The sequence below is a fragment of the Phaeovulum veldkampii DSM 11550 genome (assembly GCF_003034995.1).
GTDB classification, from domain to species: Bacteria; Pseudomonadota; Alphaproteobacteria; order Rhodobacterales; family Rhodobacteraceae; genus Phaeovulum; species Phaeovulum veldkampii.
Genome location: NZ_PZKF01000019.1, coordinates 1 through 55725, shown reverse-complemented (window position 1 = coordinate 55725; position 55725 = coordinate 1). Strand labels below are relative to the sequence as shown.

Genomic DNA, 55725 nt, shown 5'->3' with positions numbered 1-55725 from the left:
AAACGGCGCGGCGGGCGCAAAGAGATGGTCCTGCCAGATTTTGCCACACCACCGCCCAAACTGGATAACGCGCTGATAAAATCGCTCGCGCGGGCGCATCGCTGGAAACGACTTGTTGATGAAGGGCATTTTGCGTCGATTAAAGACTTGGCTGAGCACGAGAAAATTCCAGCCTCCTACATGATCCGCACCATGCGACTAACAACCCTGGCGCCTGACATCGTCGAGGCGATCCTGAAAGGCCGAAACCCGAACAAAACCCTTCGTGAGTTGCTCGACCCCTTCACGCCGATGTGGGCCGAGCAACGCTGGGAGCTCGGCTACCACGATATGCCATGAAACCGAACGTCCGCGTGGACGTGAGCCGTCCGACGCAGGTCGTGGCCGGCTATATGGGAGTGCGCTCAAGACATTATCCGCACAAAATGCGGAGATTGCCGCTGCTGTTCTCCGCATGAGCCCGAACGGCCGCGCATCGGCAGAGCCGATCTTATTGCTCAGCACCTTGAAGTTTTGGGCATTTTATGATATAGTATGAACTATTATGATTCACGGCCAAGGAACCGAAAGCATGTCTCGACTGACAATCTCGATGCCAGACCAAATGAACGACTGGGTTGAAGCACAAGTCAGCGCCGGTCGTTATGGGAATGTTAGCGAATACTTTCGCGATCTTGTCCGACGCGACCAGGAACGGCGTGATACAGCCATCAATGAACTTCGCGTAATGCTTGAACGCGCGGAAGCGAGTGGGGTTAGCAAGCGCTCATTAAGCGAAATCTTAGACGCCGCACGTGAAGAGGCTCGGCAGAAGGGCCTGCTCGATGGCGAGAATTGAACTTTCGGTCGAAGGCAAATTCCCCCTGGTGGAAATTTTTATGACCGCTTTGCCGGCTGCCAATCATGGCAGGCCATCAGGTCCGTACAGAAAGTCCTGACTGCAAGCAGCACTGGCGCCAGCAGCAGCCTTCTGGGCTGCAAGTGCGCGAACTCGGCGAATGGTTTCGGCCTTGCCCCTCACGTCACCCAGCACGGCCAAGTCCAAAACTTGTACCAAAGCTGATGGAAACGCGGCAACGACCTGCGCCACCGCGGCCGTAAGGACTTGCTCCAAGTCGGGGCCATCTCGTGTAAAACCGAGTGCGATCCTATCCGACCGGCCGGTCCCAACAATCGTGTCATCCAGCCCCGCTTGAAACAAAGCGTCCAACACCGCCGCCTCGTCAGGCTTTCCATCGGGAAAATTGATCACAATCTCGAATTCAAACATGGGCGTCACGCTACATCCAATGTCGGCGCCTGACTTACATCGATTTCGCGTTCGGCATGCCATGCGTCATGCGCACCCTGCATCCGGATCCAGAACAACGATCCATTTCCGAACATCTTTCCCAAGCGCACTGCGACGGGTGCGCTGACGGGCTTCTTTTCATTCAAGATGTCATAGAAATGCTGCCGAGAAATGCCCAGCATCTTCGCAAGCTGCGTTTTACTGTAGTCCATACATGGCAAAATATCATCCCGCAGCAACTCACCCGGATGCGTTGGGCAGCGTTTGTGATCTGCAGAAATCATTTTCCGCCCTCCTCAGTGATATTGCTCACGCGTCGTATTTTTCGAGGCCTCCCGGATCAGAGATCGCTCCGCCAATTCCGCCGCTGAGATAGATTTCCCGTAGGGCGGTCAGACCATCGTTGGGATTGTTCAAGCAGCGCGGCATGTTTTTCCCCACATGCGCTTATTTCCGGTTTCGATCGATGACCTGCCCTGCGCCAAGCAATTTGAAGGTCGGCTCATCCGCGGAAAAGGCCTCTTGAAGTTCGGCTTTTAATCGCGCCAGCGCAGCATCCGACGCGACCATGTCGTCACCGGAATGCACACCTTCGCCACACTCATCGCAGTACCACCCGGGCATCACGATCATGTCCGACCGCCCTCGGTGTTCCAAGGTCATGTCGCGAACATCGCGCAGCATTTGCGCACCGCAGGCCGGGCACATTCGCTCTTTGAACAGGTCTGTGTCGTTGGTCACGAGCGAAGCTGTGCGGGATCGAAACCTGGCAACAGCACTCTTCAACTCATCCCCCAATTCAGCATCCGCGCCCAACGCAGCAAAAAAGGTTTCATAATCAAAGGAACGCAAATTAGTCGCTGTGATCGTACCCAGCCGCTTTGCCGCACGGTGCGCCACGTCGAAGGCATCATCGATGAAAGCAGGATCACGGCTGGCCAAGGCGTCGGTCAGATACCCCAGGATCGCATCACCGTTCTCCAGGAAATCCGCAGGATCGAAGGGTGACGTTGATGGTTTATCTTCAGCTTTCATCGCATGGGCCCTCGTGCAACTCACCCCATCCTCAGAATGAACAGGGACAGATAAAATGCAATTAATTTCATATGCTTATTGTGAATCTCGATAGCAAGTGCGCTACAACAATGTTCGATGCCAGCACCAGATTGCCATCGCGGCATTGCCAGCGAAAGGAACTACGATACCTAACAAAATCATTTAATTTCAATGCTTTAGCATGAATGTAGCGCGATTCTTGTGTTACCCGCTGCGGAGAATATCGGCCTATAGAGAGAGGATACGGCACCCCACAGCACGTGCGAGGTAAATACGGTGCCAGCTAAAGCCTTTGAATATAGGGAAAAATTTCGCGCCAGCTTACCTAAGAGAACGGTTTTTCTTTGGTAAGTGGCGGAGACGAAGGGATTCGAACCCTCGAGACGGTTCCCCGTCTGCACCCTTAGCAGGGGTGTGCCTTCGACCACTCGGCCACATCTCCGCCGAATCGTTTAGCGGCCTCGCTGCGCCGCGACAAGAGGGAAAGTCTGTGTGGGCCAGTATCGGGGGCACGCCAGAACCGCTCCGCCGCCGGTGGTGCCGGTTGCGGAGCGCGCGGACGCGGCCTTGCAAGGCCCGCTTTTTCCCGCCCCGCCGGCCGCCTGTTGCCCCCATGGCATTGCCGAGGCGCGGCGCGCTGAATTTGCATAATGGTCGCTCTGCGGGCAGCAAGCGCCGTTTTCGGGCGGTTTGTCGCGCGCGGGCATGCTTGCATCAAGGTTGCGGACATTACCGGAATTGACGGGTTGAAAACGAGCCTCGGTTCCGTTTTAGTCAGCCGACGGGAACAAACGAACCACAAGAATGAACGGGGAGCCCGCCTTGACCTCTAACGCCTCCGGCGAAGGATTCGTCGTATTTGACCATGTGCAGAAAAGCTATGATGGGGAAACGCTGGTCGTCAAAGACCTGAACCTGTCGATCGGCAAGGGCGAATTTCTGACGATGCTGGGCCCGTCCGGCTCGGGCAAGACCACCTGCCTGATGATGCTGGCCGGGTTCGAGACCGCCACCCACGGCGAGATCAAGCTGAATGGCCGCCCGATCAACCAGGTGCCCCCGCACAAGCGCGGCATCGGCATGGTGTTTCAGAATTACGCGCTGTTTCCGCATATGAGTGTGGGCGAAAACCTGTCGTTCCCGCTTGAGGTCCGCGGGACGGGCAAATCCGAGCGTGAGGCCAAGATCAAGCGCGCACTTGACATGGTGCAGATGGGCGCCTTTGCCAACCGCCGCCCGGCGCAACTGTCGGGGGGGCAGCAGCAGCGCATCGCACTGGCCCGCGCGCTGGTGTTCGACCCTGAGCTGGTGCTGATGGATGAACCGCTGGGTGCGCTTGACAAGCAGTTGCGCGAACATATGCAGTTTGAAATCAAGCACCTGCACGAAAGCCTTGGGCTGACCGTGGTCTATGTCACCCACGATCAAGGCGAGGCGCTGACCATGTCGGACCGGGTGGCGGTGTTCAATGATGGCCGCATCCAGCAGCTTGACGCCCCTGATGAATTGTATGAGCGCCCCAAGAACAGCTTTGTGGCCCAGTTCATCGGCGAGAACAACAAGCTGCCCGGCACCATCGAGGCGCTGGAGGATGGCAAGGCACTGGTGCGGCTGGCCACCGGCGAGGTGATCGACGCGACCCCGGTGAACGTGACCCAGAAGGGCCAGCGCACGCTGGTATCAATCCGCCCCGAGCGGGTGGAGTTCAAGCCCGAGATGATGCCCCCCGGCGCCCATACGATCGATGCCGAGGTGCTGGAGGTGATCTATATGGGCGACATCTTCCGCACCCGGCTGCGGGTGGCCGGGTCTGAGGATTTCGTGATGAAAAGCCGCAACACGCTGGGCCAGACCAAGCTGGTGCCGGGCCAGCATGTGCGCATCGGCTGGCATCCGCAGGATGCCCGCGCGCTTGAACCGATGTAAGATTTCATCGGCGCGGGTGCCCTGCGCCGATGCTGCCGCATTTCGCGGCCAAGAATGACAAAACGTCATCACTGCAAGACCAACAACGGGAGTATGACATGAAGACGACACTGATCCTGACCACGGCTCTGGTCGCCTCGGGCTTTGCCGCCTCGGCGCAAGAGCTGAACGTGGTGTCCTGGGGGGGCAGCTACACGAAAAGCCAAGTGGAGGCCTATCACAAGCCCTTCACAGAAATGACCGGCATCAAGATCAACTCGATCGACGCCGACAACCCGGCGACCCCGCTGAAAACGCAGGTCGAGGCGGGCAACGTCACCATCGACCTGGCCGATATCGAACTGTCGGATGCAATCCGCCTGTGCGACGAGGGCCTGCTGGAGCCGATCGACCCGGCCAGCCTGCCGCCCGCACCCGACGGCACTCCCGCAATCGAGGATTTCGTGGATGGCGCGCTGCAGGATTGCGCCGTGGCCACCATCGTCTGGGGCACGATCTATGCCTATGACACCACCAAATTCACCGGCGAAAAACCGTCGAAGATCGGCGACTTCTTCGACACCGAAAAGTTCCCCGGCAAGCGTGGCCTGCTGAAAGCGCCCAAACGCTCGCTGGAAATGGCGCTGCTGGCCGATGGCGTGCCCGCGGCCGAGGTCTATGACGTGCTGGGCACGCCCGAGGGCGTGGACCGCGCCTTTGCCAAGCTCGACACGATCAAGAACGACGTGGTCTGGTGGGAGGCGGGTGCGCAGCCGCCGCAACTGCTGGCCGATGGCGAGGTGGTGATGACCACCGCCTATAACGGCCGTATCTTCAACGCGATCGCCGATGAGGGCAAACCCTTCCAGATCGTCTGGGATGGCCAGTATATCGACTTTGACCTGTGGGCGATCCCGAAGGGCGCGCCGAACCTTGAGGCGGCCAAACAGTTTCTTGCCTTCTCGACCGACACCCAGCGGCTGGCCGATCAGGCCAAGTGGATCGCCTATGGCCCGGCGCGCAAATCCTCGGCCTCGCTGGTCGGCCTGTATCAGGATGGCAAGATCGAGATGGCGCCGCACATGCCCACCAACCCGGACAACATGACCAATTCGCTGGTCAACGATCCCGAGTTCTGGGCCGACCACGATGTGGAGCTGAACGAGCGTTTCAACGCCTGGCTGGCCGGCTGATCCGGCACGGCGGCGCACAGACCCGCGCCGCCCAGTTTCCCAAACCGTGCCCGACCGCAGTGCGCCGGGCACGGTGCCTGTCTTGTCCCGAGGATTGTGCATGACCGATACCACGGCCTTGTTGACCACCGCCGATGGCAAGCCGCTCAAGTCGGCATTGGCCAAGTCGCAGGGCCGCGCCCGGCGCCGCGCCTTCCTGCTGGTGGCGCCGCTGTTTTTCTTTGTGCTGCTGACCTTTATCATCCCGATCGGGCAGATGCTGTTCCAGTCGGTTTACAACCCCACATTCACCCAGGCCGCGCCCAATCTGGTGCGCTGGTTTGACGAAAACCCCGCCGGATCACAGATCGACGAGGCCGCCTTTGCTGCACTGGCCGCCGATCTGAAACAGATGAAAACCGACAAGACCGCGGGCAGCGCAGGCACGCGCATCAACTATGACATGCCGGGCACACGCTCTCTGTTCACCGCTGCGGCGCGCAAGGCCGACAAGCTGGAACCGCCCTACCGCGAGGCGCTGCTGGAGATCGACAAGACCTGGGGCGACCCGATGCTGTGGCGTGTGATGCGCTCGGCCGCGTCGGCGCTGACGGCCGATTTCTACCTTGCCGCGCTGGATCTGACGCGCGACGACACCGGCGCGATCATTTCGGTTGCGCAGGACCGGCAGGTCTATGTCACATTGTTCGCGCGCACCTTTCTGCTGTCGGGGCTGATCACCGGGCTGTGCCTTGTTCTGGCTTTCCCGATCGCGCATCTGCTGGCCACGCTGCCGCTTGCGCGGTCGAACCTGCTGATGATCCTTGTTCTGCTGCCGTTCTGGACCTCACTTCTGGTGCGCACAACCTCGTGGATGGTGCTGTTGCAGGGCCAGGGAGTGGTGAACAACGTGCTGGTGTCGCTGGGTATTCTGGGCGAAGACGGGCGCATCCAGATGATGTATAACCAGACCGGCACAATCATTGCGATGACGCATATCCTGCTGCCGTTCATGGTGCTGCCGCTGTATTCGGTGATGCGGCCGATCCCGCCCAGCTATGTGCGCGCGGCGCGCAGCCTTGGCGCCTCATCGTGGACGGCCTTCCGCCGGGTCTATCTGCCGCAAACGCTGCCTGGCATCGGGGCCGGGGCGCTGTTGGTGTTCATTCTGGCGGTGGGCTATTACATCACGCCGGCTCTTGTTGGCGGGGCGGATGGGCAACTGATTTCCAACCTGATCGCCTTCCACATGCAGAAATCGCTGAACTGGTCGCTGGCGGCGGCGCTGGCGGGGCTGCTGCTGGCGGCGGTTCTGGCGCTCTATTGGCTGTATGACCGCGTCGTCGGCATCGACAATCTGAAACTGGGCTAGGCCGATGAACCCTGGCACCACCCCCAACCGGAGACAGCGCTGATGGCCCTTCCCATCTATGCAAGCCCGCTGGAACGTGTCTGGCATTACACCTATCTGGTGATCTGCGGGCTGATCTTTCTGTTCCTGATCGCGCCCATCCTGATCGTCATTCCGCTGTCGTTCAACGCCGAGCCGTATTTTACCTTTACCGAAAAGATGCTGGCCTTCGACCCCGAGGGCTATTCGATGCGCTGGTATGACAGCCTGTTGACCTTTGGGATGCAGAACCCCGACGCGCCGCGCGATGCTAGCTGGTGGCGCGATGTCTGGCACAATACGACCTGGGTGCAGGTGACCAAGAATTCTGTCATCATCGGCGTGTTCGCCACCATCGTGGCCACGGTTCTGGGAACGCTGGCGGCGCTGGGCCTGTCTCGGCCCGAAATGCCCTATCGGCGCACGATCATGGCGGTGCTGATTTCGCCGATGATCGTGCCGATCATCATTTCGGCGACTGGAATGTTCTTCTTCTTCTCGAACCCCGGCTTTCCCTATCCGACGATCTCGTTTTCCCCGTTCGAAATCGGCATCGGCCACTTCTCGCTGCGCGAAGAATACGGCTTCAAGCTGGCCAACAGCTATCCGGGCATCATTCTGGCCCATGCGGTTCTGGGTATTCCCTTTGTCATCATCACCGTGACAGCGACGCTGGTGGGCTTTGACCAGTCGCTGACCCGCGCCGCGGCCAGCCTTGGGGCGAACCCGCGCACCACCTTCTTTCGGGTGATCATGCCGCTGATCCTGCCGGGGGTGGTGTCGGGCGCACTGTTTGCCTTTGTCACCTCGTTTGACGAGGTGGTGGCGGTGCTGTTCATTGCCGATTACGAACAGCAGACGATCCCGCGGCAGATGTGGAACGGCATCCGCGAACAGATCAGCCCGCAGATATTGGCGGTGGCGACGATCCTCGTGATCATCTCGATCGCGCTGCTGGCCACGGTCGAATTGCTGCGCCGCCGGTCCGAGCGGTTGCGCGGTGTCACCCCGCGCTAGGGCAGGCCACCTAAGGCAGCACCGCCAGCCAGAACCACACCGTCAGGATCGACCCCGCGGTGGCGATCAGCACGCTGGAGGCGGCCACCCGCCGCGCCGCGCCATACATGTTGGCGAAAAGATAGGCATTCACCCCCGGCGCCATCGCCGCCGTCACCACCACCGAGCGCATCGCGTCGGTGCCCAGCCCAAAGCCCCAGCGCCCCAGCAGATAGGCCACCGCCGGGTGCACGATCAGCGACAGGCCGGTGACCATGGCGATGGCGCGGCCGTCGCCCTCCGGTCGATAGCGCAGCAGCACGCCGCCCAGCCCGAACAGCGCCGCAGGCAGGGCGGCAGCGGCCATCATGTCCACCGCGGCGCCCGGCGCGCCGGTCAGGGGCAGCCCGCTCAGGTTGGCGGCAAAGCCCGCCATGATCCCGATCACCAGCGGCGTGCGCGCGATTCCGCTCAGCGCGCGCAGCGCCACGCGGCCCAAACCCGCATCCGAGCCATGGCTTTTCACCGCCTCCATCAGAGTGATGCCGAAGGTGTAAAGCAACGGCGAGTGAATCGAGATAATAGCGAAATTGCCCGCCAGCGCCTGCGCCCCATAGGCGCGTTCGGTGATCGGCACCCCCAGCAGCAGCGAGTTCGAGAACAGACAGCAAAACCCGATGGCGACACAATCGGGGCCGGGCCGCCCCAGCATCCGAGCACCGATCAGCCCCAACCCGAAGGCCGTGAACGCGCCGGCGTAAAACGACACCATCAGGCCAAGGTCGTAGCTGGCGCTCAGGTCAAGGTTGGCAATCGACCGGAACAGCAGCACCGGCACCGCAAAGTTCTGCGCAAAGCGCATCACCCCTTCGACGGCGCTCTCGCTCATCAGCCCGCGCCAGGCGGCCAGATAGCCAAAGCCGATCACCAGAAAGACCGGCAGGATCACCTCGATCAGGGTGGACATTCAGAGAGGAAACTCCAGCACCATCCCGTCATGGGCGGGGTGCACATGGGGGGGCGTTTCGGCTGCGACCGCGTCATGGTCCAGATCAAGATGCATATTGGTCAGCACCGCGCTGGCGGGGCGGGCGCGCGCGATCCATTCCAGCGCCAGCCCCAGATGGGCATGGGTCGGGTGCGGCGTGCGGCGCAGCGCATCCAGCACCCAGCAATCAAGCCCGCCCAGATGCGCCCATGCCGGTTCGGGGATCGCCGAGACATCGGGCAAATAGGCCAGCCCGCCGATACGAAAGCCCAACGCGTCGATATTGCCATGCGCCACCTCGAACGGCACAAAGTCGATGACGCCGCCCGCCCCCGCAATCTGGAACGGCCCGCGGATCGTGTGCAGGTCGCAGATCGGCGGATAGTTGGTGTCGGGCGGCTGCACAAAGGCATAGCCAAAGCGGTTGAGCAGCGCCTCTTGCGTGGGGGTGTCGGCCCAGACCGGCAGCCGGGCACGCATGTTGAAGGTGATCTGGCGCAGGTCATCCAGCCCGTGCATGTGGTCGGCGTGCGAATGGGTATAGACCACGGCATCCAGCGTGCCCACACCCGCGCGCAGCAACTGTTCGCGCAGGTCGGGCGAGGTGTCGATCAGCACGCGGGTGGTGCCCGCCGCGGTGATCCGCTCGACCAGCATCGAACAGCGCAGGCGGCGGTTCCTGGGGTTGCCGGGGTCACACTCGCCCCAATGCCCGCCGATCCGCGGCACCCCGCCCGACGACCCGCAGCCCAGAATGGTAAAGCGCATCCGGTTCATGCCGCGCCCCCTGCGGCCTTGGTGAACAGCCGGTCGAAATTGGCGCTGGTGGCGGCGGCGAATTCATCCACCGTCAGACCAAAGACCTGCGCCCCCACTGCGGCAGTATGGGCGGTAAAGGCCGGTTCGTTGCGGCGCCCGCGATGCGGAGGCGGCGCCAGATAGGGCGCGTCGGTTTCCAGAAGAACCCGGTCCAGCGGCGCGGCGGCAAAGATATCGCGGATGTCCTGGCTTTTGGGGAAGGCGGCAATGCCCGACATCGACAGATAAAACCCAAGATCAAGCGCCGCGCGCGCCAGCGCGAGCGATGAGGAAAAGCAGTGCATCACACAGCCATAGGCCCCTGCGCGGTATTCCTCGGACAATATCCGCGCCATGTCGTCATCGGCGGCGCGGGCGTGGATGATCAGCGGCAGGCCGGTTTCGCGCGCCGCCGCAATATGGATGCGCAGCGAGGTCTGCTGCACTTCGGCGCTGTCGGCGGTATAATGATAATCCAGCCCGGTTTCGCCAATGCCCACAAATTTCGGATGCTGCGCCAGCGCCACCAGTTGATCGACTGTGGCCAGCGGCTCGTCGGCGGCGCTCATCGGATGGGTGCCCGCGGCGTAAAAGACGCCTGCATAAGCCTCGGCAATGGCGCGGGCCTGCGGTTCCAGCCGCAGCTTGGTGCAGATCGTGACCATTCGCGTCACCCCGGCGCGGTGGGCACGGGCGATCACCTCAGGCAGTTCACCGGCAAAATCGGGGAAATCAAGGTGACAGTGGCTGTCAACGATCTGCGGGGGGGTGGTCATGGCCTGTCCTTCGCTGTCAGGCGGGGGCGGCCGCCGCGATCTGCAGAACCATATCCATGACCAGCGCGGCGGGGTCAAGGTTGACAGCCCTGCCATGCCGCGCCCGCGCGCCAAGGCTTTGGTGCAGCCCGGCCCAGTGTCGGGCCGCAGGGGCATCGGGGGCCAGCCGCGCCATCAGCGCGGCCTCGCCCGGCGCAGCCTCGGGCAGGGGCTGGCCAGTGGCACCGCTGCGCGCCAGCCGCGACAGAAACAGATCGAACAGCCCCAGCATCAGATCAAACCGCGCCTCGGCGGCCTTGCCCGCCACGCTGTCGGCCAGTGTCAGGGCCTGCGGTCGATCCAGCCGCGGCAGGCTGGCCAGCAGAGTGACCAGCCGAGCATAGGTGTCCAGCCCGTCAAGATTGGCCAGCCGGATCGCCTCGCCCACCGAACCGCCCGACAGCTGCGCCAGCGCGACCGGATCGGGCGCCTCGGCCCCGGCCTGCGCCAGTGCCGCGGCCATGTCGGCGGGCGCCAGCGTGGCCAGTCGCAATTCGCGGCAGCGCGAGCGGATCGTGGGCAAAAGCCCGGCAGGCTGATGCGCGACCAGCAGGAAAATGGCCCCCGCAGGCGGTTCCTCCAGCAGCTTCAGCAGCGCGTTGGCGGCGGCGGTGTTCATGTCATCGGCGGCATCCACGATGACCACACGACGCCCGCCATCTGCCGAGGACAGATGCAAAAACGATTTCAGCTTGCGCACGTCATCCACCCGGATATCGGCAGACAGCGCGCTGCCCTTGTCGTTCGGGCCGCGGCGCAAAAGAAAGAGCCGCGGCTCTGACAGGGCTGACAGGCGGCGGGCCACCGGATGATCGAGCGCGATATCCAGATCGCGCGGCGGCGGCGCGGCGAAAAGCCCGCCGTCGTCGTCCGGCGTGGCCAGCAAAAACCGCGCGATACGCCAGGCCAGAGTGGCCTTGCCAATGCCGCGGGGGCCGGTCAGCAACCAGCCGTGATGCAGGCGGCGGGTTGCAAAGGCCTCCAGCACGGACGCTTCGGCGCGCGGCTGACCGAACAGGCGCAGCGTGTCGCGCGGGTGCGGGGCGCCATCGACCCGGTCGGGTTCGGGCAGGCCGCCCTCGCTCATGCCAGCGCCGCGCGGGTCAGGGCTGCCACCTCCGCGGCCACCGTCTCGGGTGCGCGGTTGCCATCGATCAGCCGAAAGCGCGCCGGAAACTCGGCCGCCAGCGCCAGAAAGCCCGCGCGCATCCGTTCCTGCATCGGCAGGCCAAAATCTTCGAACCGTTCCTCATGGCCTTTGCGGGCGCGGGCGCGGGCAAGGCCTATGCCAGGGTCGATGTCGATCAGAAATGTCAGGTCCGGCTCGCGCCCGATCATCAGCGCGTGCAGCCGGTCCACCAGCGCGCGCAGGTCGCCCCGCGTCAGGCCCTGATAGATACGGGTCGAATCCGCGAAGCGGTCACACACGACAATCCGGCCTTCGGCCAGCGCGGGCGCGATGGTGCGTTCCAGATGGTCGCGCCGGGCCGCGGTGAACAGCAAAATCTCGGTTTCTGCCGACCAGCGGTCGGGGTCGCCTTGCAGCACCAGACGGCGGATTTCCTCGGCGCCTGGGCTGCCGCCGGGTTCGCGCGTAGCCACCACCTCGCGGCCATCTGCGCGCAGGCTGTCAGCCAGCATCCTGCTTTGGGTGGATTTGCCCGATCCGTCGATGCCCTCGAAGGTGATGAACATGCCGCGCTCAGCGCTCCGCTGCCACCAGCGCGCGGGCAATCAGCCGCTGCCCGGCCGTCTTGACGCGATCGGCAAAGCCCGCCTCGGCAACCGCCGCCTCGGCCACCAGCGGCACGCGATGTTCGGCCATGCCCGGCACTGTCACCACCAGTTGCCCCAGTTCCTGCCCGGCGGCAATCGGCGCCGTGACGGGGCCGGAAAACACCGCCTCGGCGGTTACCCCGTCATGGGCCAGCGCGGGCAGCAGCAGTTGCAGATCCGTGGCAGGCACCAGCCCGACAGAGGGTGCGGCCCCCAGCCAGACCGGCGCCTCGGCCAGTTTCGTGCCCGCCTTGGCCAGCGTTTTCACCACGAACTGGCGAAAGGCCCAATTCACGATCTGCTCAGCCTCCTGTGCGCGGGTGGCCTCGCTATCCAGCCCGGTGATGACAAAGATCACCCGCCGCCCCCCCTGCACCGCCGAGCCGACCAGCCCATAGCCCGCCTCGGAGGTGTGCCCGGTCTTCAGCCCGTCAGCCTTCCAGTCGCCCGAACCGAGCCGCAACAGCGGGTTACGGTTGAGGCTGTTGGCAGGTGCGCGATTTTCAAAGTTGTATTCGGTTTCCGAAAAGATCGGGTAGAATTCCGGGAAATCGACGATCAGCCGACGCGCCAGAACACCCAGATCATGCATCGACATGCGGTGCCCCGGATCGGGCCAACCCGAGGCATTGGCAAAAATGGAATTCGTCATCCCCAGCGCGCGGGCGCGCTCGGTCATCAGCCGGGCAAAGGCCTCCTCCGACCCGGCCAGCCCCTCGGCGACCACAACACAGGCATCATTGCCGGAATTGACGATGATCCCGTGGATCAACTGATCAACCGTGGGCCGGTCCATCTCGTTGAGAAACATCGTCGAGCCGCCCATTTCCTTGGCGCGGGTCGAGACGGAAAACTGCGTGTCCATCGTCACGCGCCCGTCGCGTAGCGCCTCGAACAGCATGTTCAGCGTCATCAGCTTGGACATCGAGGCGGGTGGCAGCGTCACATCGGCGTTCTTTTCCAGCAGCACCGTATCGGTGCCCACGTCATAGACCCAGGCCGCCGAGGCACGGGTTTCAAACGCCCGCGCAGGCAGCGCCGTCACCAGAAGCGCGGTCAGCAGAAGGGCAAGAAGCGGGCGAAGCGAAGGCAGGGTCATAGTCGGGCCTGACGGTCAGTTGGAAACGGCATAGGCATCGGCGTAGCCCAGGCCCTTGATCTTTTTCACCAGCGCCTCGCGCTCGGCAGCAGAGCCCGCGGGGCCAGCCACAACGCGCCAGAAGGTCTTGCCCTGGCTTTCCTCTTTGCGGACCTCGGCAGCCGGCCCGGCAGCCCGGATCTGATCGGCGGCGCGCTTGGCATTCGCCTCGACGCTGAAAATCCCGATCTGCACAAAGGCCCGGCCCGAGCCGCCCTTCGGCGCGGCTGCCGCCGCAACCGGTGCCGCAGCCGCCGCTGCGGGGGCGGTCGCCTTGGCCGGGGTTTTGGCGTCAGGCGCTGCCGCACCGGCCAAAGGCGTGGCGGTGATCGTTTCGGGCGCACCGGGGGGCGTTTCGGCAGCGGGGTCTGCTGCTGCGGCGACAGGCTCGGGCACCGCCTCGCGGCGCAGGGCAACAACACTCAACGAAACGGGCTGGCCCGCCAGCATTCCCAGCGCCTCGGCCGCATCCGACGACACCTGAAGCTTTGGCCCCGGATTGTCCCGCTCGCGCCGAAACAGCGCGCCAATCACAGATTTCCCGGTTGCGGCGTTGCGGATCATCACCCGCTCGGGGTCTTTCACATCCGCATGGGCCACCCAGACGCCGCCCAGCGACGGCCGCCCATCCCACAGGCCCTGATCTGTGGCCGAAAACACATCGGGCTTCTCGACATCGCGCTCGGTGCTGCGCGCGGGGGCGGCAACGGCGGCTTCGCCGCTGTCTGAGGGGGCACGGGCGAAGGGGTTTTTTCCCGCCTCGCAGCCGGCCAGCACCAATCCCGTTCCCATGATCAGCACGATGCGTCCGATATGTCGCCCAAACATCCTTGCCCCCTTCGCGCGGTTTCTGCCGCGTCTGACTGCTCCGGGCCTGGCCGAAGGCCCGTTCTTTCGTGTGCGACACGGCCCCGGCATGGCCCGAGCCGTCCTGCTACGCTGCAAGCGGACTGTATCCGCTCCGCCCTGCCAAGGAAAGTGCGGCCAAAGCGGCCGCGCGGTTTTCAGCCCGAACCACTCTTTCAGAATCGCGTGATCCGCTATATCGGCAATACTTGTGACGCTTGTCGGACAGACTAGCACCCCCAAGCGTGAATGAACGAAAATCAAACCCGGCCCGGTAATGTTTAAACTGGCAAACGGGGCTGTGTTTGCGGCAGGGTGCGGGCAGGCTCGCAAAAGCTGGTCGGGTCGTGACAGTCGCCCGGCAGTTGATCGCAGGTGACAGTGCCCGAACGGTATGGAAGTTTGGCCGAGTGGTTTAAGGCTCTAGTCTTGAAAACTTGTGCAGGAGTATTGTGGAAGGGTGGCAGAGTGGTCGATTGCAGCGGTCTTGAAAACCGCCGATGTGCAAGCATCCGTGGGTTCGAATCCCACCCCTTCCGCCAATAGTTTCAATAGGTTAGAGTCGATCAGATCTGCCCGCAAAACCCTGCTACAATGTGGCAAATCTCCCGGTCTCCTGTAACGCGACAGAAACATGGGGCCAAAGGTGGAAACGGGCCGGCATTTGTGGGAACAGTTGAGAGCAGCCGAAAATAGCCACAAATCAAAGCGTTAGACTCAAGACCCATTGATTTGGTGCGTTTGGCGTGATTCAGGTTCCGCAAGGAGACCTGATCGTTGAGCAATCTTTACTGGCTGACGGACGCCCAGATGGAGCGCCTCAAGCCTTTCTTTCCGAAGAGCCATGGCAAGCCCCGCGTCGATGATCGTCGTGTTCTGAGCGGCATAATCTTCATCAATCGCAATGGGTTGCGGTGGTGTGATGCGCCGAAGGAATATGGGCCAGCCAAGACCCTTTACAACCGTTGGAAGCGCTGGAGCGACAACGGTGTCTTCGCCCGGATCATGGTGGGGCTGGCCGCCGAAAGTGCCGGACACAAGACGATCATGATCGACGCGACCTATCTCAAGGCACACCGCACGGCATCGAGCCTGAGCCTAGCGGATTGCCGATGACGCTTCGTTTTTCGACTGGCTGCGCGATCATTGGGTGACCATCGGGCATGATGTCCCGATTGCCCATGGCCTAAAGATTTTGGCCGGAGCCACGGTGGGCACCGGCGCGGGGATTGTCGCGGCCCTGAAATGGCGCTTCGCGCCGCATCAGGCCGAGACCTTGCAGCAAATCGCCTGGTGGGAGGAGCCATGGCGCGCTGAAGGCGGCCTTGCTGGACATGAGAGCCTTGGATATTGACGTGTTGATCGCTCAGTATCGCCACCTTGACGCCCACCCTTTACCGGATTTCAAACGTGCCAAACCTGCCCCGCATAGCGCTCGCCCTAGGTATAGGGACTGCGGGCGGGATCTTGTTCTTTTTGATGCACCTGCCGTTGCCGTGGATGCTGGGGGCGCTGTTTGCCACCATGGCGGCGGCTGTCGGCGGTGCGCCGGTGACAGCCCCGGCCCGTCTCCGGCCTGTTGTGGTGGCGGTGATCGGCGTGTTGCTGGGCGCCCGTTTCACGCCAGAGGTGGCGACGCAGGCCAGCGTCTGGCTGGGCACTGTGGCGGTGTTGATGGCCTATGTGGTCGCGGTGGCGCTGGTCGTGGTGCCGTTTTATCACCGTTTCGGGCGGATGGACTGGACCACCGCCTATTTCGCCGGAATGCCCGGAGGACTGAGCGAGATGATCGAGATCGGCGAAGCCAACGGCGCCAAGCCGGCGCCGATCATCCTGGCCCACAGCCTGCGGATCGTGATCACCATAGCCCTGATCGCATTCTGGTTTCGTTTCGTTCAGGGGCAGGATGTGGGGGCGGCCAGCGGCCCGCCGCAGTTGGCGTTGTCCTGGGTTGATGCGGCGGTTTTGCTGGGCTGTGCCGTTGCGGGCAGCGTGCTTGGCAAGCGGTTGCATCTGCCGGCGCCCACCTTTCTGGGCCCAATGGCGCTTTCGGCGGCGCTGCATCTGACCGGGCTGACCCACAGCGCGCCGCCGCCGCTATTGGTTACTGCGGCGCAGGTAATTTTGGGCACCGTACTGGGCTGCCGGTTTCAGGGCATCGGCGCCGCTGTCTTGTTGCGCGCCGTGGGGCTGAGCCTTGCGGCCACGGCCTTGACGCTGATGCTGGCCTCCGGCGCGGGGCTGGCAATGCGCGCGGTTGCAGGTGTAGGGGTCGATCAGGCGATCCTTGCGCTTGCGCCGGGCGGTCTGACCGAAATGGGGCTGGTTGCTCTTGCCATCCATGCCGATGTCGCCTTTGTGGCGCTGCATCATGTGGTGCGGATCTTGTTCGTGATCCTGCTGGCGCCCCTGGCCTATCGGGCACTGGCAGGCGGCAGCTTGGGGCGCTGACCCGGTCGGCCTGCACGGGTTCGACGGTATTCGCTGCGCCTTTGTGAAAAACCTGTCGCGTGTTATCGCTTATCATCCCGGAAATTGCTTTGCTGAAACAGACAACAGGGGGCGTGGCCGCATGCGGCTGACCCGCTGCGGCAACTTCTGAAAGGACAAGACATGAAGCGGTTTCTGATTTCGAGCACAGCTGTATCGGTTGCGCTGGCAACGATCGCGCCGGTTCAAGTGCTGGCGCAGGTCCAAGTGACGGTGGGCGACAGCACGGTCATGTGTCTGACCGGGCCAGACATGCCTTGCCCCGAGGGCATGACCTGCGTCGTGGCCCCCGCCGCGCCGTGCGATACCATCGGCGCCACGGTCTCTGACGCTGCCGCCGCTGCCGCAACCGAAGCCGCCGAAGCCGAGGCGGCGGCGGCAAAAGCGCTGGAAGACGCCGCAGCCGCAGAAGCCGCCCTTGCTGCGGAGGCACAAGCCGCCGCAGAGGCCGCCGCTGCTGCGGCTGATGCCGACGCGGCGGCTGCCGCAGAGGTTGACGCGGCGGCGACGAAGGCGCTGGAAGAGGCCGCCGCGGCGGAAGCCGCCGCTGCCGAAGCCGCAACTGCCGCAGAGGCGCAAGCGGCCGCAGAAACTGAAGCCGCCGCCCCCGAGGCTGCAACACAGGCCGCGCCCGAAGCCCCGCCTGCAGTCGCGGTGCAAACGCCGGCTGAAAAGCCCACGCAGGAACCGGCCCCCGCCACAGACGCCGCTGCCGCCACCGAGACGGCGGTTGCGGGCGATGAAAGCCTGCCGCTTGTCATCACCGCCGAGCCGGCTTCGGAGGAAGCCGTGCAGACCCTGTCCGACATTCTGACCGCGCCCGAAGCCGCCGAAGGCGGGGCGGCCCCTGCCGCCGCGGCTGCGGCAGCAGGACTTTTCGGCGGCGCCGTTGATGCGGCCCCGGCCGAGGGCGCGACCCAAACCGTCACCGCTGTGACCGAGGCCGACACCCGCAGCAGCGATGAGGATTTCGCAAAACCCCAAGCCACGGCACTGGCGCCCGCCGTCGGGACCAAAGCCAAGAAGGATGACGGGCTGACGAACCTTGAAAAGTTCGGGCTGGTCGTGCTGGGCGGGCTTGTTGTCGGCGCGATCCTGAACAATGGCGACAAGGTCGTGTCGAATACCGGCGACCGGGTTGTCGTTCAGCGCGACGATGGCCGCTATGTGGTGCTGAAGGATGATGATACGCTGATCCGGCAGCCGGGCAGCACCGTGCGCACCGAAACCTTCCGCGACGGCTCTACCCGGTCTGTGGTGCAGCGCGCTGATGGCAGCCGGATCGTGACGATCCGGGATGCCTCGGGCCGGGTGCTGCGCCGCTCGCGTCTGGATGCGGCAGACCGCGAACTGGTGCTGATCGACGATCTTGAGTCGGTGGACCGGATCGACATAAACACCTTGCCGAAACCCCGCCCCGAGGCCCGCTTCATCCGGCCGGGGGCCGATGATGCGGAGCTGCGGGCCGCCCTGTTCGCCGCGCAGGCGCGCGAGATTGGCCGGTCGTTCAGCCTGCGTCAGGTGCGCGACTATCCCGAGGTGCGCGCCCTTGCCCCGACGATCGACGTGGAAAGCATCACTTTTGAAACCGGCTCGGCGGCGATCCGGCCGAGCGAGGCGCAAAAACTGTCACAGCTTGGCCGCTTCATGTCGGACCTGATCGACGAAAACCCTGCCGAGATGTTCCTGATCGAAGGTCATACCGATGCCGTCGGCTCGGGGTCATCAAACCTTGCCCTGTCTGACCGTCGGGCCGAATCGCTGGCGCTGGCGCTGACCGAATATTTCGGGGTGCCGCCGGAAAACCTTGTGGTGCAGGGGTATGGCGAGGCTGAATTGCTGGTGCCCACACAGGCGGCCGAACAGCGCAATCGCCGCACCGCAGTGCGGATGATCTCGCCGCTGCTGGACCGGGTCGTCCGCCGCTGAGGGCGGACGGGGCCAACATACAGGGCCGGGGTGTGAAAACGCCCCGGCCCGATCGGTTCAGCGACAAAGAGACGGCGGGCGGTGCCTGTCGCCAGGGCGGGCGGTGAAGCCCCTGAAAGGCTCTACAACCACTGGAAGCGCTGGAGCGAAACGGTGTCTTCGCCCGGATCATGGTGGGGCTGGCCGCCGAAAGTGCCGGGCACAAGACAATCATGATCGACGCGACCTATCTCAGGGCACACCGCACGGCGTCAAGCCTGGGCGTGAAAAAGGGGGGCGCGGACGCCAGATAGGCCGAACCAAAGGCGGCATGAACACCAAGCTGCACGCCGTTGCGGATGCGAAGGGGCGGCCGATCGGGGCTATGATGCCGATTGGTTCAGAGAAGCGTTGAAAGACAAGGGGATAAAGGTCTGGATCCCGGGCCGGAAGCCCCGCAAGAAGGCCGTCAAATACGACAAGCGGCGCTACAAACCGCGCAACCGCATCGAGATCATGTTCGGGCGCCTCAAAGATTGGCGGCGCGTGGCCACCCGATGCGACCGGGGTCCGGAAACTTTCTTCTTCGCCGTCATCCTCGCCGCCATTGTCTTGTTCTGGCCAGAATCCAGAACGAGTCCTGAGCCTAATGGTTCAGGGGGTGCGGACCATAGCGCCACGGACAACGGCAGACAGCGCCGAAAACCGCGCAAACCGATTGGCCAATGGCTGCCGCCGGCCAATTGGCGCCAAATTACATCTGCAGCATTTCAGGGGGATGAGTGGTACAGCTTCCCCGGCTCGAACGGGGGACCCCCAGATCCACAATCTGGTGCTCTAACCAACTGAGCTAAAGCTGCACTGCGCGCGATTTAGCGGCACAGCCGCCGGATTGCAAGACCCTAGTCACGCGCGCCGTGCCCTCGCGCAGCCCTTGCCGGGCGCGGGGTTTCAGGCTAACCGCGGGGTAGGCACAGTTCTGCCGCAGGGGGCCCCGATGGGAATCGACAAGGAAAGCGACATCGCCGCCAATCTTCAGATCGGGCCGACGACGCTCGGGATGGTGCGGCTTTACATCGAGGCCGAGGGCGTCGAACTGCCGCTCGACTTCGACCCCGAAGAGGCCGAGGAAATCGCCGAGGAATTGCTGGCCGCGGCCGCAGCCGCCCGCGCGATGACCGAAGCGCCTAAGTCCAACCCCCGGAAATAACCGCGCCAGGGTCGCGCAGCGCCGTCAGCCGCAGCGCGGCGGCGCGGGCAAAGCCCTGCGTCAGCGCGCGGCGGCGGGCGGGGAGCAGCCGGGTTTCCGGGGCCATCCGCAAAATCTCGGCGCCATAGCCATCGGCCAGGATCAGCCCGCTTTCGGCGGGCAACAGGTCGGTGGGGAAATCGGCGTCCACCGCCCAGAAGAACCTGTCACACCAGTCCAGATAGCCCTGCCATTTGCGGTCCGAGGTAAAATCGGCCCGACCGGATTTGCATTCGACAATCCAGATCTCGCCCTTCGGCCCCAGCGCCATCACATCACAGCGTAGCCCCGGCGCGGGCACCTGTTCGGTCAGCGGGGCGAAATTCAGCCCGACCAGCGCACGGCAGACACCCCGAGCCAGAATCTGGCCGGGCATCGGGGCTGGCTGCACAGGGCGGAACATGGCGCCATCATGAACGGATCAAGAACATCGCGCAAGCCTTGCCGAACGCCCCGCCCTGCCCTATCTGTTGATCAGGCGGGTTTCTGCTCCTCGCGTGTGCGGCACTTTTCCAGTGGCCGATAAGCAATTCCGAGGGAGCTGGCTCTGCCAGGGCCGTGGCCTTGGTATCTGGCGCCCACCTGGTGTAACCAGGCTCTCGGGAAAACACGCCGACACGGTCGCTGCGGTTCCCGCCGCCTTTTCCTTTGGATTTCTGGGTCTTGCCTATTTAGCGCCGGCTGCGCGCGGGCACCGGAACACGCACCAGTTCGGCGCGCACCACAGGTTCGGGCCGCTTGCGCCCACCGCCCGACCCGCCCTCGGGGTCAGCCATACGCATCACGGCAATGGCGAACTGTACCCCCGAAAACACGATGGCATTGCCCAGAACCAGCATCACCACGGCCAGCGCCCCACCATCGGTCGAGGTCACCAGATGCCAGAGGTTGGCCACGTTGAACCACAACAGCAGCGCGACGAAAGCGACCGCCAGCAGAAAGCCATAGGCGATATTGCGCAGATACAGGCGAACAAGCTCGGGCATGATGGACTCCGGTTGCATGCGATCAGTTTACAACCGTTCCAGAAAATTCCCAGAAGTTTCTGCAAAACCGCGCAAGGCGGTCAGAACGCCTCGGGGCGCACCTCGTGCGCCATGTGATCCAGCACGGCGTTTACGAATTTCGGCTCTTTGCCTTCGGGGAAAAAGGCGCGCGCCACATCGACATATTCGGTGATCACCACCTTGGGCGGGGTCGCGGTGTTCTGCAATTCGGCGCCCGCGGCGCGGAACAGCGCGCGCAACACCGGGTCGATCCGGTCTATCGGCCATTTCGCCACCAGCGCTCGGTCAGTCGCCTGGTCGATTCGGGCTTGCCACATCACCGCATCCTCAAGGATGCGGCGGAACAGGTCGGGGTCGCCCTCGGCCATTTCGTCGCCCTCGTAGACGGCGCCAAATCGGTGGGTTTCAAACTCGGCCCGCACCCGGTCCACGCCCTGACCTGCGGCCTCCATCTGAAACAGCGCCTGCACCGCATACAGCCGGGCGGCGGATTTCATCTGGCGGCGTTCTTCCAGCGAACGCTTGCGGGGGGTGTCGGTCGTCATGCCTGGGTCGTGTCCTTGTCAGTGGCCGCGATGCGGATCGCCTCGCCCGCGGGGCGAAAGCCGATGCCCTTGGTGCGGCCCGCCCATTTGCGGGAAAGCGCCACCAGATGCAAGGCCGCAGCCGCCGCACCGCCGCCCTTGTTCTGGCCTGCGGGATCGGCGCGCACATCGGCCTGGGGGCGGTTTTCAACGGTCAGGATGCCGTTGCCGATGCACACCCCCTCCAGCCCCATCAGTGCGATGGCGCGCGAACTGTCGTTGCAGACGGTGTCATAATGCGTCGTCTCGCCGCGGATCACGCAGCCCAGCGCAACGAACCCGTCATAATCGGCCATTCGTGCCGCCATGGCGATCGCGGTGGGAATTTCCAGCGCGCCAGGCACCTCGACCAGATCGGCCACCGCACCGGCCTGCGCGGCGACCGCGCGCGCGCCCGCCACCAGTTTGTCGGCGATGTCCTTGTAATAAGGCGCCACGACGATCAGCAGGCGCACCGGCTTGTCAAAGCCCGGCAGCGGCAGCGTGTAATGGGATTCGTTCGCGGCCATCAGTTAGCCCCTCGGGATCGGGCGGGTGCCGGCGATGGTCAGGCCATAGGCCTCAAGCCCCACCACCTTGGGCACCGCCGAGTTTGATACAAGGATCAGTTGCGACAGACCCAGTGCCGACAGAATCTGCGCCCCCAGCCCGTATTGCTTCAGCGTCTGCGGCGACACCTCGCCGGGCCGCGCCAGTTTCATGTGCGTGTCGCGCAGCAGCACCACCACGCCCCGCCCCGCCTCGGCAATGGCCCGCATCGCCGAAGGAAGATCGTCGGCGTGATCGGGTGTCAGCCCCAGCACATCGGTCATCGGGTCCAGCGAATGCATCCGCACCAGCACCGGCTCGGGCGTAGAGATATCGCCCTTGGTCAGAACGATATGTTCCGCGCCCTGGGTTTCATCGGTAAAGACGCGCATCGCCCATTGCCCGCCATGCACCGAAGTCACCGGGCGCTGCGCCGTTTCGTTGACCAGATTGTCATAGCGGCGGCGATAGGCGATCAGGTCGGAAATCGTGCCGATTTTCAGCCCGTGCTTTTGCGAAAACGCCACCAGATCGGGCAGCCGCGCCATGGTGCCGTCTTCGTTCATGATCTCGCAGATAACGCCCGAGGGGTTCAGCCCCGCCAGCCGCGCCACATCGACCGCCGCCTCGGTATGGCCGGCGCGCACCAGCACCCCGCCCTCGCGCGCGCGCAGCGGAAAAACGTGGCCGGGCGTGGCAATATCGGCCGCGCCCTTGGTCGGGTCGATCGCCACGGCGATGGTTCGCGCGCGGTCATGCGCCGAAATGCCGGTGGTCACACCTTCGCGCGCTTCGATCGACAGCGTGAAGGCGGTTTCATGACGCGAGGCGTTCTTGGCGCTCATCAGCGGCAGGCCCAGTGCGTCGATCCGCGCGCCCGGCAGCGACAGGCAGATCAGCCCGCGCCCGTGGGTCGCCATGAAATTGATCGCATTGGGCGTGGCCATCTGCGCGGGGATCACCAGATCACCTTCATTCTCGCGGTCCTCATGGTCCACCAGAATGAACATGCGCCCGTTGCGCGCATCTTCGATGATCTCTTCGATGGCCGAGATTGCGTCGCGGAAGTTTTCTTCCACAGGACCGGGGCTTTCGAACGTCATGCTTTCCACTCCGCAAGCCGCGCGACATAGCGCGCGAGCGTGTCGATCTCCAGGTTGACCTTGTCGCCCACGGCCGCCTGGCCCCAGGTGGTCACGGCTTTGGTATGGGGGATGATGTTGACGCCGAAGTCGCAGCCATCGACCTCATTCACCGTCAGCGAGGTGCCGTTCAGCGCGACCGAGCCCTTGGGCGCAATGAACCCGGCCAGATCGCGCGGCGCACGAAAGGTAAAGCGGGTGCTGTCGCCCTCATCCCGCATCGCCACGATTTCGGCCACGCCATCGACATGGCCCGACACTATATGCCCGCCCAGTTCGTCACCCACCCTCAGCGCGCGTTCCAGATTGATGCGCGCGCCCTCGGCCCAGCCGCCAATATTGGTCTTGCTGACCGTCTCGCCTGAAATCTGCACCTCGAACCAGCCCCGGGGGCCGTTGCCGGTGGCCACCACGGTCAGGCAGACACCGTCGCAGGCGATCGAGGCGCCGGTGTCGATGCCCGCCGGATCATAGGTGCAACCGATGCGCGCGCGCAGATCGCCCGTGCGGTCCAGCGCCAGAATCTCGCCCAGATCGGTGATGATGCCGGTAAACATGCCAAGCCCCCAGTTTTACCCGCCCTGCCTAGCCCGCGCGCGCCCCCATCGCAAGACCCCGGCGGGGCCGCCCGCAGTGCAAAGCGGCGCTGCCGCAAGTTTGCTTCGCAGCGCTGCCGCAAGATTGATCGTGACAGCCCCGCGCTTTGGCGCCAGAACGACGCCAGCCAAGACAGGACCATGATGACCGATCCCGCCAAACGGTGCTTTTTGTTGCTGCAAGGGCCGCATGGCCCCTTTTTCGGGCAACTGGGCAAGGCTCTGCGCGCCACGGGCGCAATGGTCTGGCGCGTCGGCTTCAATCAGGGCGACCGCATGTTCTGGCCCGATCCGGCCAACTACATCGGCTATCGCGGCAGCACAGCAGACTGGCCCGAGACCTGCCGCGCAATCCTGCGTGAGCGGGGCGTGACCGATCTGGTTGTCTATGGCGATACCCGACCGCTTCATGCCCAGGCAATCGCCGCGGCGCGGGCGGCGGGCGTGATCGTGCATGTGTTCGAGGAAGGTTATCTGCGGCCCTATTGGATCAGCTACGAACGCGGTGGGGCGAACGGCCATTCGCGGCTGATGACGATGGGCGTGGCGCAGATGCGCGCCGCCCTGCCCACCCCGGCCGAGACCCCGCCCGAGGCCCCGGCCCATTGGGGCGAGATGCGCCAGCACATCCTTTACGGCGCGCTTTACCATTTCTTTGTGCTGGCGCTGAACCGCGGCTATCCGGCGTTCCGGCCGCATCGCGACCTGATCGTGGCGCAAGAATTTCGGCTGTATCTGCGACGGCTGGCGCTGATGCCACTGCACACCGTGCATCACTGGCTGGCCAGTGCGCGCATCCGCCGCGGCGGCTTTCGGTTCCATCTGGTGCTGATGCAACTGGAACATGACGCCAGCTTTCGCGCACATTCACCCTTTGCCACGATGGCCGAGTTCATCGAGCTTTGCCTGTCGGGCTTTGCCGAAGGCGCGCCCGCCGATCATCATCTGGTGTTCAAGGCCCACCCGCTGGAAGATGGCCGCGCGCCGCTGCGCCGCACCATCGCGCGGCGGGCACAGGCCCACGGGCTGGCGGGGCGGGTGCATTTCGTGCGCGGCGGAAAGCTGGCGGGGCTGCTGGCGCGGGCCGACAGCGCCGTGACCGTGAATTCCACTGCCGCCCAGCAAGCGCTGTGGCGTGGGTTGCCGGTGCGCGCCTTTGGCCGCGCGGTCTATGCCAAGCCCGAATTCGTCTCGGACCAGCCGCTGCCCGCATTCTTCGCCGCCCTCCCCCGCCCGGATGCCGCCGCCTACCGCGCCTATCGCGCCTATCTGCTGGCCACCTCACAGGTGGCGGGCGGGTTTTACTCGGCCCGCGGGCGACGGCGGCTGTTGCGGCGACTGCCTGCGCTGATGCTGGCACCGACCGATCCCTACGATGCGCTGACCCCGTCCGAGGCCACAGCGCACCACTCGTCGCGGACGCCATGACGCGCTGGAATCATCGGGCGCGCTTTCGTATGGTCTGCCGCATTGTCCAGCCGATTCCCCGCACCAAGGAGCGCAGAGTGACCAGAACCGCTGTCCGAGCCGCGCGCGCGCTGACCCTTGTGGCGCTTGTCGCAGCCCTTGCGGCCTGCGGCCTGCCCCGGTCAGGCCCGCACAAGCGCGAACTGCTCGCGGCCTCGACGCGCGGCGAGGGAGCAGTGATCGCGGTGACCGATCGGGTCATCCGGGCCACCACCACGGTGCCCGGCCTTGGCTTTTCCTCGGCGTTTCGCGATGCCGGCGTGGTCGGCTCGGACGATATAAACCCCGGCGACGTGCTGGGCCTGACGATCTGGGAAAACGTCGATGACGGGCTGCTGGCCCAGCAGGGCACCAGCGCCACCCAACTGACAGAGATGCAGGTGGATGGTGCGGGCTATATCTTTGTGCCCTATGCCGGGCGCATCCGCGCCGCGGGCAATTCGCCCGAAGGTCTGCGCCGCATCATCACCGAAAAGCTGGCCGCCCAGCCCCCCGATCCGCAGGTGTCGGTCACTCGGCTGGCGGGCGACGGGTCAACCGTGTCGATCATGGGCACGATCGGCGCGCAGGGCGTCTACCCGATCGAGCGGCCCACGCGCACGCTGTCGGGCATTCTGGCCAAGGCGGGCGGCATCACCATTGCGCCCGAACTGGTGCGCGTCACCGTCAAACGTGCGGGTCGGGCCGAAACGATCTGGCTGCGCGACCTCTATGAAAACCCGGCGATGGACGTAGCGCTGCGCCCCGGCGACGTGATCTTGCTGGAACAAGATACCCGCGCCTTTACCGCGCTGGGGGCCACCGGCGCGCAGGCTCGCGTGCCCTTCACCGCCCCCACCCTCTCGGCGCTGGAGGCGATTGCAACTGTGGGCGGGCTGCAATCGAACCTCGCCGACCCCAAGGGCGTCTTCGTGCTGCGCAACGAACCCGCGCCGGTTGCCCGCGCCGTGCTGGGCCGGGCAGATCTGGCCAGCGATCAGCGCATCGCCTATGTGCTGGATCTGACCCAGCCCAACGGGCTGTTCATGGCGCGCGACTTCATGATCCGTGATGGCGACACGCTGTATGTCACAGAGGCGCCCTATGTGCAGTGGAGCAAGACGCTGGCCGCGCTGACCGGATCGCTTGGCACCGCCAGCTCGATCGACAGCCTTGCCGCAAAGTGAGGGGCAACCCGACCGGCGGCGGTTGTTCGTCTTCAACGGCGGCTTTCTGACCGGGCGCAGACTACGCCGCATCCTGACGCTGGCAGGCTATGATCTGCGCCTTGGCCTGCCGGAGCCGGGTGATCTGGTGGGCGTCTGGGGCCGCAGCCCGACCGCCGCGCGCGGCGAGGCGGTGGCGGCGCGCCGCGGCGCCGGTCTGCTGCGCATCGAGGATGCCTTCCTGCGCTCGGTCCATCCGGGGCGCCGCGGCGCGCCGCCGGCGGGCCTGCTGATCGACCCCGACGGCGTGCATTTCGACAGTGCCACCCCCTCGCGTGTCGAACGGATGCTGGCCACAGAGCCTCTGGACGATACATCCATTTTACAACGTGCTCGCGATGGAATCGCGCGCCTGAAGGCACTGGAATTATCTAAATACAACAATTTTGACCCAGAGCTTGCCGCACCACCGCCGGGCTATGTGCTGGTCATCGACCAGACCCTTGGCGATGCCTCGATCCGCCACGGCGCAGCAAGGCCCGCCACCTTCCGCGAGATGCTGGTGATCGCGCAAGAGGAAAACCCCGGTGCACGGGTGATCATCAAGGCGCACCCCGAAACGGTGCAGGGGCTGCGGGCCGGGCATTTCAGCGGCGCCGATGCGACCGGGCGCGTGACATTTCTGACCGATCCGATCTCTCCCTGGGCGCTGCTGGAGGGGGCGGTGGCGGTTTACACCGTCTCGTCGCAACTGGGGCTGGAGGCGATCCTTGCAGGCCACCGGCCGCGGGTCTTTGGCCAGCCCTTTTACGCCGGATGGGGCCTGACGCAGGATGAAAACCCGGTGCCACGCCGAAACCGCAGGCTGACGCGGGCGCAGCTTTTCGCGGTGTCGCATCTGCTGGCGCCCACATGGTACGACCCCTGCCGCGACCGGCTTTGCCGCTTTGAAGAGGCGGTGGATCAGATGGAGGCCGAAACCCGCGCCTTTCGCGAAGATCGCGCCGGGCATGTCGCCAGCGGAATGCGGCTGTGGAAACGGCCCGCGCTGCAACAGATGTTCGGTGCGCAGCGGCGCCTGATCTTTGCCGATCCGCCCGCCCGCGCCGCCACACGCGCCCGCGCCACCGGCCGCAGCCTGCTGATCTGGGCGGGCAAGGAACCCGCCGACTGGTCCGCCACCTGCGCTGACCTGCAGGTCCGCCGCGTCGAAGACGGCTTTCTGCGCTCGCGCGGTCTTGGTGCCGATCTGGTACCGCCGCTGTCGCTGGTGACCGACCGGCGGGGCATCTACTACGACCCCACGCGCCCCTCGGACCTTGAAACCCTGATCGCCGCCGCGCCCCCTCCCGGCGGCGCCTTGCGGGCCGAACGTCTGATGGCGCGGCTCACCGCGGCGCGACTGTCGAAATACAACCTTGCCGCCACGGCCCTGCCTGCCCTGCCCCAAGGGCACCGGATTCTGGTTCCCGGGCAGGTGGAGGATGATGCCTCGATCCGTCTGGGGGCACCACAAACTTACACAAATCAGACATTACTGGCGGAAACAAGGCGGCTAAATCCGGGTTCTATCATCATTTTCAAACCTCACCCCGATGTGGAGGCCAACCTGCGCCCCGGCGCGATTGATGCCGAGCAGGCATTGCGCCATGCCGACATGGTCGTGACCGGCGCCGACCCCGTCGCCCTGATCGAGGCGGTGGATGAGGTCTGGACACTGACCTCGCTGCTGGGCTTTGAGGCTTTGCTGCGCGGCAAGGCTGTGACCTGTCTGGGACTGCCTTTTTATGCCGGATGGGGGCTGACGCGCGACCTGTGCCCCGCCCCCGCGCGGCGGCAGGCGCGGCCAGCGCTGGTGCAACTGGCCCATGCCGCGCTGATCGCCTATCCGCGCTACATCGACCCGATCACGGGCCACCCTTGCCCGCCCGAAGTGGTGGTGGAGCGGCTCGCCACCGGCCAGATCCCGCGCCCCGGCCCCGGCAACCGCCTGCTGGCCAAGGCGCAAGGCGCACTGGCCAGCCTTGCGCCGCTGTGGCGTTAGATGCGCCGCCAGCGGTGCATCAGATCGGTGCCCACCGTCTGAACACTGACCAGTTGAAAGCGCGTGGCATCGGCCAGCCGGGTCAGGCCCAGCGGCCCGACCCCGGCCTGCGCATCGGCCCCCAAAGCCAGACCGGCGGTAAAGCCCACCATGTCTTGCACCATATCGGCGGCCAGAAGGCTGGCCGCCAACTGCCCGCCCCCTTCGCAAAACACCCGCGTCAGCCCGGCCTGCCCCAGCACCGACAGCAGCGCCAAAGGGGCAAGCCCGGCGCCGCTTTCGGCAACCTCAAAGGTTCTGGCGCCCCGGTTATGCCACCAATCCAGCGCCTCGGCGGGTGCGGCGGGCCCGTGCATCAGCCATAAGGGCGCCTCGGGGATCGACGCGGCAAGGGCGGCACGCGGCAGGTCGAGGCGCCGCGATGCCACGATCCGCACCGGCTGACGCACCGCGCCAAGGCCACGCACCGTCAGCAACGGGTCATCGGCGCGCGCCGTGCCCCCACCCACCAGCACCGCGTCATGGCAGGCGCGCAGGCCATGCACCCGCCGCCGCGCCTCGGGGCCAGTGATCCAGCGGCTTTCGCCGGTGGCGGTGGCAATGCGGCCGTCAAAACTGGTGGCCAGCTTCAGTGTCAGCATCGGGCGCCCGAGCCGCAGGCGGGACAGAAAACCGATCTGCTGCGCCTCGGCCTCGGCGGCCATCACGCCCTCGGTCACGACAACCCCGGCGGCGCGCAAGATCGCATGGCCCCGGCCCGACACGCGGGGGTCGGGGTCGGTCAGCGCGGTGACGACCCGCGCCACACCCGCCGCTACCAGTGCCTCGGCGCAGGGTGGGGTTTTACCGTGATGGGCGCAGGGTTCCAGCGTGACATAGGCGGTGGCGCCGCGCGCGGTCGCCCCGGCCTGCGCCAATGCGACAGGTTCGGCATGGGGCCGCCCACCCGGCTGCGTGAACCCGCGCCCGACGATCCGCCCCCCCTGCACGATCACGCAGCCCACCGCCGGATTGGGCCAGACATTACCCAAACCGCGCTGCGCCAGCGCCAGCGCCAGCGCCATAAAGCGGCGGTCGGTTTCGGTCACTCGGCCTCGCCAGGGTGGGGGCGCAGTTCAGAGACGAATTTGTCGAAATCGTCCGCCGCCTGGAAGTTCTTGTAAACGCTGGCAAAGCGCACATAGGCCACGGTGTCGATCCGCGCGAGCGTTTCCATCACGATGGCGCCGATGGTCTTTGACGGGATGTCGGTTTCACCCAGGGATTCCAACCGCCGCACGATGCCGGAAATCATCTGGTCAATGCGTTCGGGGTCGATCGGGCGTTTCTGCATGGCGATGCGGATCGAGCGTTCCAGCTTGTCACGGTCGAAATCCTCGCGCTTGCCCGAGGTCTTGATGACCACCAGATCGCGCAACTGGACCCGCTCATAGGTGGTAAATCGCCCGCCGCAGGCCGGGCAGAACCGGCGCCGCCGGATCGCCACATGGTCCTCGGCCGGGCGGCTGTCTTTCACCTGAGTATCGACATTTCCGCAAAACGGGCAGCGCATCGTCTTCCCCTTGTTCCTGATCTCGCAGGGGGCTGCGCCCCAATTTCCACAGGGACTATAGGATCGGGGCGAATGGTTGGGTAGCGTGAAGTTGGCGCCACCAGATACAGGGGGCGCTTCTGTGGCGCGGAAGACTCAGAGGCCGGGGCGGGTGCGCTGTGAAGGCGCACCCTGCGCGGGGTTATTGGTCGAGAAAGCTGCGCAACTTGCGCGAGCGCGAAGGGTGTTTCAACTTGCGCAGCGCCTTGGCCTCGATCTGGCGGATACGTTCGCGCGTGACGCTGAACTGCTGGCCCACCTCTTCCAGCGTGTGATCGGTGTTCATGCCGATGCCAAAGCGCATCCGCAACACGCGCTCTTCGCGGGGGGTAAGGCTGGCCAGAACCCGAGTCGTCGTTTCCTTCAGGTTCTCCTGGATCGCCGAATCCAGCGGCAGAACGGCGTTCTTGTCTTCGATGAAATCGCCAAGCTGGCTGTCTTCCTCGTCGCCAATGGGGGTTTCAAGGCTGATTGGCTCCTTGGCGATCTTCATCACCTTGCGGACCTTTTCCAGCGGCATCTGGAGTTTCTCGGCCAGTTCCTCGGGTGTCGGCTCGCGGCCGATTTCGTGCAGCATCTGCCGCCCGGTGCGCACCAGCTTGTTGATCGTCTCGATCATGTGCACCGGGATACGGATCGTGCGGGCCTGATCGGCGATCGAGCGCGTGATCGCCTGGCGGATCCACCAGGTCGCGTAGGTAGAGAACTTGTAACCGCGGCGGTATTCGAACTTGTCCACCGCCTTCATCAGGCCGATGTTGCCTTCCTGGATCAGGTCAAGGAATTGCAGGCCGCGATTGGTGTATTTCTTGGCGATCGAGATCACCAGCCGCAGGTTTGCCTCGACCATTTCCTTCTTGGCCTGCCGCGCCTCTTTCTCGCCCTTCTGGACCTGGTTCACGATGCGGCGAAATTCGGAAATGTCCACGCCCACATACTGGCCCACCTGCGCCATCTCGGCGCGCAGGTCTTCGACCTTGTCGCGGCTTTTCTCGATCAGCGCCTGCCAGCCGCGGCCCGATTTGGCCGCCATCCGGTCCAGCCATGCCGGGTCAAGCTCGTAGCCGCGGTATTCGTCGATGAATTCGCGCCGGTTGATGCGGGCGGCATCGGCCAGTTTCACCATGCCGCTGTCGATCGACATGATCTTGCGGTTGATGCCGTAAAGCTGGTCGATCAGCGCCTCGATGCGGTTGTTGTGCAGGTGCAGCTCGTTCACCAGCAGCACGATTTCCGAGCGCAGCTTCTGATAGGCCGCCTCATCGGTTTTCGAGAAGGTGCCGTCTTCGTTCAGCGTGGCCGACATCCGCAGATCCTGCATCTCGGCCAGCCTGGTATAGTCGCGCGCGATCAGCTCCAGCGTCTCCAGCACCTTGGGCTTGAGCGCGGCCTCCATCGCAGCCAGCGACATGTTGGTGCCTTCGTCGTCCTCATCCTCTTCCTCGATCCGGCTGATCGGGTTGCCGTCGGCATCCAGTTCAGGCTCGTCACTGGCAGCCTTCTTGGGCGCCGAGGCCACATCAAGCCCTTCAACCACCGGCTCGTCCAACTCGCCGTCCTCGTCCAGCGAACGGCCAAAGGTCGCCTCAAGGTCGATCACGTCGCGCAGCAGGATTTCTTCGCTCAGCAGTTCGTCACGCCAGATCGTGATCGCCTGGAAGGTCAGCGGGCTTTCGCACAGCCCCGCGATCATCGTGTTGCGGCCTGCCTCGATCCGTTTGGCGATGGCAATCTCGCCCTCGCGTGACAGCAACTCGACGCTGCCCATTTCGCGCAGATACATGCGCACCGGGTCGTCGGTGCGGTCGAGCGTCTCGCTGGTCGAGCTGGCCAGCGCCACCTCGCGCGAGGTCGATGCCTCGACCACCTCGCCGCCCGCCTCGCCATCTTCGGCCTCGTCGCTTTCGATGACGTTGATGCCCATTTCCGACAGCATCGACATCACGTCTTCGATCTGTTCCGACGAGGCCTGTTCCGGCGGCAATGCAGCGTTCAGCTGATCGTAGGTGATATAGCCGCGCTCGCGGGCTTCGGCGATCATGCGCTTGACGGCGGTCTGGCTCATGTCGAGCGTGTGGTCGGCGTCCTGGTCGTCCGGTTTGGCGTCGTCGGTATCTTTGGCGGCCATGAGGGCTCCTCGGGGATCGGGTCTGGGTCGTCAGATCAGTCGCGCGGCGTGCAGGGTCGAATCATGCCCGCCAGTGTTATCGAATCATGGAGGCGAATCACAGGGGGCCTTGCCACGACCGTCACGGCCGCTTCTTGCGCCACACCTCGCCGTCGATCAGGCTTTGCAGATGCGCCGAAAGCGCGGCCCGGTCTTCGCCCATGTCGGCCGTATCGGTCAGCTTGGACCGGTCCGCCTGATGGCAGGCCCGCGCGGCCTGCGACAGCCGCCAGGTCACGCCTTCATCGGCCAGTCCGCTCATATCCTCCATCGCTTCTTCAATTTCAGTGCGCACCGCCCGGCGGGCCGACAGCTTGGCCAGTTCCTCGGCCAGACACATGCGGGCGAATTCAACATCCGCCGTCGGATTCACCGGAGGCGCAATCCGGACATGGGGCAGCGCCATCACCTTTTCAAGCTGGGCGCCCGCCCCGGCAAGGATCGCTTTACCGATCGCCTCGGGGGCGTCATGGGCGTGCATCAGCATCACATGGCGCAGCGCGTCATGGTCAGGGTCGGTCAGGGCCACGGTTTCAAGCTGGCTTTCAAAGGTCGCAATGCAGACCGGATGCGCGGTGCAGATCGCTAGAATCATCGCCTCGCGCAGATGATCCTCCACGTCCGGCGCGGCGGCCGCCAGAAGCGAGGCCTTGGTCGCCTCCAGCGGCGGGGCGGGGGGCGGGGTCCATTTGCCGGTCCGATCACGGCTGCCGCCGCGCGCGGCGGCCTTGGGGCGGCGGGTGCCGAACAACTCCCACCGCAGCCGCTTGATTTCCTCACCATAATGGGTGCGGATCGACGGATCCTTGATCCGCCCGATCAGCGAGCGCAGGGTCTTGTCCAGCGCCGCCTTGCGTTCGGGGCTGTCGAAGTCGCGCCCCTCGGTCTCGCGCCGCCACAGCAGGTTGACCATCGGCTCGGCCGCCTCGATCACCCGCGCCATCGCCTGAGCGCCCTGCGCGCGGATCAGGTCGTCGGGGTCAAGCCCGGCCGGCATGACGGCAAACCGCAGGCCCTGCCCCGCCTCCAGCAGCGGCAGCGCCAGATCAATCACCCGCAGCGCCGCCCGCATGCCCGCCGCATCGCCATCAAGCGCAATCACCGGCTCGGGGTGGATGCGCCACATCATGCGCAACTGCTCTTCGGTCACGGCGGTGCCCAAGGGGGCCACCGCGCCGCCAAAGCCCGCCTCGACCAGCGCGATCACATCCATATAGCCTTCGGCCACGATCAGCGGCGCACCCTTGCCGCAGGCCTCACGTGCGGGGCCTGCATTGTAAAGGCTGCGTCCCTTGTCGAACAGTTCGGTTTCGGGGCTGTTGAGGTATTTGGCGGGCGCGTCCGGTGCCATCGCCCGCCCGCCCAGCGCGATGCAGCGCCCGCGCTGGTCGCGGATCGGGTAAATGATGCGGTCGCGAAAGCGGTCATAGGGCTCGCCCCCGCCCTCGGGCCGGGCGGCAAGGCCCGCATCCACGATCAGATCGGCGGCGATGCCGCGGGCGCGCAATGCGCCATACAGCCCCTGCCGATGACCCGGCGCAAAGCCGATTTCGAACCGCTCCTGCGCAGCGATCCCCAGCTTGCGCCGCGCAAGATAATCGCGCGCCGCCGCCCCGGCGGACGTGTTCAACTGCATCCGGTAATGCCGCACCGCCTCGTCCATCACGCGGGCGAGTTCGGTGCGGCGGTCGGCCTTTTGCGCGGCCTCGGGGTCGCGCGCGGGCATCTGCATTCCGGCCTCGCGGGCCAGCAGTTCTACCGCCTCCATGAAACCCATGTTCTCGGTTTCACGCAGAAAACTCAGCGCGTCGCCCTTGGCGTGGCAGCCAAAGCAGTAATAAAACCCCTTGCGGTCATCGACATGGAACGAGGCGCTTTTTTCCTGATGAAACGGGCACGGCGCCCAAAAGTCGCCCTTGCCTTGGTTCGACTTGCGCACATCCCAGACGACCTTGCGCCCGACCACCTGACTGATCGGGACGCGATTGCGCAGTTCATCAAGGAAGCCGGGGGGCAGACTCATAGCCCCTATATCGGCTGTCGCAGCCACACCAATCAAGCCCGCCGATGAACCCCCGGCAGAAAATCTGCCCGGTCTTGGGCGGCCAGACCCGCGCGGGATCAGCGGGCCGCCCTACAACCCCTTGGACTGATAGCTTTTCGCCACCCGGTCGATCGCCACAATATAGGCCGCCATGCGCAGGTCGGGCACATCGGGGCGGCCCAGCCAGGTTTCGCGCATCGACTGGTAGGCGGTGCGCATCGTGTCATCCAACCCCGAGCGGACCAGCTCCAGCTCGTCCGAGCCGCGCAGGAACCGATCCTTGAAATCGGGCGACAGCGTCCAGCCAAGACCTCGGTCGGCCGACAGCCGTTCCAGTTCATCGACCAGCAGGCGGTTGCGCGCTTCTTCGGCGCGGCGCTGCATCCGGCCAAAGCGGATATGCGACAGGTTCTTGACCCATTCGAAATAGGACACCGTCACCCCACCCGCATTGGCATACAGATCGGGGATGATGATCGTGCCCTTTTCGCGCAAGATCGCATCGGCCCCCGCCGTCAGCGGCCCGTTGGCCGCCTCGATGATCAGCGGCGCGCGGATGCGCCCGGCATTGCCCTGATGGATCACCCCTTCCAGCGCCGCGGGTATCAGGATGTCGCAATCGGCCTCCAGCATCCGCACGCCCTCGGCCTCGTAACGGCCCAGCGGGCAATCCTTGACCCCGCCGGTGCGGCGCACCCAATCCTGCACAAAGGCCACATCCAGCCCGCCGTCGTGCCACAGCGCCCCGTCACGCTCGACGATGCCCACGATCTTTGCGCCGTCCTCCTCGGCCAGAAAGCGCGCGGCGTGGCTGCCCACATTGCCCAGCCCCTGCACCACGACCCGCTTGCCCTCCAGCCCGCCCGCAAGCCCGGCCCGCGCCACATCCTCGGGGTGGCGGAAAAATTCGCGCAGCGCATATTGCACCCCGCGCCCCGTCGCCTCGACCCGGCCCTGAATCCCGCCGGAATTCAACGGCTTGCCGGTTACGCAGGCGCGGGCGTTGATGTCGGTGGTGTGCATCCGGCTGTATTGGTCCACGATCCAGGCCATCTCGCGCTCGCCGGTGCCCATGTCAGGGGCTGGCACGTTCTGGGCCGGGCTGATCAGGTTGCGCTTGATCAGTTCATAGGCAAAGCGGCGGGTGATCTGTTCCAGCTCATGCGTTTCCCAGGCGCGGGGGTCGATGCACAGCCCCCCTTTCGAGCCGCCGAATGGCGCCTCGACCAGCGCGCATTTATAGGTCATCAGCGCCGCCAGCGCCTCGACCTCGTCCTGATCGACGGCCATGGCATAGCGGATGCCGCCCTTGACCGGCTCCATATGTTCGGAATGAACCGACCGATAGCCGGTGAACGTCTCGATCTTGCCACGCAGCCGCACACCAAAGCGCACCGTATAGGTGGAGTTGCAGACCTTGATCTTTTGCACCAGCCCCGGCGGCAGATCCATCACCGCAACGGCCCGGTCAAACATCAGATCTACCGACTGGCGAAAGCTGGGTTCGGCTGCTGGATGCATCGCATATCTCCTCTTGGCCCGGCCCGGCGGCGAGCTTGACCAACTCCAGCCTAGTGGCAATCTTTTGCGTCGGCTACCGCGATTGCGTTGCCATGTCGGGGGCTTGTGCGGGCGGGCACAGGGGCTGTGCCAGCGAGGTTCTGGGCGAACAGGGCACGGCACCCTAAGTGAGACTCACGAACCCGCTTGGAAAGGTCAGGCCATGTCGATCCGCCCTGTTCTGGAAGCTCGCACCGCCCGCCCGACGATGGAGGGCGCCGGTGTGCATCTGCATCGCGCCTTTGGCTTTGTCGATCCGTCGGAACTTGACCCGTTCCTGATGTTCGATGACTTTCGGGGCGACCACCCGTCCGACTATCAGGCAGGCTTTCCCTGGCACCCGCACCGCGGGATCGAGACGATCACCTATGTTCTGGCGGGCGCGGTGGCGCATGGCGACAGCCTAGGCAACACCGGCACGCTGGGCGCGGGCGATGTGCAATGGATGACCGCGGGCCGCGGCATCCTGCATCAGGAAATGCCCCGGGGCAACGCGGCGGGTCAGATGCACGGATTTCAGCTGTGGGCCAATCTGCCGTCGCCGCTGAAGATGACCGCGCCGCGCTATCAGGATGTGCGCGGCACCGATATCCCCGAAGTGACCGACGATGACGGCACCCGCGTCAAGGTGATCGTGGGCAGCTTCTGGGGCCGCACCGGCCCGGTCGATGGCATCGCCGCCGACCCGCAATATCTTGACATCTTCGTGCCCGCGGGGGTGAGGAAACGCTTCAAGGTAGACACTTACCGCCGCGCCTTTGCCTATGTGTTCGAGGGGGCTGCGGCCTTTGCAGATGCCTCGGCGCCGCAGGGGGTGCTGCTGGAAAAGGAAGTGATGGGCGCAGAGGTCAACATCCGCGACCTGTCGGGCAACCGGACGCTGGTGCGGTTCGGCACCGGCAACGAAATCGTGGTCAAGGCGGGCGAACAGGGGGTGCGGTTCCTCTTGATCTCGGGCGCGCCGATCGAGGAGCCGGTGGCCTGGCACGGTCCGATCGTGATGAACACGCAGGCCGAATTGCGGCAGGCGATGGCCGAGTTGCGCAACGGCACCTTCATCCGCCCCGCGCATTGACCAAGGGGGAAATAGCCCGGCGTCAGGCCGCCACGGCCTTGCGCGCCATGTCCCAGTAAATTTCTTCCACCGTGTCGCGGCTCAGCCGCCCGCCCTCGCGGAACCAGGTGTTTACCCCGGTCAGCATGGCGATGATGGCCAGCGTGGCCAGTTTGGTATCGGGCAGCGCAAAGACGCCCTCGGCCTGCCCGGCCTTCAGGATCGCCTCAAGTTCGTTTTCATAGGACCGCCGCAACGCCTCGATCTGCGCGAAATTCTCGGGGCCAAGGTTGCGCAGTTCCATGTAGGACAGGAACACCACCTCGGCACGGTCGAGATGAAAGCGGATGTGAAAGCGCACGAATCGTTCCAGCCGGGCCAGCGCGCCGCCGCCCCGCGGCTGGGCGGCCCAGGCCGCCAGCAGGTCATCCATATGCCCCTTGAGCAGATCGACCAGCAGGCTTTCCTTGTCGGCGGTGTAAAGATACAGCGCGCCGGCCTGCACCCCCACCGCCGCCGCGATCTGGCGCATCGACACGGCGGCAAAACCGTGGCGTGCGAACAGGCGCTGCGCCTCGGCGCGGATGCGCGGGCCGGTGATATCGGAATGAGAGCCGGTCTTGCGTGCCATTCGGGCAAGTTATCTGAACGAATGTTCATTATCAAACCGAACCTGCCCCGGCGCGCGCGGCGTTCGGCGCCCCTTGTCCTTGCCCCCTGCCCGGCCCTATCGTGGCGCCATGACATGCCGCACCCGCCCGCCCCGGTTCTGGTTCCTGCTGCCGCTGGCGGCGCTGACGCTGACGGCCTGTCAGGGCTGGCCCGGCGCGGATGCGGCGCGCAATACGCCCTATCCGGTGCTGTTGCCTCTGGAACAGGTGCTGGCCGAGACCACAACCCCGCCCGACCCGGCGCCTGCGCTGAACGCGCGCGCCGCAGCCCTGCGCGCCCGCGCCGCAACCCTGCGCGCCGCCACGCCCTGAGGCGCCGGGCTGCGTTGCAAGCCCCGGCTGAAGGCGCTAACAGGGCACAGCATCCAAAGCACAGGAGTTTGCCATGCCCACCCCGCCGCGCGCCGCCGCCTTGCGTCTTGGCATTGCCGGCCTTGGCACCGTGGGCATCGGCGTGGTCAAGATCGTGCAGCGCCATGCCACGCTGCTGGAGTCGCGCTGCGGTCGCCCGGTCGAGATCGTGGCGGTGTCGGCCCGCGACCGCACGAAAAACCGCGACGCTGACCTGTCGGGCTATGCCTGGGAAGACGACCCCGTGGCGCTGGCGCGGCGGGGCGATGTGGATGTGTTCGTCGAACTGATGGGCGGCCACGAGGGCGCGGCCAAGGCCGCGCTGGAGGCCGCGATCGCGGGCGGCAAGGATGTGGTCACCGCCAACAAGGCGCTGCTGGCCCATCATGGGCAGGCACTGGCCGAAGCCGCCGAGGCCGCGGGCCGCGTGATCCGGTTCGAGGCGGCGGTGGCGGGCGGCATCCCGGTGATCAAGACGCTGACCGAGGGGCTGGCGGGCAATGCCATGCGCCGGGTGATGGGCGTGATGAACGGCACCTGCAACTATATCCTGACCCGGATGGACAGTGCGGGCCTGCCCTATGATGCGGTGTTCGAGGAAGCGCGCCAATTGGGCTATCTGGAGGCAGACCCCAACCTTGACGTGGGCGGCATCGACGCAGGCCACAAGCTGAGTCTGCTGGCCGCCATCGCCTTCGGCACCCGCGTCAGCTTTGACGCGGTGGAACTGGAAGGCATCGGTCGCATTTCGATCGACGATATCCGCCGCGCCGGTGACATGGGCTACAAGATCAAGCTGCTGGGCGTGGCCCAGATGACCGGCCGCGGACTGGAACAGCGCATGACGCCCTGCCTTGTGCCCGCCGACAGCCCCTTGGGCCAGTTGCAGGGCGGCACCAACATGGTGGTGCTGGAAGGCGACAGCGTGGGTCAGATCGTGCTGCGCGGCCCCGGCGCGGGCGAAGGCCCGACCGCCAGCGCAGTCATGTCGGACGTGATCGAGATCGCCCGCGGCTGCCGCCTGCCCACCTTCGGCCAGCCCGCCGCCAGCCTTGCCGATCCGATCCCGGCACGGGCCAATTCGCCGGCGCCCTATTACCTGCGGCTGGAGCTGATCGACAAACCCGGCGCGCTGGCCAAGGTGGCCACGGTTCTGGGCGAGGCCGGCATCTCGATTTCGCGGATGCGCCAGTATGGGCATGACGATGCAAGCGCCCCGGTGCTGATCGTCACCCACAAGACGACGCGCGACGCGGTAGACCATGCGATTTCCTGCCTGCCCGCCACCGGCGTGGTCGCAGGCGAGCCGGTGGCGATCCGCATTGAGGCGGTCTGAGCCCGCGGCCTGTCTGATGCGGGACAGATCATCAAAGCTGTTCGGCCCGGCAACCCTGCCCCTGCGGCAGGCCCGCTGCCGTTAGCGCTCTCGTCCTTGCCCCGGCACGGTTCAAGCGGCTAGATGACCCGAACAGGCCCATCATTGCAGGACGATCCCATGCCCCATACCCTTGATTTCAACGACCGGATGCTTTCGCTGGGGCTCGCGCGCGTGTCTGAAAAGGCCGCCCATGCCTCGGCCCGGCTGATCGGGCGCGGCGATGAAAAAGCCGCCGATCAGGCCGCCGTCAACGCCATGCGCGAAGAGCTGAACCGGCTCGACATCAAGGGCGTGGTGGTGATCGGCGAGGGCGAGCGCGACGAGGCGCCGATGTTGTTTATCGGCGAAGAGGTCGGCACGGGCGATGGTCCCGAGGTGGACATCGCGCTTGATCCGCTGGAAGGCACCACGCTGACCGCCAAAGACATGCCCAACGCGCTGACCGTGATCGCCATGGCGCCGCGCGGCACGCTGCTGCACGCGCCCGATGTCTATATGGAAAAGCTCGCCATCGGGCCGGGCTACCCCAAGGATATCGTCAGCCTCGACATGACCCCCGCCGAACGGGTGCACGCGCTGGCCAAGGCCCGCGGCGTGACCTGCGAAGACATCACCTGCTGCGTGCTGGAACGCCCCCGGCACGAAGACCTGATCGCCGAAATCCGCGATACCGGCGCCTCGATCCGGCTGATCACCGATGGCGATGTGGCCGGTGTCATTCATTGCGCGGAATCCGAAATCACCGGGATCGACATGTATATGGGCTCGGGCGGCGCGCCCGAAGGGGTGCTGGCGGCCTCGGCACTGAAATGCATGGGGGGGCAGATGTGGGGCAAACTGCTGTTCCGCAACGATGACGAACGCGCCCGCGCGGCCAAGGCCGGCATTACCGACCTCAACCGCATCTATGCGCGCGACGACATGGTGACGCGCGACGTGATCTTTGCCGCGACCGGCGTCACCAATGGCTCGATCGTGCAAGGGGTCAAACGTGAACCCGGCTATCTGACCACCGAAACGCTGCTGATGCGGTCAAAGACCGGCTCGGTCCGGCGGATGATCTATCGCAACCCGACCCACCGCCGCTAACACCCCGCCGGCCCCGACGGGGGCCCGCAAGGGCAGACCGTCGGGAATCGGCGGCCGCCTCTGGCCAGCCGCGCCGAAATCCGTCATGGGAGAGGCATGACCGCCAAAGCCTTCCTTGATGTCGAAACCTCTGCCACCGGCCGCCGCTGGGTAGGCCCCGATGCGCAGTCCGACCGGCTGGCCGAGGCGATGGTGCAGCAAACCCGCCTGCCGCTGCCCCTGGCCCGCGTTCTGGTCGCCCGCGGCGTCGCGCCAGACGAGGCCGCGCGGTTTCTGGAACCGCAACTGCGCGACCTGCTGCCCGACCCGCACCGCCTGAAAGACATGGCCGCCGCCGCAGCGCGGTTTCTGCGCGCGGTCAAGGCGCGCGAGCCGATCGCCATTTTCGCCGATTACGACGTGGACGGTGGCGCCTCGGCGGCGCTGATGATCTGCTGGCTGCGCGCGATGGGCAGGCCTGCCACGCTTTATATTCCCGACCGGATCGACGAGGGCTATGGCCCCAATATCCCCGCCATGGCCGACCTGGCGCGCACGCACAGGCTGATTGCCTGCGTCGATTGCGGCACGCTGAGCCACGAACCGATCGCCGCCGCACAGGGCGCCGATGTGATCGTGCTCGACCACCATCTGGGCGGCGAAACCCTGCCCCCCGCGCTGGCCGTTGTAAACCCCAACCGGCAGGACGAAGACGGCAGCCTTGGCCACCTGTGCGCCGCCTCGGTCGTGTTCCTGATGCTGGTCGAAGCGAACCGGCAGTTGCGCGCCGAGGGGGTGGCCGGCCCCGACCTGGTGGCAATGCTTGATCTGGTGGCGCTGGCCACGGTGGCCGATGTGGCGCCGCTGATCGGGGTCAACCGCGCGCTGGTGCGGCAGGGGCTGAAGGTGATGGCCCGGCGCGAACGGCCCGGCCTTGTGGCGCTGGCCGATGTGGCGCGACTGGATCAGGCGCCCAACACCTACCATCTGGGCTTTCTGCTTGGCCCACGGGTGAATGCCGGCGGGCGGATCGGCGCCGCCGATCTGGGCGCGCGGCTGCTGGCCACCGAAGATGCCGCCGAGGCCGCGGCACTGGCCGAGCGGCTGGATGCGCTGAACACCGAGCGGCGCGAGATTGAAAACCGCGTCCGCGATGCGGCGCTGGCACAGGCCGAGGCGCGGGGGCTGGAGGCGCCTCTGGTCTGGGCCGCAGGCGCGGGCTGGCACCCCGGCGTCGTGGGCATCGTGGCCGCACGCCTGAAAGAGGCCACCAACCGCCCCGCCGTGGTGATCGGTCTGGAGGGCGGCGTAGGCAAGGGCTCGGGCCGGTCGGTATCGGGCGTCGATCTGGGCGCGGCGGTGCAGCGTCTGGCCGCCGAAGGGCTGCTGTTGAAGGGCGGCGGCCACCGCATGGCTGCGGGGCTGAGCGTTGCCGAAGACCGGCTGGAGGCAGCGATGGCGCGGCTGTCAGACCTGCTGGCACGTCAGGGCGCCGGTGTCGCAGGTCCGCGCGACCTGCGGCTGGACGGCCTGTTGATGCCCGCCGCCGCCACGCCCGCGCTGGTGGATGACATCGACAAGGCCGGCCCCTTTGGCCAGGGCGCCCCCGCCCCCCGCTTTGCCTTTGCCGCGATGGAAGTGACCGCCCCGCGCCGGATTGGCGAAAGCCATCTGCGCTTCAGCTTTGGCGACGGGATCGGCCCGCGGATTGACGCGGTGGCCTTTGGCGCCTTCGACGGCCCGCTGGGCGCCCTGCTGGCCACCCCCGGCGCCGGGCGGTTCCATCTGGCCGGGCGGCTGGAGATCAACACCTGGGGCGGCCGATCCAAGCTGCAACTGCGCCTGGAAGACGCGGCAAGAGCCTGAAATTTCTTGAGCTTCCGGGCCACGCACAAAGTTTCGCAAAATCGCAAAATCCCTCTTGCGAGTCATCGCCCGCTGGCCTAAACACCGCCCACGCAACGCGAAGCGGCTCAAATCGCCAAAGCGCGGCCCGTTCGTCTATCGGTTAGGACACCAGGTTTTCAACCTGGGAAGAGGGGTTCGACTCCCCTACGGGCTGCCACTTCTTCTTGTAAATCATTGTTAATCATGGGTTATTCCTTCTCGCTGTCCAACGGGTCAGAAGAGTTGGACAAATTCTTGAGCCTTGCGAAGCCGCTGTCGGCGAGTTTTGAGCGACTTGCCGCCTTGGTGTAGATTGCAGCCTGTGACGTATCGGTGTGCGCCAGAAAGGCCGCAATCTCATTCTCGGTTGCACCGGCAAGCGCTAGCCTTGCGGCCCCTGCCTTTCGTAGCCCGTGTATCGAGCCGGGTACTCCGGCCTTCACGCACTTATCACGAAACCAGTTCCCAAAGGATTCGACCACGTACGGTTCCTGGCTACCGTCCTTGGGCAAGAAGAACTGCTGGTCTGCGGGGACGTGTTCAAGTGCGTCTTCAAGTTCGGGAAGCAGCGGCAAGTCGGCTTCGACCCCTGTTTTGCTTCGGGCATATACAATCCTCTGTTTGCCGTCTCGCATCCCACAGATCGGGGTTTTGCGATAGGACCGGGACATCTCAGAACTCCTTCGCCTTATGCTCGACATCCACCCAATGCTTGTTCACGGGCAGGGTTTTGGCGCGTCGGGCGATATCCTCAAAGCGCACTGGCATGAAATCCCAAACATCGACGCCCGCGTTGATGCTGTTGCGCGACCCTTTCCAGTTGTTGTGGACGTGACCAAAGATTTGGAGCGCGTCACGGCGGGCGCGGTTCCAGGTGATCATGGGATAGTGGCACAGCGTATGGCCGAGGGGGGTTGGCAGAGACATACGAAATGTCTCCGCCGGAAACGTTCCCTTGTCTTTCCACCACACGCGCCGCCGAAACCGCGTAGGATCAGCGGGTTACAGCGCGCCTGACAGTTCCGATTTCTGTCCCTGACTGTCAGGTGGCGGGGCTGGCACCTGCCTTCTTCTTTGCGGCGGCGGCTTCCAACGCCGCGTCATCGTCATCGGACCAGTTGGACCAATCGGCAGCGCCCTGTGTCATTGCCGATCCGGCGAACGATCCAGCCTTCTGCGCGTCATAGAAATTCTGGACGTAGGTCCGATACCGCTGGTAGAGCCGCAGCTTCACTTCGAGGGAAAAGCCAAACCACCTTGGGCCGTAAAGATCGGCGGGATACTTGACCTTGGCCTCATGCTTCCCCGTCAACCTCGGAAACTTGGCTTCAAAGAGCTTTGCCTTCTTCTCCATCCTTGATGACTAGAACGGCGTGGCCGAAGCCCGCGACGCCCGTGTAATAGACCGCGTAAAAGCCTTCCATGTGCGAACCCCTGTCACGATTGCGTTATACAACATCATGTGGGAACCAGCCCGACGCAATCAAGACCTTGCTTCGCCTATGACAACGAAAAAAGCCGCGCCCGAAAGCGCGACAGTTGTTCCGATCTTCACTTCGGGAACTATTCGGCGAACAATTCGGCAGGGATGCCCACAAGGGGCGCGTCGGGGTCGATACCCGCAGCGGTGCAGGCTTGGCGCATGGTGGCCCCTGCGGCGACCCGCAGCACGGCCTGCCTGCCGCGACCGCCAGCGCGGCGGCGGCGGAAATCGGCCCCGACTGCCCCCGCGCAAGCCAAGCCCCCGGCCTTATTCCGCCGCCTTGGCCATAGGGTTGTTGGGATGCGTGGTCCAGTTGGCATAGGGTTCCACCTTGCGGCCGGTGCGCGGGTCGGTGGCGCCAACGGGCAGTTCCTTCATGGTGATGCAGTTTTCGACCGGGCAGACATCGACGCAAAGGTTGCAGGCCACACAGTCTTCGTCTTTCACGGTAAACACCCGGTCGGCGCCCATGGCGATGGCCTGGTGGCTGGTGTCCTCGCAGGCGGCATAGCAGCGGCCGCATTTGATGCACTTGTCCTGATCAATCACCGCCTTGGTGACATAGTTCAGGTTCAGATACTGCCAGTCGGTCACGTTGGGCACCGCGCGGCCCACGATCTGGCCGGTCGAGGTGAAGCCCTTGGTGTCCATATACTCCGACAGGCCCGAGATCATTTCCTGCACGATCTTGAAGCCATAGGTCATCACCGCCGTGCAGGCCTGCACATTATGCGCGCCCAGAGCCATGAATTCGGCGGCATCGCGCCAGGTGGTGACACCGCCGATACCAGAGATCGGCAGCCCCGCGGTGGCCGGGTTGCGGGCGATTTCAGCCACCATGTTCAGCGCGATGGGTTTGACCGCCGGGCCGCAATAGCCGCCATGCGTGCCCTTGCCGTCGATGGTGGGTTCGGGCGCAAAGCTGTCGAGGTTGACCGAGGTGATCGAATTGATCGTGTTGATCAGGCTCACCGCATCGGCGCCGCCGCGTTTGGCGGCCTCGGCGGGGCGGCGGATGTCGGTGATGTTGGGGGTCAGCTTGACGATGCAGGGCATGCGTGAATTGGCCTTTACCCAGCGGGTGACCATTTCGATGTATTCGGGCACTTGCCCCACGGCGCTGCCCATGCCGCGTTCGGCCATCCCATGCGGGCAGCCGAAGTTCAGTTCCACCCCGTCGGCCTCGGTGTCTTCGACCTGCTTGAGGACGAATTTCCAGCTTTCCTCATCGCAGGGCACCATCAGCGACACGACCATTGCACGGTCGGGGTAGTCGCGCTTGACCGCCTTGATCTCGCGCAGGTTCACCTCCAGCGGGCGGTCGGTGATCAGTTCGATGTTGTTCAGCCCCATCAGCCGCCGGTCGGGGCCATAGATCGCGCCGTAGCGCGGCCCAGAGACGTTCACCACCGGCGCGCCATCCAGCCCCAGTGTTTTCCAGACCACGCCGCCCCAGCCAGCCTCGAAAGCGCGACGGACGTTATACTCCTTGTCGGTGGGCGGCGCCGAGGCGAGCCAGAACGGGTTGGGGGATTTGATGCCCACGAATTCGGATGCAAGGTTTGCCATGGTCTTCCCCTTACGCCATCAGGCTTGCATGGATGTCGTCGGCCGCATCGCGCCCCTGCGCGACAGCCGTCACCGTCAGATCTTCGCCGCCGGGGGTGCAATCGCCTCCCGCCCAGACGCCGGGCAGGCTGGTGCGGCCCGCGCCCGTCACCGCGACCTTGCGACCCGCAAGCGTCAGCCCCTCGGGCAGGGCGCCCAGCTTCTGCCCGATGGCGGTCAAGACCTGATCGGCCTTCAGCCGGAAGGTTTCGGGCAGGGTGTGCAGCCCTTGGGCGCCTTCGGCGGTATAGGCAAATTCAACCTCGGCCACAGCGCCCGCGCCATGTATCGCCACCGGCGCGGCATGTTCGACGATCTTGACGCCGTTCGCGGTGGCATGGTCCTGTTCCACCCGGCTGGCCGGCATCTGCGCGCGTGACCGGCGATAGGCGATGGTCACAGTCTCGGCCCCCAGCAGTTTTGCCTGCACGGCGGCGTCGATCGCGGTCATGCCGCCGCCGATCACCACCACATTGCGCCCCACGGGCAGCATGGCCAGATCAGACGCCTGCCGCAGATCGGCGATGAAATCGGTGGCGGGGGTGACATGGGGCAGATCCTCGCCCGGAATGCCCAGGGCATTCACGCCCCCCAGACCCAGCCCCAGAAACACCGCGTCGAAATCGGCGCGCAGGCCATCAAGCATGATGTCGCGCCCCAGCGCGCAAGCGCCTTCAAATGTGATACCGCCGATCTGCATCAGCCAGTCCACCTCGGCCTGCGCAAACCCGCCCGGCGCCTTGTAAGAGGCGATGCCGTATTCGTTCAGACCGCCGAGCTTGGGGCGGGCGTCAAACACCGTCACCTCATGCCCCAACAGCGCCAGACGGTGCGCGCAGGCAAGCCCCGCTGGCCCCGCCCCCACGACCGCCACGCGCCGCCCGCTGGCCGCGGCACGCCCAAAGGGCTGGGGGCCTGCGCGCATCATCGTATCGGTGGCAAAGCGTTGCAATGCGCCGATCTCGACCGGCTTGCCCTCGGCCGCCTCGCGCACGCAGGCGCCTTCGCACAGGGTTTCGGTCGGGCAGACGCGGGCACAAATGCCGCCAAAGATGTTTTGCGACAGAATTGTTCTTGCCGCTGCCATCGGCGTTCCGGTGGCGATCTGGCGGATGAACAGGGGGATGTCGATGCCGGTGGGGCAGGCCGTGATGCAGGGCGCATCATGGCAGAAATAGCACCGGTCGGCGGCCACCCGCGCCTCGTGCCCATCCAGCGGCGGAGCGACATCGGCAAAGTTCGTGCAATAGTCCCCGGCGCGGAGCCGCCCGGCAACAACCCCCGGTGTCAGCTGGCTTGTGGTCACATCGACCTCCCTGGCTTGCGTGTTTTGCAAAGGCTGGCACAGGTCATTTTTTTTATCAAACGGTAAAATACGCCGCAGTGCGACAGCCTGCTGGCTGCACATGCGGCAGGCAGACCCGCGGCCCTATGCCGCAAAAAGTAGCCCCATGGCGATGACCTGTCGGAAAACTCGCGGCTTTCCTCGCCCGCCGGGCTGGCGTATAACCCCCCGGATATTGGCTGCGCCCGCACAGGATGCGGGCCCCTGCCGCGCATCAGACCTGAGGATGGCATGACCCAACAACCCCATGACAGCGACGTGGCCTTCATTCAGGCGCTGGCAGAGCTTTTGAACAAGAACGAGCTGACCGAGCTGGTCGTGAAACGCGAATACGGCGAAGACGACAGCCTTGAGGTGCGCGTGGTCAAGCAGGCGACCGTGGTGGCCGCAGCCCCGGTGACCTATGCCGCGCCGGTCGCCACCGCCCCCGCCCCCGCCGCCGCAGCCCCGGTCACAGTCGCCGCAACCAGCGACCCTGCTGCGCATCCGGGCGCTGTGCCGTCACCGATGGTCGGCACCGTCTATCTTGCCGCCGAGCCGGGCGCCGAGCCCTTCGTGGCCGTGGGTAGCCCGGTGCGCGAGGGCCAGACGCTGCTGATCATCGAGGCGATGAAGACCATGAACCACATTCCCGCGCCGAAATCGGGCACCGTGAAACGGATTCTGGTCGATGACGGAACGCCGGTGGAATACGGCACCCCCCTGATGATCATCGAGTGAGGCGGCCATGTTCGACAAGATCCTGATCGCCAACCGGGGCGAGATCGCGCTGCGTGTCATCCGGGCCTGCCGCGAGATGGGGATTGCGTCCGTCGCCGTCCATTCCACCGCCGATGCCGACGCCATGCATGTGAGAATGGCCGATGAATCGGTCTGCATCGGGCCGAACCCCTCGTCGGAAAGCTATCTGTCGATCCCGGCGATCGTCTCGGCCTGTGAAATCACCGGCGCACAGGCGATCCATCCAGGCTATGGCTTTTTGTCGGAAAACGCCAATTTCGTGCAGGTGCTGGAAGATCACGGCATCACCTTTATCGGCCCGTCGTCGGATCACATCCGCATCATGGGCGACAAGATCACCGCCAAGGACACGATGAAAAAGCTGGGCGTGCCCTGTGTGCCCGGCTCTGACGGTGGTGTGGCCGATGTGGACAGCGCCAAGCGCGTGGCAGCCGACATCGGCTATCCGGTCATCATCAAGGCCACCGCGGGCGGCGGCGGTCGCGGCATGAAGGTGGCCAAAGACGAGAGCGAACTGGAAGTGGCCTTCCGCACCGCCCGCGCCGAGGCCAAGGCTGCCTTCGGCAATGACGAGGTCTATATGGAGAAATACCTCCAGCGGCCGCGTCACATCGAAATTCAGGTTTTCGGCGACGGCCGCGGCCGCGCAGTGCATCTGGGCGAGCGTGACTGTTCGCTGCAACGCCGCCACCAGAAGGTGTTTGAAGAGGCCCCCGGCCCGGCCATTACCCCCGAACAGCGCGCGCGCATCGGCAATATCTGCGCCGATGCTGTGGCCCGCATCAACTATATCGGTGCCGGCACGATCGAATTTCTGTTCGAGGATGGCGAATTCTACTTCATCGAGATGAACACCCGGCTTCAGGTGGAACATCCGGTGACGGAATCGATCTTTGGCGTTGACCTCGTGCGCGAACAGATCCGGGTCGCCGCGGGCTTGCCGATGGACTTTGTCCAGGAAGACCTGTCCATTCGTGGCCATGCGATCGAGGTGCGGATCAACGCCGAGAAACTGCCCAACTTTTCCCCCTGCCCCGGCAAGATCACCCAGTATCACGCGCCGGGGGGCCTGGGCGTGCGGATGGACAGCGCGCTGTATGACGGCTACACGATCCCGCCCTATTACGACAGTCTGATTGGCAAGCTGATCGTGTTTGGCCGCGACCGCCCCGAGGCGCTGGCACGACTGAACCGCGCGCTGGGCGAGCTGATCGTGGACGGAATTGACACCACGGTGCCGCTGTTCCGCGCACTGCTCGAAGAACCCGACATCCAGCGGGGGGACTATTCGATCCACTGGCTGGAAAAGTGGCTTGCCCAGAACTTCAGTTGACGCCTTGGCCGGGTGGGGCATTTGCACCGCCCGGCGAATTGCGCCAGACTGGCTGCGTTTCCAAGTAACGTGACCGGATGCGCACCGCCGACCTGACCCCCGATCTGCTGTTGTCGGCCTACGCGCAGGGCATCTTTCCGATGGCCGAAACCCGCGACAGCGACGTGCTGCACTGGTTCGACCCGCAGCGCCGCGGTATTCTGCCCTTGGACAATTTCCACATATCGCATTCCCTGCGGCGGTTTGTTCTGCGAGAGAATTTCACTATTCGAACCAACAGTGCCTTTTCGGCGGTGGTCGCAGGTTGCGCTGCGCGCCCCGAAACCTGGATCAGCGCGGGTCTGGTCGATCTTTACGACAAGCTGCACGACAGAGGCCTTGCCCATTCGGTCGAGGTCTGGGACGCTCAGGGGCTGGCGGGGGGCGTGTTCGGGATCGCCCTGGGCGGCGCATTCTTTGGCGAAAGCATGTTCTCGCAGCGCACAAACGCCTCAAAGATCGCGCTGGTCTGGCTGGTAGACCGGCTGCGACGGGCGGGGTTTTCGCTGCTCGACACCCAATATATCACGCCGCATCTGCAAACCCTCGGCGGACGGGAAATCCCGCGGGCTGCCTACCGGGCGCTGCTGGCTCGCGCCCTGGCCCGCCGCTGCCAGTTCACCGCCCCGCCCGAAGAGGGTGCTCAGTCGGTCTTGCAGCGAATGACCCAGACGTCATAGCGGTGATGGTCCAGCGCCGAAAGCGCGGGGCTGTCGGCGATCATCCAGCCCGAAAACACCTCGGCATTCTGCGTGGTATCAACCACGGTCAGCCGGGCGAAGGCGTTGGAGGACGGGTCTTCGACCGGATAGCGGCATTCCCACAGCGTCACCTGCAACCGGCCATAGGCACGGGTTTCGCCCGCGCGCATGTCGAGATCGGTGGTGACGCCGGCAATCTTGTCGAGCCCGCGCAAAACGGCCCCCGGCGCCTCGGCCACCTGCTGCGCGCCAGCGGCGCCCGTCAGCGCCAGCAGCACCAGCGCGGCGCGGATCACTCGGCCCCCTCGGCGGGTTTGTCACCGCCGCCATCGACAAATTTCATCATCAGGGAAATCACGCTGACAGCGCCCTGGGTATCCTCGATCTCATCGCCGGGCGCAAAATTCTCAAGGCTGCCGCCGGGCTGAAGCTCGATGAAAGCCCCCCCCAGCAACCCCTCGGACGACACCAGCACCGTGCTGTCATCCGGCACCAGAACATCGTTGCGGATCGAGATCGTGGCATCGGCAAAGAAGGTCTGCGGATTCAGGTCCAGCGCGGTCAGGGTGCCCACCTTGACCCCTGCCAGCCGCACATCGGTACCAACCGTCACCCCCTCGACCGAACGGAACGAGGCGCGCAGATCATAGCTGCCAGCGCGCGCGCCAAAACCTGCGCCCTGCCCGGCCCAGACCACAAAGCCCACCGCAACTGCCAGAACGGCAGCGCCCGTCAACACCTCAAGGCGATTTTCCGACATCGGTCTATTCCGGCTGCCACGCCTCATAGTCGCGGCGCACCAATGGCTCGGTCCGGCGCAGCGACCCGGCGGGGGCATGGGCGCCTTCGGTGCCGGTCAGGTTTTCCAGATGCGGCAGTTCCCAGGCCTTGTGCGCCAGAGGCTTTTCGCTGGGCGTTTCATCCCAGGTGTAATGCAGCCAGCCGTGCCAGTCCGGCGACACCCGGCTTGCCTGAACCTCGCCGTTGTAGATGACCCAGCGGCGTTTTCCATCGCGCGAGCGATAGTAGATGTTGCCCTGCGTATCCTCGCCCACCTTGACGCCATGGCGCCGGGTGAACAGTTCTGTGCCATAGGTCTGGTTGTCCCACCAAGTCGCAAAGCGAAGAAGGCGTTTCATCTCTATCTCTCCCAAAGGCTCCCGCGCCCGATATGCCGCAGACGCGCTCGCAGGTCCAGCGCCTTGCGCCCTCAGCCTGCGGTGGCCGAACCCTTCTTGGCCTCGGAATGGATCAGCAGCGGCGCGGTGCCCGGCGTATTCACCGCATCCTCGTTCACCACCACCTCTTGCACCGATGCCAGCCCCGGCAGTTCGAACATGGTATCCAGCAGGATATCCTCCATGATCGACCGCAACCCGCGCGCCCCCGTCTTGCGCTTGATCGCACGCTTGGCAATGGCCGTCAGCGCATCTTCGGTGAAGGTCAGCTTGACGTTCTCCAGGTCGAACAGCCGCTGGTACTGCTTGACCAAGGCGTTCTTCGGCTCGGTCAGAATGGTGACCAGCGCGGCCTCGTCCAGATCGGTCAGGGTGGCGATCACCGGCAGGCGACCGACAAATTCGGGGATCAGGCCGAATTTCAGCAGATCTTCGGGTTCCAACTCCTTGAACAACTCGCCTGCGCCGCGCGATTCAGGGTCTTTGACTTCGGCGCCAAAGCCGATCGCGCTGCCCTTGCCGCGCTGTGCGATGATCCGGTCAAGCCCGGCAAAGGCGCCACCGCAGATGAACAGGATATTCGTGGTGTCCACCTGGAGGAATTCCTGCTGCGGGTGCTTGCGCCCGCCCTGAGGCGGCACCGAGGCAACTGTGCCCTCCATGATCTTCAGCAGCGCCTGCTGCACCCCCTCGCCCGACACGTCGCGTGTGATGCTGGGGTTGTCGGACTTGCGCGTGATCTTGTCGACCTCGTCGATATAGACAATGCCGCGCTGCGCGCGTTCCACGTTGTATTCGCTGGCCTGCAACAGCTTGAGGATGATGTTTTCCACATCTTCGCCGACATAGCCCGCTTCGGTCAACGTGGTGGCATCGGCCATGGTAAACGGCACATCCAGAATCCGCGCCAATGTCTGCGCCAGCAGCGTCTTGCCGCAGCCGGTGGGGCCGATCAGCAGGATGTTCGACTTGGCCAGTTCGATGTCGGATTTGCCGCCATGGTTCAGCCGCTTGTAGTGGTTGTGCACCGCGACCGACAGCACGCGCTTGGCATGTTCCTGACCGATGACGTAATCGTCCAGCACCTTGCAGATGTCGCGCGGCGTGGGCACGCCATCGGTCGATTTCAGGCCGCTGGTCTTGGTTTCCTCGCGGATAATGTCCATGCACAGTTCGACGCATTCATCGCAGATGAACACGGTCGGCCCTGCAATCAGCTTGCGCACTTCGTGCTGGCTCTTGCCACAGAACGAGCAGTAGAGCGTGTTCTTGCTGTCCGAGCCGGTGTTGTTGGCCATCGTCATCCTCTGTGGCTTGCCCGGAACACCTTTGTGCCGGGGCCTTTTAACGGGCTTCCTTCGCCAAAAGACTAGGGCAGCCCCTTGTTCATCACAACGTCAAAATTCCCCGGCGGGGTTGACGATGCGCCGCAGTCAGGCTGCGGGTTTGTCGGGCTCGCCGCGGCTGGACAGGATTTCGTCGATCAGGCCCCAGTCTTTCGCATCCTCGGCCGACATGAAGTTGTCACGCTCCAGCGCCGCCACGACGGTGGCCAGCTCCTGCCCGGTGTGGCGCACATAGATCTCGTTCAGGCGGTTCTTGAGCTTTTGTGTTTCCTGCGCGTGAATCATGATGTCGGTGGCCTGCCCCTGATACCCGCCCGAAGGCTGGTGCACCATCACCCGGCTGTTGGGCAACGAGAAGCGCATCCCCTTTTCACCCGCAGTCAGCAACAGGCTGCCCATCGAGGCAGCCTGACCGATCACCAGCGTCGAAACCTTGGGGCGGATGTATTGCATCGTGTCATAGATCGACAGGCCACTGGTGACCACACCGCCAGGGCTGTTGATATACATGGCAATTTCCTTGGACGGGTTTTCCGCCTCCAGAAACAGCAGCTGCGCGCAGATCAGCGTCGACATGGCGTCATGCACGGGGCCGGCCAGAAAGATGATCCGCTCCTTCAGCAGGCGCGAGTAGATGTCATAGGCACGCTCGCCGCGCGAGGTCTGCTCGACCACCATCGGAACAAGCGTGTTCATGTAAAGATCAATCGGGTCTCTCATCGCTGCCTGCCTCTTTTCGTCTCGTGAAATTCATAGCCCCAGAACCTTGCCCGAGTCTTAGTGTCGCGGCCCCGGCGCTGCAAGGGCGGGAACGCGCTGTTGATGCCCCATCGGCTTAACTCCCGGCCCGCGCCGCCCGATACCACCGCACGATGCGCGCCCGCTCTTCGGGCTCGACAAAGGTCAGGTTGCCCGGCGGCATCGCATGGGTCAGCCCGGCCTGCACATAGATCCGCCGCGCCTCACGCGCGATCTGCGCAGGCGCCTCCAGCACAACGGCCTTGGGCGCGCGGGCAATGCCCGGATAGATCGGCTCGGCGGCGTGGCACATGGAACAACGCGCCACGACGATCTCGGTCACCGCGTCAAACCCCGCGGCCTCGGCAAAGCGGCGGACAGCGGGCGACGTATCGCTGGCCGTGACCGGCTGCGCCGAGGCGGTGCCGATGATCGACAACCAGACGATCAGCGCGAATACCGCCACAGTTGCAATCCATGTCCACCACGGGCTGCCGGTGCCCGCATGGCGGCAGTTGAACCAGTGCCGGATCGTCACCCCCATCAGGAACACAAGGCTGGCAATGGCCCAGTTCCACGCGCTGGCAAAAGCCAGCGGATAGTGGTTGGACAGCATCAGAAACACCACCGGCAGCGTCAGATAATTGTTGTGCAGCGACCTCTGCCGCGCAATCTGGCCATAGCGCGGGTCGGGGCTGCGCCCGGCGATCAAATCGGCCACCACCACCTTCTGGTTGGGGATGATGATCAAAAACACGTTGGCCGACATGATCGTGGCGGTGAAGGCGCCCAGATGCAGCAGCGCCGCGCGCCCGGTAAAAACCTGCGCATAGCTCCAGGCCATTACCACCAGCAGCGCGTAAAGCGCCAGCATCAGCGCCGTGCTGCGGGCGCCAAAGCGCGACTTGCACAGCAGGTCATAAACAACCCAGCCAAAGCCCAGCGACCCCGCCGAGATCGTCACCGCCACCCAAACCGGCAGATCGGCCCGTGCCGGGTCGATCAGCGTGAACTCGGCGCCAAGGTAATAGACCAGCACCAACATGGCAAAACCGGTTAGCCAAGTCGAATAGGCCTCCCATTTGAACCAGGTCAATTCGTCGGGCATCCCCGGCGGGGCCACGCGATACTTACGCATGTGATAAAACCCGCCACCATGCACCTGCCATGTGGCGCCATGGACACCCTCGGGGGCGCCCGGTTCAGGCCGCAGCGACAGGTCAAGCGCGATGAAGTAAAACGACGAACCGATCCAGGCGATCGCGGTGATCACATGCAGCCAGCGCATGGCGAATTCGGCCCATTCCAGCAGTATCGTCCAATCGACCATCGCCCGGCCCTCTGTTGCCTGTTCCCAAGGCTATACCCCACCGCGCAGCACTGTTAAGCGCCGAAATCGCACAGTCCGCACCGCCCGCCCGAGGGCTTTCCAAATTGCCGCACAAAGTGGCGCCCGCGGCCGGGGTCTGACAAAAAAACCACCTGTTTTCGGCGCCTTGCCGCAAGTTCGTCAGATTTCCTCGGCGGATATCCGCCACGACCGGGCATGATCGTCAGCCGAAAAAACCGGGGCCTTCGCGGAAAGATCAACAATATTAGACATCTGCGAAAAAAAGCGGCAAGGCATTCCGTGGGTGCATGGCTGCTATGCGCTACGCACGCCTCCTTCGATGTAGAAGCTTTGCCATCTAACTGTCATCAGTAGCACGCCTTTTCCGGGATTCGCAAAATCACCATGCCCCTTGCCCCTGCCCGCCCTTACGGCCAGTTCCGCCCCTCACGGCGCGCGTTGCTTGCCGGTCTATCGGCCTCTGCCCTGATTGCGGCTGGCACGGGTCTGCCGGGGCCGGTCTGGGCGCAAGACGCCGCGACTGACGGGTTCCGTCCGCAGCCGTTTTCATTCGACCTGCTCAGCGAAGAGATGCGCGCGCTTGCGCAAACCTCCTACCAGGCCCCCGAAAAAGCATCGAGCGATTTTCTGAACCAGCTGAGCTATGATGATTACCGGCTGATCAACTTCAATCCGGGCCGGGCGCGCTGGCGTGGCGACGACAGCCGTTTCCAGCTGCACGCCTTCCACATGGGCTGGCTGTTCAAAGAGCCGGTGCTGTTGTTCGAGATCAACGGCGAGACCGCGCGCGCGCTGCGCTTCAGCACAGATGACTTTCTGTATTACAACGCACTGGCCAGCCGGGCGCCCACCCACGAACCGCTGCCCGGCGTGGCAGGGTTCCGTCTGACCGCGCCGCTGAACCGTCTCGATCTGTTCGACGAGGTGGTGGCATTCCTCGGCGCCAGCTATTTCCGGGCCTTGGGCCGCGGCAATGCCTATGGCCTCAGCGCCCGCGGCCTTGCCGTCAACACCGGGCTGTCAAAGGCCGAGGAATTCCCCCGCTTCTCACGCTTCTATCTGCAACGCCCCGAACCGGGTTCGGATGCGGTGACGGTATTTGCCGCGCTCGACAGCCCCAGCGTGACCGGCGCCTACCGTTTCGTGATCCGCCCCGGCGCGGTCACTGCGATGGACGTAACCGCGCGGCTTTATTTCCGCGCCGATGTGGATCAGGTTGGCATCGCACCGCTGACCTCGATGTTCCTGTTCTCCGAAAAGAATCGCGCGAATTTTGACGACTACCGCCCCAACGTCCATGACAGCGACGGTCTGGCGATCACCCGCGCCGATGGCGACCTGATCTGGCGCCCGCTGAACAACCCGCCGCGGCTGGCCAGCTCCTACTTTGTCGAGGAAAACCCGCGCAGCTTCGGCCTGCATCAGCGCGACCGCGACTTTGCCAATTACCAAGATGCCAGTGCCCATTACGAGCGTCGGCCGTCGGTCAATGTCGAACCCATGGGCAATTGGGGCAAAGGCGCGGTGCGTCTGGTCGAGATCCCGACCGATCTGGAGGTCAACGACAACATCGTGGCCTTCTGGGTGCCCGAGGGCAAAATGCTGGCAGGCACCGCGCGCGAATTCGCCTACCGCCTGCTTTGGGGCGATCTGCCGCATGACAGCCGCGATGACCGCGCCTATATCTTTGAAACTCGCGCCGGACACGGCGGCGTGTCAGGGGTGGCCAGCACCGACGGCACGCGGAAATTCGTGGTTGA

General features: G+C 64.8%; 55 protein-coding genes, 4 tRNA genes, 1 other RNA gene and 2 pseudogenes (1 of these 62 only partly in view). 27 read left to right on the top strand and 35 right to left on the bottom strand.

The annotated features are described in order from the left end of the window. Positions 1-339, top strand: partial view of a hypothetical protein gene (locus tag C5F46_RS09770; protein ID WP_107325165.1) — the 3' portion only. 57 nt of this gene lie to the left of the window's left edge; the window shows 339 of its 396 coding nt (coding positions 58-396); its start codon lies off the left edge, out of view; the stop codon is at positions 337-339. Between the two features lie 232 nt (positions 340-571). Beyond that, positions 572-838 (top strand): type II toxin-antitoxin system ParD family antitoxin, encoded by a 267-nt coding sequence (locus C5F46_RS09765; RefSeq protein ID WP_107325173.1) that lies wholly within the window; start codon positions 572-574, stop codon positions 836-838. Positions 839-901: 63 nt separating this feature from the next. Here C5F46_RS09765 and C5F46_RS16885 read toward each other — a convergent pair whose 3' ends face one another. From C5F46_RS16885 to C5F46_RS09745, 4 genes are all read right to left on the bottom strand, one after another. Continuing rightward, the gene (locus C5F46_RS16885; protein WP_201161496.1) at positions 902-1270 is read right to left on the bottom strand and encodes a hypothetical protein; all 369 of its coding nucleotides are present in this window, start codon (positions 1268-1270) and stop codon (positions 902-904) included. Positions 1271-1275: 5 nt separating this feature from the next. After that, a complete protein-coding gene (locus tag C5F46_RS09755) occupies positions 1276-1575 on the bottom strand; it encodes a HigA family addiction module antitoxin (protein WP_107325164.1) in 300 nt (99 codons plus the stop codon). 163 nt (positions 1576-1738) lie between these two features. After that, on the bottom strand, positions 1739-2326 hold the full coding sequence (locus tag C5F46_RS09750; RefSeq protein WP_107325163.1) for a YgiT-type zinc finger protein: 588 nt from the start codon (positions 2324-2326) through the stop codon (positions 1739-1741). A 373-nt stretch (positions 2327-2699) separates the two neighbouring features. After that, positions 2700-2789, bottom strand: a tRNA-Ser gene (locus C5F46_RS09745). 362 nt (positions 2790-3151) lie between these two features. Between C5F46_RS09745 and C5F46_RS09740 the strand changes: the two genes are divergently transcribed. The 4 genes from C5F46_RS09740 (at position 3152) to C5F46_RS09725 (ending at position 7831) form a co-directional block, all read left to right on the top strand. Next, complete coding sequence (locus C5F46_RS09740; protein ID WP_107325162.1) at positions 3152-4273, top strand: ABC transporter ATP-binding protein; 1122 nt, start codon at positions 3152-3154, stop codon at positions 4271-4273. A gap of 98 nt (positions 4274-4371) precedes the next feature. Further along, positions 4372-5445, top strand: coding sequence for an ABC transporter substrate-binding protein (locus C5F46_RS09735; protein ID WP_107325172.1), 1074 nt, complete (start codon positions 4372-4374; stop codon positions 5443-5445). 100 nt (positions 5446-5545) lie between these two features. Continuing rightward, the gene (locus C5F46_RS09730) at positions 5546-6796 is read left to right on the top strand and encodes an ABC transporter permease (protein WP_107325161.1); all 1251 of its coding nucleotides are present in this window, start codon (positions 5546-5548) and stop codon (positions 6794-6796) included. Between the two features lie 42 nt (positions 6797-6838). Continuing rightward, positions 6839-7831, top strand: a complete 993-nt coding sequence (locus C5F46_RS09725) for an ABC transporter permease (RefSeq protein ID WP_107325160.1) — start codon at positions 6839-6841, stop codon at positions 7829-7831. A 10-nt stretch (positions 7832-7841) separates the two neighbouring features. On the opposite strand, the gene C5F46_RS09720 is transcribed toward C5F46_RS09725, so the two are convergent. From C5F46_RS09720 to C5F46_RS09690, 7 genes are read right to left on the bottom strand one after another with little or no spacing between them, the layout of a single operon-like run. Further along, positions 7842-8777, bottom strand: a complete 936-nt coding sequence (locus C5F46_RS09720) for an AEC family transporter (RefSeq protein WP_107325159.1) — start codon at positions 8775-8777, stop codon at positions 7842-7844. Next, positions 8778-9575: an MBL fold metallo-hydrolase gene (locus C5F46_RS09715; protein WP_107325158.1), complete on the bottom strand. Its 798-nt coding sequence runs from the start codon at positions 9573-9575 to the stop codon at positions 8778-8780. Next, positions 9572-10372: a TatD family hydrolase gene (locus C5F46_RS09710; protein ID WP_107325157.1), complete on the bottom strand. Its 801-nt coding sequence runs from the start codon at positions 10370-10372 to the stop codon at positions 9572-9574. Before C5F46_RS09710 ends, C5F46_RS09715 begins: the two co-directional genes overlap by 4 nt. Positions 10373-10388: 16 nt before the next feature. Next, positions 10389-11498, bottom strand: coding sequence for a DNA polymerase III subunit delta' (locus C5F46_RS09705; RefSeq protein ID WP_107325156.1), 1110 nt, complete (start codon positions 11496-11498; stop codon positions 10389-10391). Next, a complete protein-coding gene (tmk, locus tag C5F46_RS09700; RefSeq protein WP_107325155.1) occupies positions 11495-12106 on the bottom strand; it encodes a dTMP kinase in 612 nt (203 codons plus the stop codon). The genes C5F46_RS09705 and tmk overlap by 4 nt, the downstream gene beginning before the upstream one ends. 7 nt (positions 12107-12113) lie before the next feature. Further along, positions 12114-13286 (bottom strand): D-alanyl-D-alanine carboxypeptidase family protein, encoded by a 1173-nt coding sequence (locus C5F46_RS09695; protein ID WP_107325154.1) that lies wholly within the window; start codon positions 13284-13286, stop codon positions 12114-12116. Positions 13287-13301: 15 nt separating this feature from the next. Beyond that, positions 13302-14153 (bottom strand): SPOR domain-containing protein, encoded by an 852-nt coding sequence (locus C5F46_RS09690; protein ID WP_107325153.1) that lies wholly within the window; start codon positions 14151-14153, stop codon positions 13302-13304. 472 nt (positions 14154-14625) lie between these two features. On the opposite strand from C5F46_RS09690, the gene C5F46_RS09685 reads away from it, so the two are divergent. The 6 genes and pseudogenes from C5F46_RS09685 to C5F46_RS09660 all read left to right on the top strand — a co-directional run. Further along, positions 14626-14713 (top strand) — tRNA-Ser (locus tag C5F46_RS09685). 235 nt (positions 14714-14948) lie between these two features. Continuing rightward, a pseudogene (locus C5F46_RS09680) lies at positions 14949-15266 on the top strand (transposase); the annotation flags it as partial. A gap of 55 nt (positions 15267-15321) precedes the next feature. Then, positions 15322-15525, top strand: a complete 204-nt coding sequence (locus tag C5F46_RS09675) for an LbetaH domain-containing protein (RefSeq protein WP_107325152.1) — start codon at positions 15322-15324, stop codon at positions 15523-15525. A gap of 56 nt (positions 15526-15581) precedes the next feature. Next, a complete protein-coding gene (locus C5F46_RS09670; RefSeq protein ID WP_268935659.1) occupies positions 15582-16622 on the top strand; it encodes an AbrB family transcriptional regulator in 1041 nt (346 codons plus the stop codon). A gap of 162 nt (positions 16623-16784) precedes the next feature. Beyond that, positions 16785-18590 carry an OmpA family protein gene (locus tag C5F46_RS09665; RefSeq protein WP_107325151.1) on the top strand — a complete coding sequence of 602 codons (1806 nt, stop codon included), beginning with the start codon at positions 16785-16787 and terminating at the stop codon, positions 18588-18590. 120 nt (positions 18591-18710) lie between these two features. Beyond that, positions 18711-19190 (top strand): annotated as a pseudogene (locus tag C5F46_RS09660) (transposase); the annotation flags it as partial. 162 nt (positions 19191-19352) lie between these two features. Here C5F46_RS09660 and C5F46_RS09655 read toward each other — a convergent pair. After that, positions 19353-19429, bottom strand: a tRNA-His gene (locus C5F46_RS09655). Between the two features lie 137 nt (positions 19430-19566). Here C5F46_RS09655 and C5F46_RS09650 point away from each other — a divergent pair. Then, positions 19567-19779, top strand: a complete 213-nt coding sequence (locus tag C5F46_RS09650; protein ID WP_107325150.1) for a DUF6324 family protein — start codon at positions 19567-19569, stop codon at positions 19777-19779. On the opposite strand, the gene C5F46_RS09645 is transcribed toward C5F46_RS09650, so the two are convergent. Next, positions 19757-20221: an MmcB family DNA repair protein gene (locus C5F46_RS09645; RefSeq protein WP_107325149.1), complete on the bottom strand. Its 465-nt coding sequence runs from the start codon at positions 20219-20221 to the stop codon at positions 19757-19759. The two genes, C5F46_RS09650 and C5F46_RS09645, sit on opposite strands and share 23 nt — an antisense overlap. 77 nt (positions 20222-20298) lie before the next feature. Here C5F46_RS09645 and ssrS point away from each other — a divergent pair. Continuing rightward, positions 20299-20455: non-coding RNA, 6S RNA (ssrS, locus tag C5F46_RS17370), on the top strand. Between the two features lie 34 nt (positions 20456-20489). On the opposite strand, the gene C5F46_RS09640 is transcribed toward ssrS, so the two are convergent. The 5 genes from C5F46_RS09640 to C5F46_RS09620 all read right to left on the bottom strand — a co-directional run bounded on the left by C5F46_RS09640 (position 20490) and on the right by C5F46_RS09620 (position 23636). Beyond that, positions 20490-20804 carry a hypothetical protein gene (locus C5F46_RS09640; protein WP_107325170.1) on the bottom strand — a complete coding sequence of 105 codons (315 nt, stop codon included), beginning with the start codon at positions 20802-20804 and terminating at the stop codon, positions 20490-20492. 80 nt (positions 20805-20884) lie between these two features. Then, positions 20885-21370: a transcription antitermination factor NusB gene (gene nusB / locus C5F46_RS09635; protein ID WP_107325148.1), complete on the bottom strand. Its 486-nt coding sequence runs from the start codon at positions 21368-21370 to the stop codon at positions 20885-20887. Beyond that, positions 21367-21918: a 6,7-dimethyl-8-ribityllumazine synthase gene (locus C5F46_RS09630; protein WP_107325147.1), complete on the bottom strand. Its 552-nt coding sequence runs from the start codon at positions 21916-21918 to the stop codon at positions 21367-21369. The genes nusB and C5F46_RS09630 overlap by 4 nt, the downstream gene beginning before the upstream one ends. Positions 21919-21921: 3 nt before the next feature. Next, complete coding sequence (gene ribB / locus C5F46_RS09625) at positions 21922-23040, bottom strand: 3,4-dihydroxy-2-butanone-4-phosphate synthase (protein ID WP_107325146.1); 1119 nt, start codon at positions 23038-23040, stop codon at positions 21922-21924. Continuing rightward, positions 23037-23636 (bottom strand): riboflavin synthase, encoded by a 600-nt coding sequence (locus tag C5F46_RS09620; protein WP_107325145.1) that lies wholly within the window; start codon positions 23634-23636, stop codon positions 23037-23039. The genes ribB and C5F46_RS09620 overlap by 4 nt, the downstream gene beginning before the upstream one ends. A gap of 180 nt (positions 23637-23816) precedes the next feature. Here C5F46_RS09620 and C5F46_RS09615 point away from each other — a divergent pair, with 180 nt between their 5' ends. The 3 genes from C5F46_RS09615 (at position 23817) to C5F46_RS09605 (ending at position 28331) form a co-directional block, all read left to right on the top strand. After that, positions 23817-25103 (top strand): capsule biosynthesis protein, encoded by a 1287-nt coding sequence (locus C5F46_RS09615; protein ID WP_107325144.1) that lies wholly within the window; start codon positions 23817-23819, stop codon positions 25101-25103. 77 nt (positions 25104-25180) lie between these two features. Continuing rightward, positions 25181-26308 carry a polysaccharide biosynthesis/export family protein gene (locus C5F46_RS09610; protein ID WP_235820138.1) on the top strand — a complete coding sequence of 376 codons (1128 nt, stop codon included), beginning with the start codon at positions 25181-25183 and terminating at the stop codon, positions 26306-26308. Beyond that, on the top strand, positions 26295-28331 hold the full coding sequence (locus C5F46_RS09605; RefSeq protein ID WP_107325142.1) for a capsular polysaccharide biosynthesis protein: 2037 nt from the start codon (positions 26295-26297) through the stop codon (positions 28329-28331). Before C5F46_RS09610 ends, C5F46_RS09605 begins: the two co-directional genes overlap by 14 nt. On the opposite strand, the gene ribD is transcribed toward C5F46_RS09605, so the two are convergent. From ribD to C5F46_RS09580, 5 genes are all read right to left on the bottom strand, one after another. Further along, positions 28328-29419 carry a bifunctional diaminohydroxyphosphoribosylaminopyrimidine deaminase/5-amino-6-(5-phosphoribosylamino)uracil reductase RibD gene (gene ribD / locus C5F46_RS09600; protein ID WP_107325141.1) on the bottom strand — a complete coding sequence of 364 codons (1092 nt, stop codon included), beginning with the start codon at positions 29417-29419 and terminating at the stop codon, positions 28328-28330. The genes C5F46_RS09605 and ribD overlap by 4 nt on opposite strands. After that, positions 29416-29883, bottom strand: a complete 468-nt coding sequence (gene nrdR, locus C5F46_RS09595; RefSeq protein ID WP_107325140.1) for a transcriptional regulator NrdR — start codon at positions 29881-29883, stop codon at positions 29416-29418. The genes ribD and nrdR overlap by 4 nt, the downstream gene beginning before the upstream one ends. Before the next feature lie 181 nt (positions 29884-30064). After that, the gene (gene rpoD, locus C5F46_RS09590) at positions 30065-32050 is read right to left on the bottom strand and encodes an RNA polymerase sigma factor RpoD (RefSeq protein WP_107325139.1); all 1986 of its coding nucleotides are present in this window, start codon (positions 32048-32050) and stop codon (positions 30065-30067) included. Between the two features lie 121 nt (positions 32051-32171). Then, the gene (dnaG, locus tag C5F46_RS09585; protein ID WP_107325138.1) at positions 32172-34112 is read right to left on the bottom strand and encodes a DNA primase; all 1941 of its coding nucleotides are present in this window, start codon (positions 34110-34112) and stop codon (positions 32172-32174) included. 111 nt (positions 34113-34223) lie between these two features. After that, the gene (locus C5F46_RS09580) at positions 34224-35654 is read right to left on the bottom strand and encodes a Glu/Leu/Phe/Val family dehydrogenase (protein WP_107325137.1); all 1431 of its coding nucleotides are present in this window, start codon (positions 35652-35654) and stop codon (positions 34224-34226) included. A gap of 202 nt (positions 35655-35856) precedes the next feature. Between C5F46_RS09580 and C5F46_RS09575 the strand changes: the two genes are divergently transcribed. After that, positions 35857-36768, top strand: a complete 912-nt coding sequence (locus tag C5F46_RS09575; protein ID WP_107325136.1) for a pirin family protein — start codon at positions 35857-35859, stop codon at positions 36766-36768. A 22-nt stretch (positions 36769-36790) separates the two neighbouring features. On the opposite strand, the gene C5F46_RS09570 is transcribed toward C5F46_RS09575, so the two are convergent. Beyond that, complete coding sequence (locus tag C5F46_RS09570; protein ID WP_107325135.1) at positions 36791-37378, bottom strand: TetR family transcriptional regulator; 588 nt, start codon at positions 37376-37378, stop codon at positions 36791-36793. A 109-nt stretch (positions 37379-37487) separates the two neighbouring features. On the opposite strand from C5F46_RS09570, the gene C5F46_RS09565 reads away from it, so the two are divergent. The 5 genes from C5F46_RS09565 to C5F46_RS09545 all read left to right on the top strand — a co-directional run bounded on the left by C5F46_RS09565 (position 37488) and on the right by C5F46_RS09545 (position 42280). Next, complete coding sequence (locus C5F46_RS09565; protein ID WP_107325134.1) at positions 37488-37730, top strand: hypothetical protein; 243 nt, start codon at positions 37488-37490, stop codon at positions 37728-37730. A gap of 73 nt (positions 37731-37803) precedes the next feature. After that, the gene (locus C5F46_RS09560) at positions 37804-39105 is read left to right on the top strand and encodes a homoserine dehydrogenase (protein ID WP_107325133.1); all 1302 of its coding nucleotides are present in this window, start codon (positions 37804-37806) and stop codon (positions 39103-39105) included. A gap of 159 nt (positions 39106-39264) precedes the next feature. Continuing rightward, positions 39265-40236 (top strand): class II fructose-bisphosphatase, encoded by a 972-nt coding sequence (gene glpX, locus C5F46_RS09555; RefSeq protein WP_107325132.1) that lies wholly within the window; start codon positions 39265-39267, stop codon positions 40234-40236. A 96-nt stretch (positions 40237-40332) separates the two neighbouring features. After that, positions 40333-42081: a single-stranded-DNA-specific exonuclease RecJ gene (gene recJ, locus C5F46_RS09550; protein WP_107325131.1), complete on the top strand. Its 1749-nt coding sequence runs from the start codon at positions 40333-40335 to the stop codon at positions 42079-42081. Positions 42082-42205: 124 nt separating this feature from the next. After that, positions 42206-42280: transfer RNA gene (locus C5F46_RS09545), tRNA-Glu, on the top strand. Between the two features lie 31 nt (positions 42281-42311). Here C5F46_RS09545 and C5F46_RS09540 read toward each other — a convergent pair. The 5 genes from C5F46_RS09540 to C5F46_RS09520 form a co-directional block, all read right to left on the bottom strand. Next, positions 42312-42773 (bottom strand): tyrosine-type recombinase/integrase, encoded by a 462-nt coding sequence (locus tag C5F46_RS09540; RefSeq protein ID WP_168796867.1) that lies wholly within the window; start codon positions 42771-42773, stop codon positions 42312-42314. A 1-nt stretch (position 42774) separates the two neighbouring features. Then, entirely contained in the window at positions 42775-43029 is a 255-nt protein-coding gene (locus tag C5F46_RS09535) for a metallophosphoesterase family protein (protein ID WP_235820137.1), read from the bottom strand. Positions 43030-43144: 115 nt separating this feature from the next. Next, a complete protein-coding gene (locus C5F46_RS09530; protein WP_107325129.1) occupies positions 43145-43456 on the bottom strand; it encodes a hypothetical protein in 312 nt (103 codons plus the stop codon). Positions 43457-43852: 396 nt separating this feature from the next. Beyond that, positions 43853-45154: an NAD-dependent dihydropyrimidine dehydrogenase subunit PreA gene (gene preA, locus C5F46_RS09525; RefSeq protein ID WP_107325128.1), complete on the bottom strand. Its 1302-nt coding sequence runs from the start codon at positions 45152-45154 to the stop codon at positions 43853-43855. Positions 45155-45164: 10 nt separating this feature from the next. Then, complete coding sequence (locus C5F46_RS09520; RefSeq protein ID WP_107325169.1) at positions 45165-46499, bottom strand: NAD(P)-dependent oxidoreductase; 1335 nt, start codon at positions 46497-46499, stop codon at positions 45165-45167. Between the two features lie 270 nt (positions 46500-46769). Between C5F46_RS09520 and accB the strand changes: the two genes are divergently transcribed. The 3 genes from accB to aat all read left to right on the top strand — a co-directional run bounded on the left by accB (position 46770) and on the right by aat (position 49331). Next, complete coding sequence (accB, locus tag C5F46_RS09515; protein ID WP_107325127.1) at positions 46770-47258, top strand: acetyl-CoA carboxylase biotin carboxyl carrier protein; 489 nt, start codon at positions 46770-46772, stop codon at positions 47256-47258. Positions 47259-47265: 7 nt separating this feature from the next. Next, positions 47266-48612 (top strand): acetyl-CoA carboxylase biotin carboxylase subunit, encoded by a 1347-nt coding sequence (gene accC / locus C5F46_RS09510; RefSeq protein ID WP_107325126.1) that lies wholly within the window; start codon positions 47266-47268, stop codon positions 48610-48612. Positions 48613-48689: 77 nt separating this feature from the next. Further along, on the top strand, positions 48690-49331 hold the full coding sequence (gene aat, locus C5F46_RS09505) for a leucyl/phenylalanyl-tRNA--protein transferase (RefSeq protein ID WP_107325125.1): 642 nt from the start codon (positions 48690-48692) through the stop codon (positions 49329-49331). On the opposite strand, the gene C5F46_RS09500 is transcribed toward aat, so the two are convergent. From C5F46_RS09500 to C5F46_RS09475, 6 genes are all read right to left on the bottom strand, one after another. After that, complete coding sequence (locus tag C5F46_RS09500) at positions 49295-49648, bottom strand: DUF2155 domain-containing protein (RefSeq protein WP_107325124.1); 354 nt, start codon at positions 49646-49648, stop codon at positions 49295-49297. The genes aat and C5F46_RS09500 overlap by 37 nt on opposite strands. Further along, positions 49645-50112, bottom strand: a complete 468-nt coding sequence (gene mlaD, locus C5F46_RS09495) for an outer membrane lipid asymmetry maintenance protein MlaD (RefSeq protein ID WP_107325123.1) — start codon at positions 50110-50112, stop codon at positions 49645-49647. The genes C5F46_RS09500 and mlaD overlap by 4 nt, the downstream gene beginning before the upstream one ends. A gap of 4 nt (positions 50113-50116) precedes the next feature. After that, a complete protein-coding gene (locus C5F46_RS09490; RefSeq protein WP_107325122.1) occupies positions 50117-50491 on the bottom strand; it encodes an NADH:ubiquinone oxidoreductase subunit NDUFA12 in 375 nt (124 codons plus the stop codon). Between the two features lie 71 nt (positions 50492-50562). Continuing rightward, on the bottom strand, positions 50563-51828 hold the full coding sequence (gene clpX / locus C5F46_RS09485) for an ATP-dependent Clp protease ATP-binding subunit ClpX (protein ID WP_107325168.1): 1266 nt from the start codon (positions 51826-51828) through the stop codon (positions 50563-50565). 135 nt (positions 51829-51963) lie between these two features. Then, positions 51964-52596, bottom strand: coding sequence for an ATP-dependent Clp protease proteolytic subunit (locus tag C5F46_RS09480; protein ID WP_107325121.1), 633 nt, complete (start codon positions 52594-52596; stop codon positions 51964-51966). Between the two features lie 115 nt (positions 52597-52711). Beyond that, positions 52712-53944: a urate hydroxylase PuuD gene (locus C5F46_RS09475; protein WP_107325120.1), complete on the bottom strand. Its 1233-nt coding sequence runs from the start codon at positions 53942-53944 to the stop codon at positions 52712-52714. A 405-nt stretch (positions 53945-54349) separates the two neighbouring features. Here C5F46_RS09475 and C5F46_RS09470 point away from each other — a divergent pair. Then, positions 54350-55725 (top strand): OpgD/OpgG family glucan biosynthesis protein (locus tag C5F46_RS09470; protein ID WP_107325119.1); only part of this gene is annotated, 1376 nt, incomplete at its 3' end.

Coding starts and splice junctions, on each gene's coding strand:
- C5F46_RS09765 (WP_107325173.1), top strand. CDS start 572: ATGTCTCGACTGACAATCTCGATGCCAGACCAAATGAACGACTGGGTT.
- C5F46_RS16885 (WP_201161496.1), bottom strand. CDS start 1,270: ATGTTTGAATTCGAGATTGTGATCAATTTTCCCGATGGAAAGCCTGAC.
- C5F46_RS09755 (WP_107325164.1), bottom strand. CDS start 1,575: ATGATTTCTGCAGATCACAAACGCTGCCCAACGCATCCGGGTGAGTTG.
- C5F46_RS09750 (WP_107325163.1), bottom strand. CDS start 2,326: ATGAAAGCTGAAGATAAACCATCAACGTCACCCTTCGATCCTGCGGAT.
- C5F46_RS09740 (WP_107325162.1), top strand. CDS start 3,152: ATGAACGGGGAGCCCGCCTTGACCTCTAACGCCTCCGGCGAAGGATTC.
- C5F46_RS09735 (WP_107325172.1), top strand. CDS start 4,372: ATGAAGACGACACTGATCCTGACCACGGCTCTGGTCGCCTCGGGCTTT.
- C5F46_RS09730 (WP_107325161.1), top strand. CDS start 5,546: ATGACCGATACCACGGCCTTGTTGACCACCGCCGATGGCAAGCCGCTC.
- C5F46_RS09725 (WP_107325160.1), top strand. CDS start 6,839: ATGGCCCTTCCCATCTATGCAAGCCCGCTGGAACGTGTCTGGCATTAC.
- C5F46_RS09720 (WP_107325159.1), bottom strand. CDS start 8,777: ATGTCCACCCTGATCGAGGTGATCCTGCCGGTCTTTCTGGTGATCGGC.
- C5F46_RS09715 (WP_107325158.1), bottom strand. CDS start 9,575: ATGAACCGGATGCGCTTTACCATTCTGGGCTGCGGGTCGTCGGGCGGG.
- C5F46_RS09710 (WP_107325157.1), bottom strand. CDS start 10,372: ATGACCACCCCCCCGCAGATCGTTGACAGCCACTGTCACCTTGATTTC.
- C5F46_RS09705 (WP_107325156.1), bottom strand. CDS start 11,498: ATGAGCGAGGGCGGCCTGCCCGAACCCGACCGGGTCGATGGCGCCCCG.
- tmk (WP_107325155.1), bottom strand. CDS start 12,106: ATGTTCATCACCTTCGAGGGCATCGACGGATCGGGCAAATCCACCCAA.
- C5F46_RS09695 (WP_107325154.1), bottom strand. CDS start 13,286: ATGACCCTGCCTTCGCTTCGCCCGCTTCTTGCCCTTCTGCTGACCGCG.
- C5F46_RS09690 (WP_107325153.1), bottom strand. CDS start 14,153: ATGTTTGGGCGACATATCGGACGCATCGTGCTGATCATGGGAACGGGA.
- C5F46_RS09665 (WP_107325151.1), top strand. CDS start 16,785: ATGAAGCGGTTTCTGATTTCGAGCACAGCTGTATCGGTTGCGCTGGCA.
- C5F46_RS09650 (WP_107325150.1), top strand. CDS start 19,567: ATGGGAATCGACAAGGAAAGCGACATCGCCGCCAATCTTCAGATCGGG.
- C5F46_RS09645 (WP_107325149.1), bottom strand. CDS start 20,221: ATGTTCCGCCCTGTGCAGCCAGCCCCGATGCCCGGCCAGATTCTGGCT.
- C5F46_RS09640 (WP_107325170.1), bottom strand. CDS start 20,804: ATGCCCGAGCTTGTTCGCCTGTATCTGCGCAATATCGCCTATGGCTTT.
- nusB (WP_107325148.1), bottom strand. CDS start 21,370: ATGACGACCGACACCCCCCGCAAGCGTTCGCTGGAAGAACGCCGCCAG.
- C5F46_RS09630 (WP_107325147.1), bottom strand. CDS start 21,918: ATGGCCGCGAACGAATCCCATTACACGCTGCCGCTGCCGGGCTTTGAC.
- ribB (WP_107325146.1), bottom strand. CDS start 23,040: ATGACGTTCGAAAGCCCCGGTCCTGTGGAAGAAAACTTCCGCGACGCA.
- C5F46_RS09620 (WP_107325145.1), bottom strand. CDS start 23,636: ATGTTTACCGGCATCATCACCGATCTGGGCGAGATTCTGGCGCTGGAC.
- C5F46_RS09615 (WP_107325144.1), top strand. CDS start 23,817: ATGATGACCGATCCCGCCAAACGGTGCTTTTTGTTGCTGCAAGGGCCG.
- nrdR (WP_107325140.1), bottom strand. CDS start 29,883: ATGCGCTGCCCGTTTTGCGGAAATGTCGATACTCAGGTGAAAGACAGC.
- rpoD (WP_107325139.1), bottom strand. CDS start 32,050: ATGGCCGCCAAAGATACCGACGACGCCAAACCGGACGACCAGGACGCC.
- dnaG (WP_107325138.1), bottom strand. CDS start 34,112: ATGAGTCTGCCCCCCGGCTTCCTTGATGAACTGCGCAATCGCGTCCCG.
- C5F46_RS09580 (WP_107325137.1), bottom strand. CDS start 35,654: ATGCATCCAGCAGCCGAACCCAGCTTTCGCCAGTCGGTAGATCTGATG.
- C5F46_RS09575 (WP_107325136.1), top strand. CDS start 35,857: ATGTCGATCCGCCCTGTTCTGGAAGCTCGCACCGCCCGCCCGACGATG.
- C5F46_RS09570 (WP_107325135.1), bottom strand. CDS start 37,378: ATGGCACGCAAGACCGGCTCTCATTCCGATATCACCGGCCCGCGCATC.
- C5F46_RS09565 (WP_107325134.1), top strand. CDS start 37,488: ATGACATGCCGCACCCGCCCGCCCCGGTTCTGGTTCCTGCTGCCGCTG.
- C5F46_RS09560 (WP_107325133.1), top strand. CDS start 37,804: ATGCCCACCCCGCCGCGCGCCGCCGCCTTGCGTCTTGGCATTGCCGGC.
- glpX (WP_107325132.1), top strand. CDS start 39,265: ATGCCCCATACCCTTGATTTCAACGACCGGATGCTTTCGCTGGGGCTC.
- recJ (WP_107325131.1), top strand. CDS start 40,333: ATGACCGCCAAAGCCTTCCTTGATGTCGAAACCTCTGCCACCGGCCGC.
- C5F46_RS09540 (WP_168796867.1), bottom strand. CDS start 42,773: ATGTCCCGGTCCTATCGCAAAACCCCGATCTGTGGGATGCGAGACGGC.
- C5F46_RS09535 (WP_235820137.1), bottom strand. CDS start 43,029: ATGTCTCTGCCAACCCCCCTCGGCCATACGCTGTGCCACTATCCCATG.
- C5F46_RS09530 (WP_107325129.1), bottom strand. CDS start 43,456: ATGGAGAAGAAGGCAAAGCTCTTTGAAGCCAAGTTTCCGAGGTTGACG.
- preA (WP_107325128.1), bottom strand. CDS start 45,154: ATGGCAAACCTTGCATCCGAATTCGTGGGCATCAAATCCCCCAACCCG.
- accB (WP_107325127.1), top strand. CDS start 46,770: ATGACCCAACAACCCCATGACAGCGACGTGGCCTTCATTCAGGCGCTG.
- accC (WP_107325126.1), top strand. CDS start 47,266: ATGTTCGACAAGATCCTGATCGCCAACCGGGGCGAGATCGCGCTGCGT.
- aat (WP_107325125.1), top strand. CDS start 48,690: ATGCGCACCGCCGACCTGACCCCCGATCTGCTGTTGTCGGCCTACGCG.
- mlaD (WP_107325123.1), bottom strand. CDS start 50,112: ATGTCGGAAAATCGCCTTGAGGTGTTGACGGGCGCTGCCGTTCTGGCA.
- C5F46_RS09490 (WP_107325122.1), bottom strand. CDS start 50,491: ATGAAACGCCTTCTTCGCTTTGCGACTTGGTGGGACAACCAGACCTAT.
- clpX (WP_107325168.1), bottom strand. CDS start 51,828: ATGGCCAACAACACCGGCTCGGACAGCAAGAACACGCTCTACTGCTCG.
- C5F46_RS09480 (WP_107325121.1), bottom strand. CDS start 52,596: ATGAGAGACCCGATTGATCTTTACATGAACACGCTTGTTCCGATGGTG.
- C5F46_RS09475 (WP_107325120.1), bottom strand. CDS start 53,944: ATGGTCGATTGGACGATACTGCTGGAATGGGCCGAATTCGCCATGCGC.